At 71.1% G+C, this 47,490-nt stretch carries 41 protein-coding genes, 1 tRNA gene and 1 pseudogene; 14 read left to right on the plus strand and 29 right to left on the minus strand.

The window, feature by feature from the left end:
• Positions 1-484 precede the first annotated feature (484 nt).
• On the plus strand, positions 485-712 hold the full coding sequence (locus tag D3272_RS24145) for a hypothetical protein (RefSeq protein ID WP_129221798.1): 228 nt from the start codon (positions 485-487) through the stop codon (positions 710-712).
• Positions 713-943: 231 nt separating this feature from the next.
• Positions 944-1,132 (plus strand): hypothetical protein, encoded by a 189-nt coding sequence (locus tag D3272_RS24150; protein ID WP_129221799.1) that lies wholly within the window; start codon positions 944-946, stop codon positions 1,130-1,132.
• 153 nt (positions 1,133-1,285) lie between these two features.
• Here D3272_RS24150 and D3272_RS27525 read toward each other — a convergent pair whose 3' ends face one another.
• Positions 1,286-1,573: a DUF1488 family protein gene (locus tag D3272_RS27525; protein ID WP_165361507.1), complete on the minus strand. Its 288-nt coding sequence runs from the start codon at positions 1,571-1,573 to the stop codon at positions 1,286-1,288.
• Between the two features lie 388 nt (positions 1,574-1,961).
• Between D3272_RS27525 and D3272_RS24160 the strand changes: the two genes are divergently transcribed.
• Positions 1,962-2,201 carry a DUF6894 family protein gene (locus tag D3272_RS24160; RefSeq protein WP_129221801.1) on the plus strand — a complete coding sequence of 80 codons (240 nt, stop codon included), beginning with the start codon at positions 1,962-1,964 and terminating at the stop codon, positions 2,199-2,201.
• Between the two features lie 56 nt (positions 2,202-2,257).
• On the opposite strand, the gene D3272_RS24165 is transcribed toward D3272_RS24160, so the two are convergent.
• Positions 2,258-2,515, minus strand: coding sequence for a helix-turn-helix domain-containing protein (locus tag D3272_RS24165; protein ID WP_129221802.1), 258 nt, complete (start codon positions 2,513-2,515; stop codon positions 2,258-2,260).
• A gap of 333 nt (positions 2,516-2,848) precedes the next feature.
• On the opposite strand from D3272_RS24165, the gene D3272_RS24170 reads away from it, so the two are divergent.
• The 5 genes from D3272_RS24170 (at position 2,849) to D3272_RS24190 (ending at position 9,450) form a co-directional block, all read left to right on the plus strand.
• A complete protein-coding gene (locus D3272_RS24170) occupies positions 2,849-3,457 on the plus strand; it encodes a hypothetical protein (protein ID WP_129221803.1) in 609 nt (202 codons plus the stop codon).
• A gap of 91 nt (positions 3,458-3,548) precedes the next feature.
• Positions 3,549-3,866: a hypothetical protein gene (locus D3272_RS24175; protein ID WP_129221804.1), complete on the plus strand. Its 318-nt coding sequence runs from the start codon at positions 3,549-3,551 to the stop codon at positions 3,864-3,866.
• Positions 3,867-4,762: 896 nt separating this feature from the next.
• Positions 4,763-5,851, plus strand: a complete 1,089-nt coding sequence (locus D3272_RS24180) for a GGDEF domain-containing protein (protein WP_165361508.1) — start codon at positions 4,763-4,765, stop codon at positions 5,849-5,851.
• A 316-nt stretch (positions 5,852-6,167) separates the two neighbouring features.
• Positions 6,168-8,996 (plus strand): EAL domain-containing protein, encoded by a 2,829-nt coding sequence (locus D3272_RS24185; RefSeq protein WP_129221806.1) that lies wholly within the window; start codon positions 6,168-6,170, stop codon positions 8,994-8,996.
• 25 nt (positions 8,997-9,021) lie between these two features.
• Positions 9,022-9,450 (plus strand): hypothetical protein, encoded by a 429-nt coding sequence (locus D3272_RS24190; protein ID WP_129221807.1) that lies wholly within the window; start codon positions 9,022-9,024, stop codon positions 9,448-9,450.
• A gap of 294 nt (positions 9,451-9,744) precedes the next feature.
• Here D3272_RS24190 and D3272_RS24195 read toward each other — a convergent pair whose 3' ends face one another.
• From D3272_RS24195 to D3272_RS24210, 4 genes are all read right to left on the minus strand, one after another.
• Positions 9,745-9,993 carry a hypothetical protein gene (locus D3272_RS24195; RefSeq protein ID WP_129221808.1) on the minus strand — a complete coding sequence of 83 codons (249 nt, stop codon included), beginning with the start codon at positions 9,991-9,993 and terminating at the stop codon, positions 9,745-9,747.
• A 302-nt stretch (positions 9,994-10,295) separates the two neighbouring features.
• On the minus strand, positions 10,296-10,508 hold the full coding sequence (locus D3272_RS24200) for a hypothetical protein (RefSeq protein WP_129221809.1): 213 nt from the start codon (positions 10,506-10,508) through the stop codon (positions 10,296-10,298).
• A 222-nt stretch (positions 10,509-10,730) separates the two neighbouring features.
• Positions 10,731-10,804: transfer RNA gene (locus D3272_RS24205), tRNA-Arg, on the minus strand.
• A 23-nt stretch (positions 10,805-10,827) separates the two neighbouring features.
• Complete coding sequence (locus tag D3272_RS24210; protein ID WP_129221810.1) at positions 10,828-11,880, minus strand: fatty acid desaturase; 1,053 nt, start codon at positions 11,878-11,880, stop codon at positions 10,828-10,830.
• A 129-nt stretch (positions 11,881-12,009) separates the two neighbouring features.
• Between D3272_RS24210 and D3272_RS24215 the strand changes: the two genes are divergently transcribed.
• Together D3272_RS24215 and D3272_RS24220 are read left to right on the plus strand one after the other, a co-directional pair.
• Positions 12,010-12,894, plus strand: coding sequence for a helix-turn-helix domain-containing protein (locus tag D3272_RS24215; RefSeq protein WP_165361509.1), 885 nt, complete (start codon positions 12,010-12,012; stop codon positions 12,892-12,894).
• Between the two features lie 131 nt (positions 12,895-13,025).
• The gene (locus D3272_RS24220) at positions 13,026-13,475 is read left to right on the plus strand and encodes a GNAT family N-acetyltransferase (RefSeq protein ID WP_129221812.1); all 450 of its coding nucleotides are present in this window, start codon (positions 13,026-13,028) and stop codon (positions 13,473-13,475) included.
• 22 nt (positions 13,476-13,497) lie between these two features.
• On the opposite strand, the gene D3272_RS24225 is transcribed toward D3272_RS24220, so the two are convergent.
• The 4 genes from D3272_RS24225 to hisD form a co-directional block, all read right to left on the minus strand.
• Positions 13,498-14,208, minus strand: coding sequence for an MgtC/SapB family protein (locus tag D3272_RS24225; protein WP_129221813.1), 711 nt, complete (start codon positions 14,206-14,208; stop codon positions 13,498-13,500).
• A 169-nt stretch (positions 14,209-14,377) separates the two neighbouring features.
• Entirely contained in the window at positions 14,378-14,866 is a 489-nt protein-coding gene (locus D3272_RS24230) for an arsenate-mycothiol transferase ArsC (protein ID WP_129221814.1), read from the minus strand.
• The gene (locus D3272_RS24235) at positions 14,863-15,354 is read right to left on the minus strand and encodes a UPF0262 family protein (protein WP_245496763.1); all 492 of its coding nucleotides are present in this window, start codon (positions 15,352-15,354) and stop codon (positions 14,863-14,865) included. The genes D3272_RS24230 and D3272_RS24235 overlap by 4 nt, the downstream gene beginning before the upstream one ends.
• Positions 15,355-15,358: 4 nt before the next feature.
• On the minus strand, positions 15,359-16,657 hold the full coding sequence (gene hisD / locus D3272_RS24240) for a histidinol dehydrogenase (protein ID WP_129221816.1): 1,299 nt from the start codon (positions 16,655-16,657) through the stop codon (positions 15,359-15,361).
• A gap of 209 nt (positions 16,658-16,866) precedes the next feature.
• On the opposite strand from hisD, the gene leuB reads away from it, so the two are divergent.
• Positions 16,867-17,970 carry a 3-isopropylmalate dehydrogenase gene (gene leuB / locus D3272_RS24245; protein ID WP_129221817.1) on the plus strand — a complete coding sequence of 368 codons (1,104 nt, stop codon included), beginning with the start codon at positions 16,867-16,869 and terminating at the stop codon, positions 17,968-17,970.
• Between the two features lie 117 nt (positions 17,971-18,087).
• Here leuB and D3272_RS24250 read toward each other — a convergent pair whose 3' ends face one another.
• From D3272_RS24250 to D3272_RS24270, 5 genes are all read right to left on the minus strand, one after another.
• Entirely contained in the window at positions 18,088-18,504 is a 417-nt protein-coding gene (locus D3272_RS24250) for a hypothetical protein (RefSeq protein ID WP_129221818.1), read from the minus strand.
• A gap of 81 nt (positions 18,505-18,585) precedes the next feature.
• Positions 18,586-19,455 carry a hypothetical protein gene (locus D3272_RS24255; protein ID WP_129221819.1) on the minus strand — a complete coding sequence of 290 codons (870 nt, stop codon included), beginning with the start codon at positions 19,453-19,455 and terminating at the stop codon, positions 18,586-18,588.
• A 147-nt stretch (positions 19,456-19,602) separates the two neighbouring features.
• Complete coding sequence (locus D3272_RS24260; protein ID WP_165361510.1) at positions 19,603-21,498, minus strand: acyltransferase family protein; 1,896 nt, start codon at positions 21,496-21,498, stop codon at positions 19,603-19,605.
• A 258-nt stretch (positions 21,499-21,756) separates the two neighbouring features.
• Entirely contained in the window at positions 21,757-22,065 is a 309-nt protein-coding gene (gene rpmB / locus D3272_RS24265) for a 50S ribosomal protein L28 (protein ID WP_129221821.1), read from the minus strand.
• Positions 22,066-22,201: 136 nt separating this feature from the next.
• Complete coding sequence (locus tag D3272_RS24270; RefSeq protein ID WP_129221822.1) at positions 22,202-22,846, minus strand: GcrA family cell cycle regulator; 645 nt, start codon at positions 22,844-22,846, stop codon at positions 22,202-22,204.
• Between the two features lie 438 nt (positions 22,847-23,284).
• Here D3272_RS24270 and D3272_RS24275 point away from each other — a divergent pair, with 438 nt between their 5' ends.
• The 3 genes from D3272_RS24275 (at position 23,285) to D3272_RS24285 (ending at position 26,567) form a co-directional block, all read left to right on the plus strand.
• Positions 23,285-24,544 (plus strand): aspartate aminotransferase family protein, encoded by a 1,260-nt coding sequence (locus D3272_RS24275; protein ID WP_129221823.1) that lies wholly within the window; start codon positions 23,285-23,287, stop codon positions 24,542-24,544.
• Complete coding sequence (gene argF, locus D3272_RS24280; protein ID WP_129221824.1) at positions 24,541-25,488, plus strand: ornithine carbamoyltransferase; 948 nt, start codon at positions 24,541-24,543, stop codon at positions 25,486-25,488. The genes D3272_RS24275 and argF overlap by 4 nt, the downstream gene beginning before the upstream one ends.
• 104 nt (positions 25,489-25,592) lie before the next feature.
• Complete coding sequence (locus D3272_RS24285) at positions 25,593-26,567, plus strand: Hsp33 family molecular chaperone (RefSeq protein WP_129221825.1); 975 nt, start codon at positions 25,593-25,595, stop codon at positions 26,565-26,567.
• Positions 26,568-26,641: 74 nt separating this feature from the next.
• Here D3272_RS24285 and D3272_RS24290 read toward each other — a convergent pair whose 3' ends face one another.
• From D3272_RS24290 to D3272_RS28135, 14 genes and pseudogenes are all read right to left on the minus strand, one after another.
• Positions 26,642-28,339 carry a methyl-accepting chemotaxis domain-containing protein gene (locus D3272_RS24290; protein ID WP_129221826.1) on the minus strand — a complete coding sequence of 566 codons (1,698 nt, stop codon included), beginning with the start codon at positions 28,337-28,339 and terminating at the stop codon, positions 26,642-26,644.
• A gap of 107 nt (positions 28,340-28,446) precedes the next feature.
• A complete protein-coding gene (locus D3272_RS24295) occupies positions 28,447-29,547 on the minus strand; it encodes a protein-glutamate methylesterase/protein-glutamine glutaminase (RefSeq protein ID WP_129221837.1) in 1,101 nt (366 codons plus the stop codon).
• A 5-nt stretch (positions 29,548-29,552) separates the two neighbouring features.
• On the minus strand, positions 29,553-30,395 hold the full coding sequence (locus D3272_RS24300) for a CheR family methyltransferase (protein WP_129221827.1): 843 nt from the start codon (positions 30,393-30,395) through the stop codon (positions 29,553-29,555).
• A gap of 65 nt (positions 30,396-30,460) precedes the next feature.
• Positions 30,461-30,937 (minus strand): chemotaxis protein CheW, encoded by a 477-nt coding sequence (locus tag D3272_RS24305; protein ID WP_129221828.1) that lies wholly within the window; start codon positions 30,935-30,937, stop codon positions 30,461-30,463.
• Between the two features lie 74 nt (positions 30,938-31,011).
• Positions 31,012-33,087 carry a HAMP domain-containing methyl-accepting chemotaxis protein gene (locus D3272_RS24310; RefSeq protein ID WP_129221838.1) on the minus strand — a complete coding sequence of 692 codons (2,076 nt, stop codon included), beginning with the start codon at positions 33,085-33,087 and terminating at the stop codon, positions 31,012-31,014.
• Between the two features lie 24 nt (positions 33,088-33,111).
• Positions 33,112-33,564, minus strand: coding sequence for a chemotaxis protein CheW (locus tag D3272_RS24315; protein ID WP_129221829.1), 453 nt, complete (start codon positions 33,562-33,564; stop codon positions 33,112-33,114).
• Positions 33,561-35,618, minus strand: a complete 2,058-nt coding sequence (locus tag D3272_RS24320) for a chemotaxis protein CheA (RefSeq protein ID WP_129221830.1) — start codon at positions 35,616-35,618, stop codon at positions 33,561-33,563. Before D3272_RS24320 ends, D3272_RS24315 begins: the two co-directional genes overlap by 4 nt.
• A complete protein-coding gene (locus D3272_RS24325) occupies positions 35,615-35,980 on the minus strand; it encodes a response regulator (protein ID WP_129221831.1) in 366 nt (121 codons plus the stop codon). Before D3272_RS24325 ends, D3272_RS24320 begins: the two co-directional genes overlap by 4 nt.
• A 10-nt stretch (positions 35,981-35,990) precedes the next feature.
• Positions 35,991-36,287: an STAS domain-containing protein gene (locus D3272_RS24330; RefSeq protein WP_129221832.1), complete on the minus strand. Its 297-nt coding sequence runs from the start codon at positions 36,285-36,287 to the stop codon at positions 35,991-35,993.
• Between the two features lie 43 nt (positions 36,288-36,330).
• Complete coding sequence (locus D3272_RS24335; protein WP_129221833.1) at positions 36,331-37,464, minus strand: HD-GYP domain-containing protein; 1,134 nt, start codon at positions 37,462-37,464, stop codon at positions 36,331-36,333.
• A 647-nt stretch (positions 37,465-38,111) separates the two neighbouring features.
• Positions 38,112-40,301, minus strand: coding sequence for a 1,4-alpha-glucan branching protein GlgB (gene glgB / locus D3272_RS24340; RefSeq protein WP_428978019.1), 2,190 nt, complete (start codon positions 40,299-40,301; stop codon positions 38,112-38,114).
• Positions 40,302-40,318: 17 nt separating this feature from the next.
• Entirely contained in the window at positions 40,319-43,603 is a 3,285-nt protein-coding gene (treS, locus tag D3272_RS24345; RefSeq protein ID WP_129221835.1) for a maltose alpha-D-glucosyltransferase, read from the minus strand.
• A 1-nt stretch (position 43,604) separates the two neighbouring features.
• Positions 43,605-46,811, minus strand: a complete 3,207-nt coding sequence (locus D3272_RS24350; protein ID WP_245496765.1) for a maltotransferase domain-containing protein — start codon at positions 46,809-46,811, stop codon at positions 43,605-43,607.
• A gap of 337 nt (positions 46,812-47,148) precedes the next feature.
• Positions 47,149-47,490, minus strand: a pseudogene (locus D3272_RS28135) (methyl-accepting chemotaxis protein); the annotation flags it as partial.

Below are 47,490 nucleotides of genomic sequence, written 5' to 3' on the forward strand. Positions count from 1 at the left end.
CGCACCGGGAGGTCGGCGGCCTGAGCGGCACCGGCGGCGGCGAGGGCGGCGGCAGAGCCCAGCAGAAGGCTTTTCACGAGCGTCATCTTGTCGGTTCCATCTGGGCCGAGGCCGGCCTCATCGTCGGGAGGGCCGTCTCGCTGCAGTAAATCTGTCCCGCAAAGGGCTACCGACCCAGAATGAGCCGAAAATGAGAAACCCTCCTCCGGCGTGGTCTTCGACGCTGCCGCGGTCCTGTTCCACCAGTCCTGTTGTGGCGGTGCAACAGTTCGCATCCCCGCTGCCGCCGTCGATGTCTGAACAAAAGTCCGAACGTCGGCTTGGGACTTTTCAGAGTTACGGATTTGTGACACGTTGCAGAGCGTCGAAGCTGCTCAATCGCGCGTTTGTGGTCTCCGGCTGGATCGACGGGGCAGGTGGGCGGCTTCAATAGTGATGGATCAGGATCCTGCCCCGAGGATCTCTGCAAGCGGCGAGACCGTGGATGCGGCACCGGCACGGTCATTCCCAGACGCAGGCGGAGGCCAAGGACCGGCAACCGCCCCCGACTCTGGCCGACCCGGTCGCCAGCGCCAGGCTGCTGGTCGACACGCTCGCGCCAGCCATCGACCGGGCGGAAGCCGCCGGCCTCACCATCATCGCCCGGCATCTGTCGCGAGGCCTGGACCTCGCGCGCCGCATCGTCGCCTCCAGCGACAGCCGCCAGGGTTGAGGCGCGGCACAGCCGGCTTAGAGCCGTCGCCGCTCGCCTTGGCTCGCGACTTCAGCTCTCGTGCCATGTTTTTGCGAGCATCTTCACGCCATCAGGTGACGCGACCTGATCGCGATCTGCTCTGGACGCCCGACCGCCGCCGGCAGGCCCCCGCGCGAGACGCCGCGGCCGGCTTGCAACGGTGGCCGGCGGCGCCATGTGCTGGCAGGGCGACACGGAACGGTGGCGGACATGTTCGTTGATTTCCAGGACCAGTGGCGCCCGGGGCCGTGGGAGCCGAAGCGGCCGCCGGGCCGCCTCACCAAGCGCCAGGAGCGGGTGATCGGCTGGCTGGTCGGCATCAATCTCCTGCTTCTCCTGGTGGCGCCCCTCGGGGGGTCGACGCTGGTGGCGGCGTTCATCGCGCTCCTGGGCGGCTGAGCCGGACCGCGGCCGGCGACGCCCGATCCCGCCCGGTGCGAGGGCTCTTCCGGGCGGCTTTCGTCGCGCCGGGCCTGCTCGAGACCCGGTCCGCCTGCGGACCACCCTGTCGGACCCGTCCGGGACAGCAGGACCGCCCGCCCCGGACGGGGTTCAGTCGTCCCATGCGTCCGGCGACACGCCCAGCAGCAGGTCTTCGACATTGATCCAGGGCGTCCGATGGCCGGCGCCGTACATGCGGTCGGCCACCTGTTCGAGCCGCGTCCGGTGGGCGGCGAAGCGGCGGAGCATCTCGGCGCCGTTCCGGGCGTGGCTCTCCTCCAGCTCGTCGACAGCGTCGCGGAACACGTGGCACCGCACCGGCCCTTCGCGGCCCTGCATGGTGAAATGCAGGCCGAAGGCGTCGAGAACGGCGGGAAGGTCGGTGCGGGTCAGGCGCAAGGCGGAGGTGGTCCCAAAGCAGAGTGCGAGATCGGTCGATCGGCCGCGTGGCCGGGCGGAGTCCGTGGCGCCCCTGTCCTCGGCATCCCTGTCCTCGGCGGCGCTTCCGTGGCCGCTGCGACGGGGCCGGTGGCGACGGACGTCGCAGGCTCGGGCGACGGCGCCGCCCCGATGGACCGGGACAGGACGCGGCCGATGACGCGTCGCCGTGACGGGCTCGCCGCCGGACCTGAGCCATGGTGCACGGGGCCGACGATTGTCAACCGCGCTCACCATCGCGCCGGCTCGCTTTCCGACAAGATTCCGTTACGTTGACCCATCGCTGCATCGGTCCAGGCGCGCAGCGACGGAGGGCGAAATCGCCCCTCGCCTGAACGGCGAGGCGCTCATGCCCCAATACTTCTTCGATGTGCGCGATGCCGACGGCTTCCACCGTGATCCGATCGGCGACGAGTTCGACAGCTTCGAGGAGGCGCGGCAGCAGGCGCAGGCCCTCCTGCCGGACATCCTGCGCCGGGAACTGCCGGACGGTGAATATCACATCGTGGTCTGCGACGTGCGGAACGCGGACGACCGCGTCATCTACCGAGGCGAGATCAGCTATCGCGGGACGCTGTTCCGGAACTAGATGAGATGGTCGGCAGGTGGATCGCCGAGGCGGAAGCGTTCGAGCCTCCGTCGGCGTCAATCGGCGGCCTTCGCGAGTCCCCGCAGGCGCAGACCGAGCCCGGTTCCGTCGTCGACTAGGAACGTGATGCCCTGGTGTTCCAGCGCGTCGCGGATCTTGCCGGCGGTTTCATGCGAGACGGCGTCCAGCTCGGTGGTTTCGAACCGCTTCACAGACGAGACCGACACCTGAGCGGCTTTGGCGAGATCCGCCAGGGACCAGTCGAGCATGCCGCGCGCGCCGCGGACCTGGCCTTTCGACAGGGCGATAGACATCGATTGTCCTACGTCAGCGCGGCGGCTCGGCCCGTCCAAACAGCAGATGACCGATGTCAACCGGCACCGCAATAGTACGATCCTACTAATAGTCTGGTTAAATTTACCCATTCGGGCGTGGCAGGTCCAGGCTCGGCGCGTCGGCTGCAGGGCAGCGCCGAACGAGGCTGACGTGGGGCGGACAGCCCCGTCGCCGGCGGAAGGGTCGCGGGCGGTGGGACGTCGGCGGCGAGGCCCGGGTCCCCGTCATGCCGTCCTTGACGTTACGTTACTTGTGGCCGATTAACCATGGCATCGGTGTGACGGGCCAGTGACCGGTCGGGGAGACGTAGCATGGCGAGCGTGAGTCCATTGGCGAAGCGGCCTCAGGAAGCCGCACCTCCCGAAGCCGTGGACCAGGTGGAGATCGACACCCTGATGCGCCGCTTCTTCGAACAGAGCCGGGGCGAGATCGCGGAAGCGCCGAGGCCCGTCGAGGCCGTGCCGCCAGCCCGCGTGTCGCGCCCGCGCCGTGATTTCGAGATGGCGACGGAACTGCTCCAGCGCGCCGCCCAGGCCTTCGATGTGCTGGTCAAGCGCTGCCAGCGGCTCGAGCGCGACCTCGACGAGGCGGGCGAGCGTGCCAGTGTTCAACTGGCCGCGCAGGACGACACGATCGAGCAGTGGAAGCGCCTCGGCGCGGGCTTGAAGGCGCAGCTCGAAACGTCGGAGCGCGCGGCGGCTGACTTCAAGGCCCGGTGCGAGGCCGCCGAGGTGCGGGCCGCCAGGGCGGAGCAACGGACCGCCGCGTTGGAACAGGCCTCGTCGCAGGCGGCCAGCCAGGCGGCCCTGGCCGAGGAACTGTCGACCAAGCTGCACGACAGCGTCGTCATGGCTTTCGGCGTCGGGTCCCGGGCGCATCCGGTGCTCGAAGCCGTGGCGACCCAGGCGGCGGCGGAATAGAGCCGGATGCGGTAAGATGACGTCGAGCCTATGACGCGATATCGGTGTCTTGCCCATGGACGGTCGGCCGTTTAACCGGCACACTGCCGCCATGGCCCGCACCCGATCCTTCGTCTCGCCCGTCACGGTGCTGATCTCGGCCTGGCCCTGCCTCGCGGCGGCGCAGCCCACGATCTCCCCCGACCTCCAGCAGGAAGCCATGACCTGCGCGGGCGAGGCCATGCAGATCTGTCCCGACGTGTGGACGGCGGAAGACCACGGCCTCGCCTGCATGACGGGCAAGCGCGCGGCCTTCAGCCAAAGGTGCCGGGCGGTCTACGACAAGGTCGACCACGCCCTGCATCCCCCGGCGACCTCCCGGTTCGAGTCGGGCCACGACCGAGCCCGGCCCCACGAGGAATCCCGCTAGAGCAGATCGCGATCAGGTCGAGTCATCTGATCGCGTGAAGATGCTCGCAAAAACATGGCACTGGAGCTGAAGTCGCGAGCCAAGGCGAGCGGCGACAGCTCTAGGGCCAGGGCCGCCGCCGGCCAGAACGGCGGCGCCAGCGTCCGCCCGTACGCAGCCTCTGCAGGCAGGGTGCCGGACACCGCGTGCCGTGCCTCGGACCGGTTCGTCGGCACCAGCCGGCCCATCGCGCGTCCGAAGGCCAGAACAGGTCCGGCCCCTGCGCCCCCAGGGGCCACCCTCGAAGCCGCTCCAGCTCTTGAAGACGACGGCCCGACGGGGTTCCCACCCTCGCGTCGCCCCCTTGCCGGCGATCGCCTGCACCACCTCCGCGACGTCGAGCGCCCTCGGCCCGGCGGCGATGCCGCGTGGTCCTCGTCTAGAGCAGATCGCGATCAGGTCGAGTCACCTGATCGCGTGAAGATGCTCGCAAAAACATGGCACGAGAGCTGAAGTCGCGAGCCAAGGCGAGCGGCGACGGCTCGAGCCGCCGCCACATCGCTCGCGAACGAGGCCCGAGCGCCTCGGCGGCCTCCTCGAGCCGGTCGAGCGTCGTGCCGTGACCGTCGTCGCCGTCGGGGAACCCGCTTCAGCTGCGAATCGAGAGCAGTCTCATCGACCCGGAGTCGCCGAAGCGACTTCGGGGAAGCCGATACTGCTTTGAAACGTCCCGCGACGGTCTTGTCAGCGATCGCGTGGTCGGGAGACTGCCGCTGCCGATCCCTCGCGTTTTATTCAATTCACGAGCGACGATGTTTCAACAAATTTTCATCCCGACGCGCATTCTAGGGTCGAAGAATCACCGTGAGGTTTCAGTGCTCGATTGCATCACCTACCAACCGCCGCGGACCCGTATCATGCGATGGCTCGGCGAGATCGGCCCGAACTTGCCGGCCGACGTCCAGGCGCGGCTCCGTGCCGATTTCTACGTGTCCAAGGGCCCGCTTGTCACCGGAGCCGTCAACACCACGGTCGTGGCTCTGGTCGCGTATTACCGGTCCGGTAACGTCATCTTCGCCGCCCTCGCCATGGCCGACGTCATGCTGCTGGCGCTCCGTTTGATGCTGCTGAAGCGCGTCACCGCCCCCTCCGACCCCGTCTTCGCCACGGGCCTGCTCTGGGCGTGCCTGCAGGGGGGCACGATCATCCTCGTGGTGGCCTCGTCGGACATGGCGATGTCGTTCTTCATCCTGGCTTCCGGCTTCGCTGCCATCGGCGGCATCATAGGCCGCAATTTCGCCGCCCCGCGCTATGCCATGACCCAGGTCCTGGTCATCGACCTGAGCTACAAGATCACCTTCTCGATCCTGCACCCGGAGTTCCTGCCGCTCATCCTGGTGCAATCGGGGGTTTTCTTCCTCATGAACCAGGCTGTCATGAGGCAGCATCGGCTCGCTTCCATCCAGGCAATCACCGCCGAAAGGGAGAGCCGCCGACAATCCGTCACGGACCCCCTGACCGGCCTGGTCAACCGGCGCGGCCTCGAGGAAACCTTCGACGCGCTGTCGAAGGCAGGTGTCGAGCGCACGCTGTTCTACCTGGACCTCGACGGCTTCAAGCAGGTCAACGATCGTCTGGGCCATGCCGCCGGCGACATGCTTCTGCGCGAGGTCGGCCGGCGGCTCCGCGACGTCGTGGAGCCCGACGGCGTCGCGTGTCGCCTCGGCGGCGACGAGTTCCTCATCCTGACCGGGGCGCTGGATGCCGGGGCGGCGAGTGCGCTCGGCGCAGGGATGATCGCCGCCATCGCGAAGCCCTACGACATCGAGCCGGGCGTCCTGGCCAACGTCGGCGTCAGTCTCGGCGCCGTCATGGGCGGGAGCGGCCAGGGACTCGGAGAGCTGATGATGAGAGCCGACAGGGCCCTCTACGTCGCCAAGGCTTCCGGCAAAGGTCGTTGTATCCTGCATTGCGACGCCGACGCGTCCATGCCCCAGGCGGCCTGACATGGTCGGTCATGGAGGTATCTGAGGACTGGTGCCGGCTTCCCGATCTCGGATCGCCACCATCCCCTGAGAGGGCTCCGGCGCCCTTTCGGTCGGACGCGCTGTCCTGATGCCGAAGCCGATGGCCGGGAGGTGCCGCAGCGACGCCGCCGGTCGCCCGTCGCGTGGGTCTCGCCTCGCGTGACAAGGGTTTGTCGTGACAAGGGTTTGTGCACCTTCGTGTGACATGGTCACGCAAGGTTCGGCGGGAGTTGTGCTTGGAGGACGAGGGACGACAACAAGAGGCTGCATGTTTTCGGACTGAGTAGGTGCATCGGTGCTGTCTATCCTCGCAGTGTTCCTCAAGTGGAGGATCAAGACCAAGATCGCCGTGGCCTTCGGCGTCATCAGCGCCATCACGGTGGCGGTGAGCGCGGCCGCCGTCGTCGGCTCGCGCCGCTCCGGTGAGCTGGCGACCCGCACCTACGACGAGACCGTCGTCACCACGGCCTATGCGAGGGCCGCGTCCAGCGACTTCTCCAGCATGCGAGCCGAGTTGGCCCATGAGTTGATGTCCCCCACGGCCGCGCGGTCGAGGGCGCGCGACAACGTCGAAGTCCTGCACCAATCCTTCCTGCAGGACCTGGCGACGGCGGTTTCGGCGTCGTCCTCGAACGAGATCGGCGCCGTCGCAACCGATCTGCGCCGTGTCGAAGGGGAATGGATCGCGATGGCCCGCGCTCTCGAGGAGCGCTTCCGCACGGACCTTTGGGACGCGGCGGAACTGAAGGCCCACGTCACCGAGCGTGGCATCGACGACATGGTCGCCAAGGTGTCGCGCGCCGGTTTCGACTACCGGACGGTCGCGCGCTCCACCGTCGCCCGCGACACGCAGGCCGCCGTGATCGGGGCGGGGCTCGCCATCCTGATCAGCGGCATCGTCGTGTGGATCCTGTCGAGCCGCATCAGCGGGCCGTTGGGCGCGGCGTCACGGTTCGCCGGTGAGATCGCCAGCGGCCGGTTCGACAGCGACCCCCCGTCCATCACCAGCGATGAGATCGGAGACCTGACCACCTCCATGGTGACGATGCGCGACGACCTGCGCAGGCTGATCGAGCATCAGGCCATCCTGCAGGAACAGTCCCAGGCCCGGGTCGCGGAAGCCCTCGACGGCTCCAGCGAGGGCGTCGTCATCGTGCAGGCCGACGATCTGGTTCAACTGGCCAATGCCAGGGCGCTGGACTTCCTGGGCGTCTCGCCCGGCAAGTCGCTTTCGGGCATCAGCCGGACGGGCCTCATCAAGCAGCTCGTCCGCCCCGGGGACGACCGCAGCCCGCTTCTGATGATGTCGGGAGATGGCCCGGAGAGCGAAGAGTTTCTCCTCGCCGATGGCCGTTGGGTGCAGAACAGCCGCAACCGAACGGCCGAGGGCGGCATGGTGGCCCTTTACACCGACGTCACGGAAGCGCGCGCGCGGCGGGACCAGCTCGCCGCGGCGCTCGCCAACCTCGACGGCGCCATGGCCAACATGTCCCAAGGGCTCGCTGTCTTCGCCGCGGACGGGACGTTGAGCCTCGCCAACCCGCAGTTCTACCTCCTGGTGAGGGTCGATGCAGAGGCCCACGGGGCCGGCACGCCGTTCGACAGGTTGATCGGCGCCATATTGGGCCCCCTCGACCTCGCGCCCTCCGCCGTGGCGCGCCGGGGCCGCCACGAAGGCAGGCTGCTGAAGCGGTCTCGCACCTTCGTCAGGACGGTCAGCCTCGGCGATGCGGTGCTGGCCATCCACTATGCGCCGATGCCGGAAGGTGGCTGCCTGGCGACCGTGGAGAACGTGACGGAGAAGCGCAAGGTCGAGGAGCGCATCCACTTCCTGGCGACGCACGACGCCCTGACCCGGCTTCCGAACCGGACCCGCTTCCAACAGAGGGTCGAGGAGGCCATCAACCGCGCCCGCCGCGGGAAAGGCTTCGCCATCCATTGCCTCGACCTCGACCGGTTCAAGCAGGTCAACGACACGCTCGGCCACGCTGTCGGCGACGCGGTCCTCCAGCAGGCCACGGGCCGCCTTCTTGCCATCGTGCGGGAGGTGGACGTGGTGGCGCGGCTCGGCGGCGACGAGTTCGCCATCCTGCAGGCCGACATCGACGACGAAGCCTCCTGCGCGACCCTGGCGAAACGCGTCATCGAGGCGTTGAGCCAGCCGTATCTCGTCGACGGTCACGACGTGTCCATCGGGACCAGCATCGGCATCGCGCTGAGTCCCATCAACGGCGACGATTACGGAACTCTGCTCAAGAGCGCCGATACCGCCCTCTACAAGTCGAAGGACGACGGCCGGGGCACGTGGAGTTTCTTCTCCGACGAGCTCAATCGCAAGCTCGTCCAGCGCCGCGAACTGGAGCAGGACCTGCGATCGGCGCTCGCCGAGGCCGAGTTCGAACTGCACTACCAGCCGCTGATGGAGACCACGTCGCAGAAGGTGTGCGGCTTCGAGGCCCTGCTGCGCTGGCGCCATCCCGCCCGAGGTCTGGTATCGCCGGCAGAGTTCATCCCGGTCGCCGAGGACACGGGGCTGATCCGGGAGATCGGCGCCTGGGTCATGAGGACCGCCTGCCAGGAAGCCGCGGGCTGGTCGGTGCCGGTCCGCATCGCCGTGAACGTGTCGGCCGTGCAGCTGCGCGAACCGGACTTCTGCCAATCGGTGCAGGACTGCCTGCGAGCCTCCGGGCTGCCGGCAGGGCGGCTCGAGGTCGAGATCACCGAATCGGTGCTGATGTCCAACCCGGAAAGGACGGCCGACGTGCTCCGCACGCTGCGCGACATGGGGGTGAGCATCGCCATGGACGATTTCGGCACCGGCCATTCTTCGCTCGCCAGCCTTCACGCCTTCCCGTTCGGCAAGATCAAGATCGATCGGTCCTTCGTCAACGACCTCGGGGAGCGTCGCGGGGCGGACCAGATCGTCCGCGCCGTCGTCATGCTCGGCAAGACGTTGAACATGCGGGTCACGGCCGAAGGCGTCGAGACGCGGCGGCAGTTGAGCTTCCTGAAGGACGCGGCCTGCGATGAGATCCAGGGCTTCCTGATCGGTCGGCCCATGCCGCGGTCGCAGATCGCGGAGTTCCTGGCCAAGGCGCAATCGGCTTTGCCCTGGGCCGCGTGAGACGAGCCATGGTGGGATCGCCCGCATGAACCTGCGCGTCCCCGGCACGGTCGGCTTCGCCGTCCTGCTCATCGCGGCGGCGGCCTATATGGCGGTGCCGAAGGAGAGCGTCCCCACGCTGATGGGCGAGAACGTCGGGCAGATCCGCAAGGATGCCCTCGCGCAATTCCCGATCGGGACGCCGGTCGAGATCGTCGCGACAGGACTGATCGCCAACGGGTTCGCCTGCGACCTCGCTCCGCGGTTCGTGGAAAACGTGACGACGAGCGTCGTTCTGTGCAACTCGAACGGCCGCAGCGGGGGGTTGTCCTCGGCCGTGTTCATCACGGTGATCGCCCGAAGCGGAGCCCTCACGGATTTCGCCGTGTCCAACGGGCCTTATTCCCAGGAGGCCAGCGCGCTCGCGAGCCTCTCCGACAGGGGCGGGAAGCACGTGTCGGACCTTGCGCGGTGACCGGCCCTGATCCGAACGTCCAATGCGCTTCACGGGGCGTCGACAAGCGCGACCGTGGCTCGGCCACGTGCTTCGCACGTGTCCCGCCCATCGTCCCCGCATGGCTCCGGTAGAGCCACGCTCCATGGTGCCTCAAGCCTCTCGTGCATGCCGGCAAAGGCATGGCAAACGCGAGAGCGATCGGCGTTCTCGGACGTCGTGTCGGCGCTTCCAGGCCGATGACGCTGCTCTCGACTCTCGACCCTCGACGTGGCGCTGGACCGGACCCGACGCAGGCGAAAGCACTCTGGCGGTTCAGGCCGCCAGCCGGGACACCGGGTCGGCTTCGTAGAGATCGGAAACGTGAGCTTGGTGTCCCTTGTCGAGCAGGAACCTGACGGCGATCGCCAGGATCTCGACCGCCGTCGAGCCCGTGACGGTCGCGATCACGGTTTCGGACGCGAACCGACCGTCGGCAAAGAGGTGCAGCAGGATCGCGAACGATCCCGGGGACGCTTCGTGCAGCTTGAAATCGAAGCGGATGCGATCGACACGGCTACGCATGGGCCACCCCCGGAGCACTTGAACCTCGTTCAATATGAGGGAGGGTGGATGGCTATGGTTAACGCGCGATGAAGACGCTGCGCACCGGCTTCCGCAACGTCGCGCTGCACCCCCGAAATAGAGAGCGCGATCCGATGAGCATCCCGCGCCGCGACAGCGCGCCAGTCATGGCGCGTTCCGACGGTGGTCGCGTGTCACCACCTTCAGCAGGGCGAGCCGAAGCACATTCAGGTCGGGACGTTGCCGGTCGATCGGGTGGCTGTCCCGCGCCGGGACGGCGTGATGGCGCTCACCGACGATGTTCAGCGATCCTGGCGCCGGCGTTCGTTGTCGTCGTGCCACAGGATGGCGGCGACGAAAGCGCCGTCGATGGCGAGGAGGAAGATGCCGAAGTCATACGTGTCGAGGTGGATGTGGTCATGACCGGTCAGCGTGCGCACGGCGATAAAACACCAGGCGATCGCAGCCCACAGGGCGACCGAAGCGACAAAAACCGGGCCCAGGGCGCGCAACATCTCGTTCCTCCGTCGGCGCCGCCCCCCAGCGCTCTATGAATATCTTATGAACAAGCTGCTCCAGGACAGAGGGGAGGTCAAGCGCGCTCACGGGCGGGTGGTGCCCGATGCGCCGAGTTGGGCAAGATGGCCGCGACGGTCCCGCCCCGCGATCGGCGGCGCGCGCCTGCGGCCCGTCCACCGATGGCGCAGGCGATAGGACGATCTGTTGGGAGAGGACGGCGCGCCCCGCAGGATTCGAACCTGCGACCCTCGGGTTCGAAGCCCGATACTCTATCCAGCTGAGCTAGGGGCGCCCGATGCGGCCCGCTGGCGCGGGTCAAGGCGTGATGATGGCATGGATCGCGGGGTCGCGCTCGGCTTTTTTGCGGGGCGCAGGGGCCGGCACGGGGGCGGGCGTCGAGGCCGGGACCGGGGCCTTGCCGGAATGGGCGGGGTGGACCGGGTCGTCGTGGGGCGTCACGAGGAAGCGGCGCGCCACCGCGGCATAGCCGTCGTAGACCAGCGCGCCGTTCCCGGCGATGAGCCGGGCCCGGTTGGCTCGGTACCAGCCCGGCAACGCGTACCAGGGCACGAGGGGCCGCTCGTGATGGGCGGCGTGGAGGTTGTTGTAGAGGAACAGGAAGCCCAGCACGGGCGCGTTCTCGACGATGGCGGTGCGCTCCGCCACGCCCTCGGCGGCGCGGTGCTCGGCGAAGGAGCGGAGCAGCAGGATCGACGTGCCGGGATAGACGAGGCCGAACACGTAGAAGGCCGGGTCCATGCGGCAGACGCCCACCACCCAGGCCAGCACCGCCGCGGCCGCCACCGCGTGCCAGGCCCAGATACGCCGCGCCGCGCCGCGGCCGGCCCACACGGCCCGGGCTTCCGCCGCGAAGTAGCGCGCCACGATGAAGGCCGGCCCGAACAGCAGGCGGCCGAGCAGCGTTGTGTTGAAGCGCACGCAGCCGCGCCGGAGCGGCCCCAGCCGGGCCCAGGCCGCGGCCGACCAGTATTGCGACTCGGGGTCGTCGAAGGGGTCGGTCAGCGACTCGTCGCGGTGGTGGACGAGATGCGTCATCCGGTAGGACTCGAAGGGCAGCCACAGCGACAGCGGCACCCCGGCGAGGCCGCGATTGATGCGGCGCCAGGGTGTCGGATGGCCGTGAATGAACTCGTGCTGCATGGACGAATGCAGCGCCAGCAGCGGTGCCCCGAGCGCCACCACCACGGCGACGGGCAACTGGGCGTGCCAGAAGGTCAGGGCCAGGAAGCCGCCGTAGACGCCGCAGCACAGCGCCACCGAGGGCCATTCGACGCCGCGGCGGCGCCGTGCGGCGGCGGGTCCCGTGTGGGACGGGCCCGTGGCGGAGGTGGGGGTGTGGTGGGCCAAGGCGGGCTCCGGGCGGCGGTGTCGGCAGGCCCCGAACCTCGCCGCCCGGCGGCCATGCTGCAATGCGATGCTCGTCGACGGTGATTCACGATGTTGATCCCACGCCCGATGCGTTTACTGTCCCATCATATGCAGACCAAACCCCCACAAGGCGTGTCGTCCCATCGCGACGACACCGTCGGCCTGTTCCGCCAAAGGCTCGCCGCCGTCATGGCGCGGGCGGGGCTCAGCCCGGCGGCCTTCGCGCGCCGCGCCGGGATCGACCGCTCGACCCTGTCGCAGCTCATGACCGACGACGCGCCGCGTCTGCCGCGGGCCGAAACCCTGATGGCGCTGGCCCAGGCCGCCCACGTGTCGGTCGACTGGCTGCTCGGGCTCAGCCAGCGCGAGGAGGTCGGCGCCGAGATCATCGAGGCCATGCTGCAGATCGAGACGCCCGACCACCTGCCCGCCGACGACCATTTCATGCGCTGGCTCAACGAGGCCGCCGGCTACCGCGTCCGCACCGTGCCGCTGGCGCTGCCGGACTTCCTCAAGACCGAGGCGGTGCTGCGGCTCGAATATGCCGGGGCCTTCGCCACCGCGGCCCCGGCCCGGCTCGACGCCGTGCGGGCGCGGCTCGACTTCATGCGCAAGCCCGACCACGACGTGGAGGTCTGCGTGGCGCTGCAGTCGCTCTGGGCGCTCGCGGCCGGGCAGGACCTGTGGCACGGCCTTGCCGTGGCCGAGCGCCGGGCGCAGCTCCACGCCATGGCGGACGTCTACCGCGACGCCTATCCGAGCCTGCGGCTCTACCTCTACGACCTGCGCGACGTCTACGCCTCGCCCTTCACGGTCTTCGGGCCGAAGCGCGCCGTGCTGTTCCTGGGGCAGGCCTATCTGGTGCTGAACGGCGCCGACCATATCCGCATGTTCGCGCGCCGCTTCGACGACATGATCCGGCGCTCCGCCGTGCAGCCGCACGAGGTCGAGCGCACGGTCCGGGCGCTGGCCGAGACGCTGGAGGGCGGCTGACGGCGGGACGGGGCCAGCCTGGTGGCGTCGCAGGCGGTCGGCTGCGGCCTCGGTTCCCGCGGTCGACACGGGGCGCCGCCACCCCCTATGGTCGGCGCCGCGTCACGCGACGCCCGACCCTAGGACATGCCATGAGCGAGATCCGCATCGTCCCCGTCGCCCAGCGCCACCGCGCCGACTGGGACCGCCTCTACGCCGGCTATGCCGCGTTCTACGGAGTCGCGCAGACGCCGGAGATGCGCGACCGGGTCTGGTCCTGGCTGCACGACCCGGCGCACGCGACCGAGGGGCTGATCGCGCAGGATGCCGAGGGAGGCGCCGTGGGCCTCGCCCATTACCGCGCCTTCGCCCGGCCGCTCTCGGCGAGCACGGGCGGCTATCTCGACGACCTCTTCGTCGATGCCCGGGCGCGGGGACGGCGGACCGCCGACGCCCTGATCGGAGCCCTCGCCGAGGAAGGCCGCCGCCGCGGCTGGAGCGTCATCCGCTGGATCACGGCCGAGGACAACGCCCGCGCCCGCGCCGTCTACGACCGGGTGGCGAAGCCGACCCCCTGGCGCACCTACGACATCCCGCTCTGAGGGACCTCGGGCGCTTGCCCGCTCAGTCCGACGTCGCCGATGTCCACGACGCCTCGTCGACGAGGTCGGAGGCTTCGAGCCGGGCGATGACGGCCTCGACCTCGCCGGTGTCGATCGTGTTGGCGACGAGTTCGGCCACGAGTTCCGCGTCCTCGGTCCCGTGCTTCTCGACGCTCACGTCCCGCACGGGGTAATGGGCGGCTTCCAGCGTCGCGACGAGGAGGTCGCGCGCCGCCATCACGTCGGCGAGCTTCACCACGGCCCGGACCTCGTAGCTCGCCTCCGTGGCGGCCTCGTCGAGGGGGGCGCGGTTGATGGCGTTGACGAGGGGGCGCAGCAGCGTGTTGCCGGCCAGCACCAGCGCCGTCACCACCACGGCCTGGCCGATGGCATGCGCCCCGCAGGCCGCCCCGACCGCCGCCGAGCCCCACAGCGTGGCGGCGGTGTTGAGGCCCCGCACCTCGCCGCCCTCGCGCATGATGACGCCCGCGCCGAGGAAGCCCACGCCCGACACCACATAGGCCACCACCTGCACGGCGCCGGCATGGCCGTTGAGCTCGATGCCGAGGTGGACGAAGGAGGCCGCCCCCAGCGCCACCAGCACGTTGGTCCGCAGGCCGGCGTTGCGCTGCCGGTACTGGCGCTCGGCGCCGATCAGCGTGCCGAGCACGAAGGCCACGATCAGCACGAAGGCCGTCTGCAGCGTGTCGGCGAGGCCGAAGGATTCGATCATGCGGGGCTCACCTCGAGCAGTATCGGCTTTCTCCGAGTCTCCTTGGCGACTCGAAGCCGATGAGACTGCTGGCCATTCGAGAACTGGAGCGCATTCGCCGAAGGCGAAGGCGCTCCAGTTCTCCGCCGTCTTGCCGGGCCGATGTTGCGGGACGGTGACGCCGCCGACGTCACACCGAGCCGATTGGCCGCCAGTCGAGCAGCGCCTTGATGCGCCGGGCGAGGCCCTCGCGGGTCGCCCGGTAGGCGGCCAGCACGCTGTCGCGCGAACCCTCCGTGGCGGTCGGGTCCGCGGTCGGCCAATAGGTGACGTCCACCGCCATGGCCCGTGTGTATTCGAGGGCGCGGTGGTGGGCCTCGGGCGACAGCGTGACGATCAGATCGAAATTGTCGTCCTCGAGGTCCTCGAAGCGGCGGGGCCGGTGGCGGGCCGTGTCGAAGCCGAGCTCGTCCATCACGGCATCGACGAAGGGGTCGTGCACGCCGGGCCGCACGCCGGCCGATTGGATGTAGACCGAGCGGCCGACGATGCGCTTCGCCAGGGTTTCGGCCATGACGGAGCGCACGGCATTCTCCGAACAGGCGAAGAGGATCGATTGCGGCCGGGCGCGGGGCGCGCCGGGCGGCGTCTCGAACCCGGGGGCGGCCGTGGGCGTCATCCCTTGTAGTGCAGGGCTGTCATCAGGGTGAACAGGCGCCGCAGCGTGTCGGTGTCGGCCTCGATCTTGCCGCCGAGGCGCTCGCCGAGCAGCGCCGCGCCCTCGTTGTGCAAGCCGCGCCGCCCCATGTCGATCGCCTCGATGCGGCTCGGCGAGGCGGTGCGGATGGCGTGGTAGTAGGTGTCGCAGAGCATCAGGTAGTCCTTCAGCACGGAGCGGAAGGGCTGAAGCGACAGGAGGTGGGTCGTCAGCGGGGCGCCGTCGCCGCCGCTGACCGCGAGCACGAGCTTGCCCTCCTGCAGGCCGATGGCGAGCCGGTAGGGGCCGCCCTCCGGCCCCTCGCCGTCCCGCCCGCACAGGCCGAAGCTGTTGTCCTCGACGAGGTCGTAGATGGCGATGCGCCGCTCGTGCTCCTGGTCGGGGTTGCCGCGGCCGATCGAGCCCTCGTCGAGGGTGACGGCGATCAGGCGCCTGCGCTCCCCGGCCATGGGCCTATCCGCCGAGGCGCATGGCGACGGAGCGGGCATGGGCGTCGAGCCCCTCGGCCTGGCCCAGCGCCACCGCGGCGGGGCCGAGCGCCGCCAGCGCGGCCGCGTCGCACCGCAGCACGGAGGTGCGCTTCATGAAGTCGAGCACGCCGAGCCCCGACGCGAAGCGGGCCGAGCGCGCCGTCGGCAGCACGTGGTTCGAGCCGCCCACGTAGTCGCCGATGGCTTCGGGCGTGTGGGGCCCGAGGAAGATGGCGCCGGCGTCGCGGATGCGGCGCGACAGCTCTTCGGCATCGGCCGCGATGATCTCGAGGTGCTCGGGGGCCAGCCGGTCGACCAGCGGCACCGCCGCCGCGAGGCTCTCGACCCGGATGATGGCGCCGAAGTCGCGCCACGAGGCCTCGGCGATGGCGCGGCGCGGCAGCGTCTCGAGCTGGCGAGCCACCGCGGCCGCCACGGCCGCGGCGAGCCCGTCGTCGTCGGTGACGAGGATCGATTGCGCCACGGCATCGTGCTCGGCCTGGGCCAGCAGGTCCGCCGCCACGTGGTCGGGGTTCGCGGTCCGGTCCGCCAGCACGACCACTTCGGAGGGGCCGGCGATCATGTCGATGCCGACCTTGCCGAAGACGCGCCGCTTGGCCGCCGCCACATAGGCGTTGCCGGGGCCGACGATCTTGGACACCGGCGCGATGGTTTCGGTGCCGTAGGCGAGCGCCGCCACCGCCTGGGCCCCCCCGACGCGGTAGATCTCGTCGACGCCGGCGAGGTCGGCGGCCAGCAGCACGAGCGGGTTGAGCAGGCCGTCGGGCGACGGCACCACGATGACGACGCGCTCGCAGCCCGCCACCTTGGCCGGGATGGCGTTCATCAGCACCGAGGACGGATAGGCGGCGGTGCCGCCCGGCACGTAGAGGCCGACGGCGCGGATGGCGCTCCAGCGCCAGCCGAGTTCAACGCCCTCGGCGTCGGTCCAGAACTGGTCCTGCGGCTTCTGGCGCGCGTGGAAGGCCAGGATGCGGTCGCGCGCCAGCGTCAGCGCCGCGCGGGTCGCGTCCGGCACCTGGCCGGCGGCGGCGGCGATCTCGTCCCGCGTCACCCGCAGGCCGAGGGCCGCGAGATCGACCCGGTCGAACTTCGCCGACAGGTCGCGCAGCGCGGCATCGCCCCGGGCGACCACGTCGGCGATGATGGCGGCGGCCGCCTCGTCGACGTCCCGCGACACCTCCCGCTTGGCGGACAGGAGGGCGGCGAAGCCCTGTTCGAAGTCGCTCGATCGGGCGTCGAGCCGGGTGAAGGTCTGCATGACCCTGCTTAGAACGTCGCTGCGCGCCGCTCAAGGCGGCACGGCGCGGCGCCCCGGGTCCACCGGGCGGGGACGAAGCCCGCGCCGCGCTCCCGGTCCGGCCCTCGCGGCCGGCCCGGCGCGCGCGCGGCGGCGGCGCGATGGCGCTTGCCTCGGCCTCGGCCCCCCGGCTAGGTCTCGCGCGACGTAGCAACCCCCGCGAGGACCCGATGCCGACCCACACGCTGCTTCTCCTGCCGGGCGACGGCATCGGCCCCGAGGTGATGGCCGAGGTCGAGAAGGTCCTGGCCTGGCTCGGCGCCAACGGCCCGGCCGCCTTCGAGGTCACGCGCGGCCTCGTCGGCGGCTGCGCCATCGACGCCCACGGCGTGCCGGTGAGCGATGCCGACATGGCCAAGGCCGAGGCCGCCGATGCCGTGCTGCTCGGCGCGGTCGGCGGCCCGAAGTGGGACGGCGTCCCCTACGAGATCCGCCCCGAAGCGGGCCTGCTGCGGCTGCGCAAGGATCTCGGCCTCTTCGCCAACCTGCGGCCCGCCATCTGCCACGCGGCCCTGGCCGACGCCTCCTCGCTCAAGCGCGAGCTCGTCGAGGGGCTCGACATCCTGATCGTGCGCGAGCTGACGGGCGGCGTCTATTTCGGCGAGCCCAAACAGATCGTCGACCTCGGCAACGGCCAGAAGCGCGGCATCGACACCCAGGTCTACGACACCTACGAGATCGAACGCATCGCCCGCGTGGCCTTCGAGCTGGCGCGGCTGCGCTCGGGCCGGGTCGTGTCCTCGGAGAAGCGCAACGTCATGATGTCGGGCGTGCTGTGGCACCAGACCGTCTCGGCGCTGCACGCGCGCCACTACCCCGAGGTCCAGCTCCGCCACGAGCTGGCCGACGCGCTCGGCATGAAGCTCGTCCAGGCCCCGAAGCAGTTCGACGTCATCGTCACCGACAACCTGTTCGGCGACATGCTGTCGGACGTCGCCGCCATGTTGACGGGCTCGCTCGGCATGCTGCCGTCGGCGTCGCTCGGCGAGGCCGACCCGGTCACCAAGCGGCGCAAGGCCCTCTACGAGCCGGTGCACGGCTCGGCGCCCGACATCGCCGGCCGGGGCATCGCCAACCCGCTCGCCATGCTCGGCTCGCTCGCCATGGCGCTGCGCTATTCCTTCGACATGGGCGCCGAGGCCGACCGGCTGGAGCGCGCCATCGCCCAGGCCCTGGCCGAGGGGCACCGCACCGCCGACATCGCGCGGCCGGGTGAGCCCACCGTCTCGACCTCCGCCATGGGCGATGCCGTCCTGGCGGCGCTGGCGGCTTGAGCCGCGCTGCCGCGACCGGGCCTCCACGACAGAGCTCGGCCCGGGTCGGGCACCCACGAAAAAGCCGGCCGCGGGTCGCCCCGGGCCGGCTGTCTCGAACGTGTTCCCGCGTCGGCGTCAGTCGATGCCGCTCCACAGGGGCGAGAAGTCGATGTTGTGCTGGGGGAACTGGTTGGGATTGTAGGGCAGGCTGTAGCGGCGCGGCAGCTCGGACTCGCCGAAGAAGGCAGTGTTGTAGCTCGTGTAGACCGGCAGGTGGTCGGTCGTCTGCGAGGCGAGGTACTCGGGCTGCCCCAGCGCGGGCGAGGAGCCCGTGCCGGGATCCAGGAAGGAGCGCTTCTGGATGACCAGGGGGCGCCGCGCGGTGGCGTCCGAAATCTCCGCGATCACGACCGGGTGATGCTCCCGGGTCGGCTGGGCCTTCACGCCCTGCAGCTTGACGGGCTTCCGCGCCGGCTCGGCCTGGGCCAGGCCGGCGGAGAGCAGGGTGGAGGCGGCCGCGACCGCGAGGAGTGTGGAAAAGCGATTCGCCATGGTAGCCTCGGCTCAGCTGCGTCTTGACAAGACAACTGGGCGATCACGATTAAGTTTCCGTTCTGGAAACGGCTCCGCTCCTTAACGTTGACGCACCGTGACGTCGAAGAGGCCCCGGAGCGGCGGCAGCTCCCCGCCGGCCTCGAGCCAGCCGCCATGGCGGCCGATGGCCAGGGGCGAGCCGGACCCGGCCGCCGTGCCCCCGTCCCGGCAGCTCGTCCCGCCCCGGCGTTCGGCCGCGACGAAGACGGCCCGCAGCGCCGCGTCCTCACCGGCCGAGACGAGGTCCAGGCGGTCGACCGCGCAGGCGACGGCGGCGCGCGACACCGGCCGCCCCGGCATGCCGCAGGCGAAGCCGGACAGGTGCAGCACCCCGCCGGCGTCGCCGCCGAACCCCAGGCAGGGGACGGCGGCGTCGCCGTCGCGCAGGTCGAGCTCCGCGATGTCGATCGACCCGAGCCGCGTGTCCACGGCGCCCAGCGGGTGGATGCGGCTCGCCGCGAGGCCTGTCGCGCCGGCGAGCCGGGCCAGCCCATCGGCGAGCGTCCCGGCGTCCCCGGCCGCGGCGGGATCCGGGGCGCGCAGCAGCGACAGCTGCAGGAAGGGCCGGCCGTCCCCGGGGCGCCCGAAGGTCAGGAGGTCCTCCCGCACACCCTCGGTGCCGCGCCGCCGCGCCCGGTAGGTGGCAGGCAGGCGGGCGAAATCCGTGCCCGACAGGTCGTAGAGCGCCATCGGGTGGCGGATCTCGACCCAGGCGGCGTCGCCGACCGGCGCGGCGCCGGGCTGCGGCCTGCCCATCAGGGCGGAAGCGGCGGCGAGGCCGCTGGCCACGACCCCGACCGCGGCGAGCGCCAGCAGGCCGCCGCGCACCAGCCGCCGCCGCACGGGCCCGCGGAGCGTCGGCACCCGGGAGCGGGGCTGGACAGACGAGAACCGCACGAGAGCCGACATGGCGCCACCCCGCATCCCGGATGCGGAATGCCTCCCCGGAAGGTGGCACCCTCACGTTGAGGCAGCCATTACCGGCGCGACGCGATCGCGTGCCAGGGTCAACGGCGGGTTAGCGCGCGCGGAAGAATCCGCCGCTTCCGGCCGGCCTCAGGGCCCGAACAACGGATCGAACAGGCCGTGGATGGCGCGCGCGGCGAAGACCGTCAGGTGGCCGGCATCGTAGAACAGCGGGTGGCCGTCGCGTTCCACCGGGCAGGTCAGGCCGTCGCACAGGCGGGTCATGGGGTCGATCAGCGTGGCGCCGTGGCGCGCCGCCACGGCGGCGATCAGCTCCGTCGAGACGCGCTGGGCCGCGCGCGCATGGGCCTCGCTGGGCGGCGGCGGCGAGGGCTCGCCGCGCAGCGCCGCCATGGCGAGCCGCCGCGGCACGGGGTAGTCGGACTGCGGGGGCGCCAGCAGGACGAAGCTCCGCACCCCGGCGGCCCCCAGCGCCGCCAGCGTCGCGTCGAGCCGGCCGAGGTCGGCATCGTAAAGGAACCAATCGGCGCCCAGCACCACGGTGCGGATCGTCGGATGGGCCGCCACGAAGGCGGCGGCGGCCGCGTTGAAGGGCGCGCAGCCCGGCAGCGCCGGGATCTCCAGGCCCAGCAGGGGCGGGCACTTCGACATGATGGCGGCGAGGCCGGCGGCGCCGTGCGCCTCGGCGTCCTGCGCCAGCGCCGGCACCCACATCCGGGCGTAGCTGTTGCCCCAGAGCAGGACGGTGGGGCGGGCGGCGGCGCTGCCGAACCGGCAGGGATAGGGCAGGGCGTCGCCCCCGGCGGGCACCGGGCACTCGCCCTCGAGGCGGTCGAAATGCCCGTCCGCCAGGGTGGCGACGGCGGCGGGCAGCTGCGTCAGGGGCAGGAGACCGCGCCCGGTGAGGTCGAGCACCTGGCCGAGGCCGAGGCTCGCGGCCGTGGCCAGGGCGAAGCCCGCCAGCAGCCCGCGGCGGCTCGGGAGGGTGCGGCGCGCGATGAAGGGGCGCTCCACGGCCGCGTAGGACAGGCCGGCCAGGGCGACGGTGGCGGCCAGCAGGGCGACGCGCGTCGCCAGGGGCAGGTCGGGTCCGCGCACGTAGCGCGCCAGGACGATGACGGGCCAGTGCCACAGGTAGAGCGAATAGGAGATGCGGCCGAGCCAGGCCGGGGCGGCGGCGCCGAGCAGGGCCGAGACCCGCCCGCCGCCGCCGCCGATGACCAGCAGGGCGCCGAGGCAGGGCACCAGCGCCGGCGGGCCCGGGAAGGGGGTGGCGGCGTCGTAGACGAGGGCGGAGAGCGCGATGGCGCCGAGGCCCGCCGCCACGGCGGCGTCGGAGGCGAGGCCCCGCAGGGGCGGTGGCGGCCGGCAGGCCAGCAGCCCGCCGAGCAGGAGTTCCCAGGCGCGGCCGGGCAGCAGGTAGAAGGCCGGCACCGGCCGATGGATCGCCCCCCACGTGCCCCAGGCGAAGGACAGGGCCGCGAGGCCGGCCAGCACGGCAGCCGCGGCGCGCGGGCGCCGCTTCAGCGCCAGCAGCACGAGCGGGAACAGCAGGTAGAACTGCCCCTCGACGGCCAGCGACCACGTGTGCAGCAGCGGCTGGAGCGTGAGGTTGTCGGCGTCGAAATAATCCGCGGCGAGGCGCGAGAACAGCAGGTTCGAACCGAAGACCGCGGCCGCCATCGTGCTCTTGGCGAGGAGCCGCAGGTCCTCGGGCAGGAAGACGAAGAGGCTGGCGAGGCCGCAGGCCAGCAGCACGGCCACCAGGGCCGGCACGATCCGCCGGATGCGGCGCTCGTAGAAGGCCGCCAGCGAGAAGCGCCCGCGCGCGATCTCGTCGCGCGTGATGGCGGTGATGAGGAAGCCCGAGATGACGAAGAACACGTCCACCCCGACGAAGCCGCCGGGCAGGGCGGCGAAGCCGTAATGGAACAGCACCACGACCGTGACGGCCACGGCCCGGAGCCCGTCGATGTCGGGGCGGTAGGCGCCACCCCGCCCCTCCGTCGGGCGATGCGGCGCCACGGGGGCCGGGCGTGATCCTCGGTCGGGCAGGATGCGCTCCGGGCTCTAGAGCAGATCGCGATCAGGTCGCGTCACCTGAGCGCGTGAAGATGCTCGCAAAGACAACAAGCTGGAGCGGAAGCCGCGAGCCAAGGCGAGCGGCGACGGCACTAGACCTGTGACCAGGCTCGCGTCTCTGCGCCAAACGAAAATCCCGCCGGACGGTCCTTTCGGGACCGCGGCGGGACGTGATGTGCCGGTCTGCGGGACCCGTTCGGGTCAGGCGGCGGCGGGGGTCTCGACGGCGACGGCCGTCTTCTTGGCGATCTCGCGCTTCAGGGCGCGGGTCTTGGCGGACAGGTCCTCGTCCTTGGCCTTGAGCAGGAAGGCGTCGAGGCCGCCGCGGTGCTCGACCGAGCGCAGCGAGGCGGCGGCGATCCGCAGGCGGATGCTGCGACCGAGCGCGTCAGAGATCAGCGTCACCGAGCACAGGTTCGGCAGGAAGCGGGTCTTGGTCTTGATGTTCGAGTGGCTGACGAGGTGGCCAACCTGAACGGCCTTGCCGGTCAGTTCGCAGCGGCGTGCCATGATGTTGTTCCTTGTTTGGAGCTGTCGCCAGGTCCCCTCGAAGCGCGGCCGAACGCCATCCCCCGATCGCCTGCGGCGCGATAGATTGAGCCGCGGTCTATAGGGAGATGGGCCGGGGGCGTCAAGCGCCTCGCCGTCAGGCGATGCGGATCATCCGTTCGGTGCGCCGGCGGTCCGCCACGGGCTGGAAGGCCACCCGGGCATGGTCCTGGCAATAGGGCAGGGTGCCGGCCGCGCGGCAGCCGCAGAACCGGAACTCCGCGTTGGTGGGGTCGCCGATGGGCCAGCGGCACATGGAGCCGCTGAGCTCCAGGATGGTGACGCGGTCGCTGACGGGGAGCGCCGACTCCTTGGCTGCGCGCAGCGCCGGAAGGTCGAAGGTGATGGGCTCGGGCGCGGCGTCGATCACGGCGGCCACGCCGTCGATGCCGTGAGGCGCGACGACGGCGGCCGACGGCGGCGAGGCGGCGAGGGTGGCGGCCAGTGTTGCGGCAGGCGTGGCGGGGGAGGGCGGTGCGGCCGGCTCGGCAGCCGCAGCGGCGGGCTCCGGCGCAGCCGCGGCTTCGCGGCTCGGCTCGGCCGGGGCGGCGTCGCGGATGCGGGGCGAGGCGCCGTCGGCGGCGACCGGGAGGGTGCGGCCCGACAGGCCGAGCCGATGGACCTTGCCGATCACGGCATTGCGCGACACGCCTTCGCCGAGTTCGGCCGCGATCTGGCTGGCGCTCTGCCCGGCGAGCCACATGACGCTCAGGCGTTCGACGCGCGCTTCAGTCCAGGACATGACCCCTCCCTCTCGAAGTCGCTCGATCGACTGATCAAATATGATGAGCGCGACCACCACTCGGACGCTATGCTGTGCGGTGCTGCGCGAAATATTGTCATTCCCGACGCAGTTCGACGTCGGCGACGCGACGGACGCTACACGACCGCGCGAATCGCACGCAAGCGTCCGGCGGCGGGAATGGAGTTTTTCCCCAGGCAACTGTTGCGGGAAAAGCGCAATCGTCGGCCCTGTCACGGACAGTTGCGGCACCACCGTGGATTTGACCTCGCGGCGACATGGCCTTAGGAGACCAGAGGGGCCCGGCGGCGCGTGCGCCGGGCCCGCAACACTGTCCGACCGAGGTCGCGCGACCGATCCCGGGGGAAACGGATCCGGGCCCCGTCCGGCGTGTTCCCCGGCCGTTCGCCGGCCGCGGCGATCAGGGATTCCCGCCAGATGACGCAGCCCGCCCCGTCCCACATCCTTCCCACCTACGCGCGTGCGCCGCTCGAGTTCGAGCGCGGCGACGGTGTCTGGCTGACCACGGTCGACGGCGATCGCTATCTCGACCTCGGCGGCGGCATCGCGGTGGCGTCGCTCGGCTATTCCCACCCGCACCTCGTGGCGGCGCTCCAGGAGCAGGGCGCCAAGCTTTGGCACACGTCCAACCTGTACCGCATCCCGGGCGGCGAGCGCCTCGCCGACCGGCTGGTGGCGGCGACCTTCGCCGACGTGGTCTTCTTCACCAATTCGGGTGCCGAGGCCAACGAGGCCGCCATCAAGATGGCGCGCAAATACCACGCCGCCAACGGCCAGCCCGAGCGCTTCCGCATCGTCACCTTCGAGGGCGCGTTCCACGGGCGCACGCTCGCCACCATCGCGGCCGGCGGCCAGCAGAAATACATCGAGGGCTTCGGCCCCAAGGTCGAGGGCTTCGACCAGGTGCCGTTCGACGATCACGACGCCCTCGAGGCGGCCGTCGGCCCCGAAACCGGCGCCCTGATGGTGGAGCCCATCCAGGGCGAGGGCGGCATCCGGGTCTTCCCCCCCGAGCGCCTGCGCGCCCTCCGGGCCTTCTGCGACGACCGCGGCCTGCTGCTCGTCTTCGACGAGATCCAGACGGGCGTCGGCCGCACCGGCACGTTCTTCGCCGGCGAGCGGTCCGGCGTCGTGCCCGACATCATGTCGATCGCCAAGGGCATCGGCGGCGGTTTCCCCATGGGGGCCTGTCTCGCCACGCGCGAGGCCGCCAAGGGCATGACGGTCGGCTCCCACGGCACGACCTTCGGCGGCAACCCGCTCGCCATGGCGGTGGGCAATGCCGTGCTCGACGTGGTGCTGGAGCCGGGCTTCCTCGACCGCGTCAAGGCGGCGGGCCTCGGCTTCAAGCAGCGGCTGGCCGAACTGCAGGACCGTTATCCCGAGGTCATCGCCGAGATCCGCGGCGACGGGCTGATGCTGGGCCTGCGCGGCGCCGTGCCGAACGGCGACATCGTGGCGGCGGCGCGCGACCGGCACGTGCTGGTCATCGCGGCCGGCGACAACGTCGTGCGCCTGCTGCCGCCCCTCGTGATCTCGGACAGCGAGATCGCCGAGGCCGTGCGGCGGCTCGATGCCGCCTGCGCCGACATCGTGGCGCGCCGCGCCGCGCCGGCCGCGCCTTCGGGGGAGGCCGACTCCCACCGCACCTCGGCCGTGCTCAAGGGGGCGGCATGACACCGGAGGCGGGCACACCCCGGCATTTCCTCGACCTCGACGCCATCCCGGCCACCGACCTGCGGGCCATCGTCGACGGGTCCATCGCCATCAAGCGGCGCCGGACCGACGCCGGCAAGGCCGCCATGCCGCGCCCGCTCGCCGGGCGCACCCTGGCGATGATCTTCGACCAGCCCTCGACCCGCACGCGCGTCTCCTTCGACGTCGGCATGCGCGAACTCGGCGGGGAAACCCTGATGCTGACCGGCGCCGAGATGCAGCTCGGCCGCGGCGAAACCATCGCCGACACGGCCCGCGTCCTGTCGCGCTACGTCGACGCCATCGTGATCCGCACGCTGGAGCAGGCCCTGGTCGAGGAACTGGCCCACCACGCCACCGTGCCGGTGATCAACGGCCTCACCAAGGCGTCCCACCCCTGCCAGGTCATGGCCGACGTCATGACCTTCGAGGAGCATCGCGGGCCCATCGGCGGCCGCGTCGTGGCCTGGAGCGGGGATGCCAACAACGTCATGGTGAGCTGGGCCCATGCCGCGCAGCGCTTCGGCTTCGAGATGCGCGTGGCCTGCCCGACCGAGCTCGCCCCCAAGCCGGCGCTGCTCGATTGGGCGCGGGCCAACGGCGCCACCATCAGCGTCACGGCCGACCCGCTCGCCGCCGTGCGGGGCGCCGACGTGGTGGTGTCGGACTGCTGGGTGTCGATGGGCGACGACGAGAACTCCAACCGCCACAACCTGCTGGCCCCCTACCAGGTCAACGCCCGGCTCATGGCGGAGGCCGACCCCAGGGCGCTCTTCATGCATTGCCTGCCGGCCCATCGCGGCGAGGAAGTGACCGACGAGGTGATCGACGGGCCGCAATCGGTGGTGTTCGACGAGGCCGAGAACCGGCTGCACGCGCAGAAGGGCATCCTGGCCTGGTGCCTCGGGGGGCTGGCCTCGGCCTGAGGCGGCGCCCCCCGCGGGCGGGCGCTGGAAAAACGTCGCCCGCGCGCCCACTTCTGGGAAAACGCGCGCCCGACGCGCCTTTCCCGACGAGCCCCGGACCCACCATGCTGACCAGCGCCGAACGCCCCGTCTCGGACCTCGGCGAGGACGACCTCGTCCTGCCCTTCGCCGTGACACCTCTCGACATCCGCGGCCGCGTGGTGCGGCTCGGCCCGTCGGTCGACCGCATCCTGAAGCAGCATGGCTATCCCGATGCCGTGTCGCGCCTCGTCGGCGAGGCCGCCGCGCTGACGGCGCTGCTCGGCAGCGCGCTGAAGATCGAGGGCCGCTTCCAGCTGCAGACCAAGACCGACGGCGTCGTCGACATGCTGGTGGTGGATTTCGACGCGCCCGACCGCCTGCGGGCCTTCGCGCGGTTCGACGCCGAGCGCCTCGCGACGGTCGGCGCCCGGCAGGCCCCCGCGGAACTCCTCGGCCACGGCCACCTCGCCCTGACCATCGACCAGGGGGCCGACATGTCCCGCTACCAGGGCGTGGTGCCGCTGGAAGGGCAGGGGCTCGAGGCCGCCGCCCACCAGTATTTCGCCCAGTCCGAGCAGATCCCCACGCTGGTGCGCCTCGCCGTCGCCCAGAACGTGACGGGCGCCGGGACCGACTGGCGCGCCGGCGGCCTGCTGGCGCAGTTCCTGCCCGAATCCGAGGACCGTCGGCGGCAGGTCGACCTCGATCCCGGCGACGCCCCGGAAGGCTTCGTGCGGGCCGCGCCCGACGACGACAGCTGGTCCGAGGCCAAGGCCCTGGCCGCCACGGCCGAGGATCACGAGCTCGTCGACCCGACGCTGTCGAGCGAGCGGCTGCTGTTCCGCCTGTTCCACGAGCGCGGCGTCCGGGTGTTCGAGCCGCAGCCCCTGCGCGACGCCTGCCGCTGTTCGCAGGAGCGCATCGCCGGCATGCTCCGCTCCTTCAGCCGCACCGAGCGCCAGGACATGATCGGCCCGGACGGCCGCATCGGCGTCACCTGCGAGTTCTGCGGCACCCACCGTGCCTTCGACCCGGCGGATTTCGACCCGCTGCAGTGAGGCGGCTGCTGCAAGGACGGCGCTTTCTCCCTGGTGACGGAGGCGTTCCGGCGCGGCTCCCGGCCGGGCGCCGCTCAGGCAGCCCAGTCCTCGAACACCGGCTCGCCCCCGGCCTCCGCCACCGTCCCCGTGCCGACGATGCCGGCATGGATGTCACGCTCCCGCGCCATGGAATAGGTCGGCAGCAGCAGCGCATCCACGACAGCGGCCGCCGCCGCCATGGCCGCATCGCCGTGGCTTGCCGGGGAGCACTCGGCCTCGATGCTGTCCGCGGCATCCGCCAAACGGCCGGTATCGGCGGCGACGGCCTCGAACGCGTCGATGGCTGCCGCGACCGTGGCGTCGAAATCCCCCCCGGTCCGGTCCATCATCCCGAGCACGTCGGCAATCCGCCCGTCGGCGAGCGCCAGCGTGTCGAGGATCGCTTCGGCCTCGCGGTCCAGCGATGCCGATGCGGCGCCCTCCAACGACGGAGCGCCGAAGGCGTCGGAGATGCCGCGCAGGGCCTTGAAGGCGTCGAGCAGCGCTTCGGCATGCGATGAGATCTCCGCCGCGAGCCTTTTCAGCTCCCACGCGACCGTCACGAGCCCGCGCCCGTCCGAACCGAGACGCGCGGCCTTGAGGCCGACGTTCATCGCCACGATCACGAGGTCCTCGCTGGTGGATACGAGGGTCGTCAGCGTGTCGTCGAGGGGGGCGAGCATGGACCGCAACGCGCCCGTGGCCTGCTCGATCGCCAGCCGATTGGCGGCGCAGGCCGCCACGATCCCCATGGCGGCAGCGAAGCGGGTGCGGAATTCCCCGACGAACGACGCCGTGCCGCCGTCGGCGCTCCCGTAGGCGTTCCGCCCCGCCGTCGCCAGGGTGGCGCCCTCGCGGCGCAACAGGGCGAAGGTATCGAGGATGCGCGACGCTTCCCCGTCGAACGCCGCGATCGTGTCGCGGAGCTGGGCTCCGGCGACGTCGCACAGCAGATCCGCGGTGGCGGCGGCCAGGCCGTCGTCGTCCCCGCCGGAGGAGGCCCCGGCCTGGGCGACGGACCGTTCCAGGGCATGGGCGACGTGCTCGAGCCGCTGGCGCGTGTTGTCGCCGACCTGCAGCGACACCAGCGCCCCGCCGGCCGCCTGGGTGATCGCGCGCGCCTTGGCGGCGGCTTCCGCCGTGAAGGCGAGGCCGGCCTCGCGCCGCCGCGCCATCGCATCCAGGGCCGCGTCGAACTCCTCGGCGAGGCCCGTGAGCCTGTCCCGATAGGCGTCGTCGAAGGCGAGGTGCTCCTGCGCGCTCCGCTCGAGCAACGCCGTCACGCCGCCGTGTTCGGCGGCACAGGCGCCGATGCGGCGCTGGGCGTCGCCGATCTGGTCGTCGATGGTGCGGGAGAACCCTTCCAGGCTCGCCCGCTGCTCGTCCGACACCACCGCTTCCAGCCTGGCCGAGCGCGACACCACCACCATCATCCGCATGTCGCCGACGAGGTCGTCGAACTTGCGGCGCATGCCCCGGTTGCCGTCGAGCAGGTCGCGCAGGAGCGCGCCGTCGGTCGGCAGCTGCTCCGCGACGGCACGCAGCATCCGCGACAGCCGGTCGAGCTGGTGCGATGCCGCGGCCGTGCCGCCGCGGTCGAGGTCGTCGCCGAGCGCGGCGAGGCTGTCCATCAGCGACTTGAAAGCCGAGAGGCCCTGGCTGAGCCCCTGGCCGGCGGACAGGAACGCCCCCTCGATGGAGGTCGTCCCGCCGGCGATGATCGGCAAGATGGCGCGGATGGTGTCGGACATGGCGGGCTCGGAGTCTGTGAACGCATCGAACCTGTGCCTGAACGCCCTTCGACGACGCGGGGAACATCGCGCTTCGTCTTCGGAGAAGAGCATTCGTTCACAAATCCTCAAGCGACGGGGGTGGCGGCCCAGGGGCGGGTGATCTCGGCGTGGATGTCGGCGAGGGCGACGACCTTGACGGCGGCCCCGCGCTCCACCGCGGCCTTCGGCATGCCGAAGACCACGCAGCTGTCCTCGTCCTGCGCCGCCGTGGGGGCGCCGGCCCGGCGCATCTCGAGCAGGCCCGCCGCGCCGTCGTCGCCCATCCCCGTCATGATGATGCCCCGGGCGTTGGGGCCGGCCGCCTGGGCGGCGGACCGGAACAGGACGTCCACGGACGGGCGGTGGCGGGACACCAGGGGGCCGTCCTTCACCGCCACGTGATAGTGCGTGCCGGTGCGCTGGAGGAGCAGGTGGCGGTTGCCGGGCGCGATGAGGGCCCGGCCCCGCATCACGACGTCGCCGTCGACCGCTTCCTTGACCTCGATGGCGCAGATCCCGTCGAGCCGCCGGGCGAAGGCGGCCGTGAACCCTTCCGGCATGTGCTGCACCACGACGATGCCGGGGCAGTCGACCGGCAGGGCTTCGAGCACCTCGCGCAGCGCTTCCGTGCCGCCCGTCGACGCGCCGATGCAGATCACGCGGTCGGTTTCCACCATCCGGCGATGGGCGACGGGGGGCGGCATCATGGCGTCGGCGGTGAGCTTGGCTTCCACGGCGCGCGGGCGCGGCCGGCCCGGCCTGAGCTTCGCGCCCGCGGCGGCCCGGACGGCGTCGCACACCCGCGTCGAGGATTCGAGCAGGAACTGGCGGGTGTCGACCCTGGGTTTCGGCAGCACGTCGACCGCCCCGGCCTCGAGCACGTCGAACAGCGTCTGCGATCCCCGCTCGGTGAGGGTCGAGCAGACGATCACCGGCACGGGCCTCTGCGCCATGATCTTGCGCAGAAAGGTCAGCCCGTCCATCCGCGGCATCTCGAGGTCGAGGATGATCACGTCGGGCACGTCGGCCTGGATGCGCCGCGCCGCCGCGAAGGGGTCGGAGGCCGTGCCCACCACCGCGATGTCGGGCGCGTCGTCGAGGATCGTCGTCAGCGTTTGCCGGACGGAGGCGGAATCGTCGACGACGAGGACGCGGATGGGATCGGGCTTGGCCTGGGGGTTGGACATCATGCTCAGGCCTCGCGCCGGTAGATGGTGGGAAGGACGGAGGTCAGGCCCGGCACCCCGCCGCCCGCCATGGATTCAGAATGGCCGAGGATCAGGTAGCCGCCCGGCCGCAGGTGCCCGGCGAGGCGCTCCACGACGGCGGCCTGCGTCGCGACGTCGAAGTAGATCAGCACGTTGCGGCAGAAGATGACGTCGACGTCGCGGTCGAAGGGGTAGCTGGGCTCCATGAGGTTCAGCGGGTGGAACTGCACGAGGCGGCGCAGTTCGGGCACGACGCGCACCCGCGCGTCGGCGGCCGTGCGCGACGGCATGAGGTAGCGCTGGCGCATCGCGGCCGGCACCGGCTCCATCATGGCGTCGGGATACACGGCCGCGCGCGCCTGTTCGAGGACCTGGCGCGACACGTCGGTGCCCAGCACGGAGAAGCGGAAGCGTGCGCCGGCCGCGACCATGTCCTGCAGCACCATGGCGATCGTGTAGGCCTCGGCCCCGATGGAACTGGCGGAGCTCCACACCTTGAGCATGCGGTCGCCGCGCGGCCCGACGAGCTGCGGCACGGCGGTGCCGCGCAGGAAATCGAAATGGGCCGGCTCGCGGAAGAAGTCGGTCTTGTTGGTGGTGACGCAGTCGACGAGATGCGCCGCCTCGCCCGCCAGCGCACCCCGGTCGAACAGGTGGGCCGCGTAATCGTCGAGCCCGCGGAGGCCGAGGGCGCGGACCCGCCTGCGCAGGCGCCCCTCCACCATGATCCGCTTGGACGGCGGCAGCTTGATCCCCACCTCGCCCTCGACGAAATGCGCGATGGCGGCGAACCGGCGGTCCGAAAGGCTGTCTATGGCTGGCTGCATGGTGCTCAACGGCGGGATCGCGGGAGGGGAGCCGGGCAGGTGTGGGGAAGGGTGCCCCGCGGGGCTCACGCGGCGACGGCGAGGTCGGGCAGCAGCGTCGTTCCGTCGTGTGCCATCAGCCGGTCGATGGCGAGCACGATGACGAAGGCGCCGTCCCGGCGCCCGATGCCGGCGAGGCACTGCGCATGCCAGCGGCCGCCGACGGACGGTGCGGGGTCGAGCTGCCCTTCGTCGAGCGTCGAAACGGCGATCACCCGGTCGGCCACGAAGCCGACCGGCGTCGGCCGCCCGTCGATCGGCACGTCGAGGATGATGATGCGGGTCGTGGGCGTCGCCGGCACGGCCAGCAGGCCAAGCTTGAGGCGCAGGTCGATGACCGGCACGCCTTCGCCGCGGACGTCGGTCATGCCGAGCAGGAACGCCGGGGCCCGGGGGAGAGCCGCGACATCGCGCAGGTCCAGGATCTCGCGGACGTGGCGGATGTCGATGCCGAAGATTTCCGGCCCCAGGCCGAGCGTCAGATATTGTGCAGCGTAGGACAAGGGGGGCGCTCCGGTTTCGGTCGAGGCCGCGAAAGGGGGAGTGGCGGGGCGTCATCGCCCCGCCGACCCGTGGTTCAGGACGCGCGGCGGAAGCTGTCGTCGCGGGCGTCGCCGCCTTCGGCCATGTCGAGCGCGAAGCCGCCGGTCTGGCGCGCGGCGCGGGACGGACGCGGGGCACCGGAGGCGCGACCGGGCTTCATCTCCTCGGCCACCCGCCGCTGCAGCCGGGCCACCGGATGAGTGGCGGCGGCCGGGGTGGCCGACACCGCGGCGCCGGCCTCGGTGCGGAAGAAGGCGATGGAGGCCTGGAGCTGCTCGGCCTGGCTCGACAGCTCCTCGGAGGTCGACGACACCTGCTCGGACGCCGCGGCGTTCTGCTGCGTCACCTTGTCGAGCTGGCCGATGGCCTGGTTGATCTGGCTCGCCCCCACGTCCTGCTCGCGGCACGCCGACGTGATCTCCTCGACCAGCTCCGCCGTGCGCCGGATGTCGGGCACCAGCCTCGACAGCATGCCGCCGGCGTCCTGCGCGGCCTTCACGGTCTCGCCCGACAGGGCGCCGATCTCGGTGGCGGCCGCCTGCGAGCGTTCGGCCAGCTTGCGCACCTCGGACGCCACCACGGCGAAGCCGCGGCCGTGTTCCCCGGCCCGGGCCGCTTCCACGGCGGCGTTGAGCGCCAGCAGGTCGGTCTGGCGGGCGATCTCCTGCACGATGGTGATCTTCTGCGCGATGGTCTGCATGGCTTCGACCGCCTTGCCGACCGCGACGCCGCTGGCTTCCGCGTCGGCCGCCGAACGGCGGGCGATCACCTCGGTCTGGCCGGCGTTGTCGGCGTTCTGCTTCACGTTGGCGGCCATCTGCTCCATGGAGGCCGAGGCTTCCTCGGTGGATGCCGCCTGCTCGGTCGAGCCCTGGGACAGCTGCTCGGCCGAGGCCGACAGTTCCTGGCTGCCGGACGAGACGTGCTGCGCCGCGGCCGTCACCTGTCCCACCACGTCGCGCAGCTTGTCGGCCATGCCCTTCATGGCGCGCTGGAGGTCGCCGAGTTCGTCATTGCCCCGGGCGTCGATCTTCTGCGTGAGGTCGCCGTCCGCGACCGCTTCGGCGAGCTTGACCGAGGTCGACAACCCGCGCGAGATCGACAGGGCGATCCAGAACGCCATGGCGAGACCGGCCAGCACGGCGGCGGCCACGAGGACCATCATCATGATCCGGGCCGACTCGAAGGCGCTCTGCGTGTCCGAAACGAAGCCGTTCGCCACCTTGCCCTCGAAGTCCTTGAGCTTGGTCAGCTCGCCCAGCATGGCCTCGCGTGCCGCCTTCACGGTGCCCACCGTCACCATGTCGATGGCCTTCGCGTCGCCGTTCACCATGCCGAGCCGGATCACCTCCTTGTCGAGTTCGACATAGGCCTGGAAGGCGGCCCGCAGCGCCTGGACCTGAGGCGCCGCTTGGGGGCTCGCACCCTGCGCCAGGGTGCCGAGCGTGGCGGTGGCGCGGGCCAGGACCCCCGCATAGTCCTTGGCGAAGGCAGTCGTCGACTCGTCGTCCGAGGACAGCACGACCTTGTAGCGGATCAGGCGCAGGGTTTCGAGGTCGAGGCGGAAGCTGGTGAGGGAGTCCAGGGCCGCTCCGTCCTTCTCGGCCTTGAGCGTCTGCAGGAGCGGACCGTAGGACGACATGAGATGCTCGACGACGCCCTTGCTGGTCTGGAAGGCCAGGAACATCGCCTTGTTCTGGGTGTTCATCAGGATGAAATCCCAGGCCTTGGCGGTTTCGGCACCGTAGGCCGCCCAGGCGCTGCGCGCCGGTCCGATGTTCGCGTCACGGGCCTCGGCGGGCACGAGATCGACGTATTGCTTGAAGACCGTGTCGAAGTCGGCCTGGAATTCGGTGAAGCTTTTCCGCACCGAGGCCCGGGCCGCGTCCGTGTTCTCGGACAGGCTCCGGTTCAGGACGCGGGCGGAATTGATCATGTCGGCCTGCAACTGGCCGACCCGCTGCACCTGGGCGAAGGGGCGATGGGCGAAGTCCTGCATGCGGTCGTTGGAGGAGGACAGGCTGACGACGCCGACGGTGCCGCTGACGGCGAGGCAGGTCAGGAGCCCGCCGAAGGCGAGGCCGAGCTTGGTCTTGATGGTGAAGCGCATGGTCATCTCTTTCTTCGGGGCGTGTCAGTTGAGGATGCGTTCCATCTCGGGAACGACGATGAAGTCGTCGTTCCATCGGGCGATGAAACGGACGTATTCGGGCCGGCAATGCAGGCCGACGCGGGGCGCCTCCTGACAGTCGGAGGGCATGATCTCGGTGACGTCGTGGACCTTGTCGGCGATGACGCCGACCACCACGGGTTCGCCATCGATCTCGACCTCCATCACGACGATCCGGGTGTCGGCCGTGGCGGGGCGGCGTTCCATGCCGAAGCGGACGCGGATGTCGGCCAGCGGGATCACGTTGCCCCGCACGTTGACGACGCCGGGGAGGTGGGGCTTCGCCCCCGCCACCCGGGTGGCCGGGACCGGGTCGATGATCTCGCGCACGATGCCGGCCTCGATGGCGAAGATCTCGTCGCCGAGCCCCATCATCAGCACCCGCAGGGGAGCGGCGTTCGGAACGGTGTCGGTCATGCGGCCCTCATCGCGGTCGAAGCCTCGGCATGCGTGGTTCTGGCGGTCGCGGTCTCGGGGCGCGGCTCGCCCAGGGCGACGAGCTGCGCCACGTCGAGGATCAGGGCGGCGCTGCCGTCGCCCAGGATGGTGGCGCCCGAGAACATCGTGGCGTCGGCGTGGAGCTTCGACAGCGACTTGATCACCGTCTGGTGGCTGGCCACGATGGCGTCGGCGACGAGGCCCACCCGGCTGTCGCCCACCGACACGATGATGACCTTCTGGTGGGCGTCGGGCGCGCCTTCGGCGTCGAACATCTCGCGCAGGCGCAGCAGGGGCACGAGGCGGCCGCGGACGTCGAGGCGGTCGCGTGCCCGGCTGCGCGCGTCCTGGCCGGCCGGCAGTTCGATGCATTCCTCGATGGCCGACAGGGGCACGATGTAGCGGCCCTCGCCGACCCGGATCAGCAAGCCCTCGATGATGGCGAGGGTCAGCGGCAGGCGAAGCGTCACGTTGGTGCCGCGCCCGGCCTCGCTCGACAGGTCGATCGTGCCCCGCATGGCCTCGATGTTGCGCTTGACGACGTCCATGCCGACGCCGCGCCCCGACAGGGCCGAGACCGTCTGGGCCGTCGAGAAGCCCGGCTGGAACAGGATCTGGTGGATGTCGGCGTCGCTCATCGCCGCGCCGGGCGACACCAGGCCCCGCTCCTCGGCCTTGGCGCGGATGCGCTTCGTGTCGAGGCCGCCGCCGTCGTCCTCCACGGTGATCAGCACCTGGGTGCCGACATGGCGGGCCGTGAGGGCGATGCGGCCCGCGGCGGGCTTGCCGGCCGCGGCGCGGCGCTCGGGGCTTTCGAGGCCGTGGTCGACGGCGTTGCGGATGACGTGCACCAGCGGGTCGGCGAGGCGCTCGATCATGGTCTTGTCGAGTTCGGTGTCCTCGCCCTCCGTGTTGAGTTCGACGGGCTTGCCGAGGTCGCGCGACAGGTCGTGCACCAGGCGGCGGAACCGGGCGAAGAGGGACCCGATCGGCACCATGCGGATCCCCATGGTGATGTCGCGCAGGCCCGCGGCGAGCCGCTCGATCTCCTCGGAGACCGCCTTCACGTTGGGGTCGATGCGGCCATGGGCGAGCTGCGACAGCCGCGCCTGGGCGATGACGAGTTCGCCCACCCGGTCCATCAGCTCGTCGAGCCGCTCGGCCGGCACGCGCACGCTGCTCGACGGGCGGTCCTCGCCGCGCCGCGAGCGTTCGCGGCGCTCGGCGGCCGGCTCCGAAGCGGCGACCGGCTCCGACGCGCCGACCCGCTCCTGCAGGGCGACCGGCTCCGACACCCCGGCCGGCGGCACGGGGCTCGGGGCGGCGACCACGCCGAGCGGCGTCACGCCGAGGTCCATGCTGTCGAGCGCGAAGACGAACACGTCGTCGATCGCCTGCCGCGAACACTCGCCCTCGATGTCCACCGTCCAGGCGACGTGCAGGTCCTTGGGGTCGAGGGCGTCGAGCGCCGGCACGTCGTCCAGCACGGCCCGCACCGTGCAGGGGCCGAGGTCGCGCAGCTCGTCGAGCAACGCGAGCGGGTCGGTGCCGTTGCGCAGGACGTCGGGCCGGAACCGGATGGCGAGCCGCCAGCCGCGCGCCGCGGCGGCGGGAGCCGCGGCGGCGGGACGCGTGGCTGTGCCGGCCGGAACGGCAGCGGCGGGGTCCACGAGCACCTGCAGGTTGTCGAGGATCGAGCGACCGATCACGGCGTCGGCGCCGTCGGGGTCCTCGATCAGCGCCCGCATGTGGTCGCGGGCCGCCAGCGCCACCTGGACGAGGCTCTGGCTCGCCGCGACCTTGCCCTGCCGGACGAGGTCGAAGGCCGTCTCGAAATCGTGGGTGAAGGCGGCGAGCCGGTCGAAGCCGAACATCGCGCCCGAGCCCTTGATGGTGTGCATGGCGCGGAAGGCCGCGTCCACGAGGTCCCGGTTCCCCGCATCGTGGCCGAGGTCGAGAAGCGTCACCTCGAGGTTGTCGAGCAGCTCGGCTGCTTCCTGCCGGAAGACGTCGGCGGGATCCACGGCGCTCATTTGCGCACCAGCTTGGTGGCGGCGGCCAGCACCTGCTCGGGCTTGAACGGCTTGGTGATCCAGCCCGTCGCCCCCGCCGCCTTGGCCTCCTGCTTCAGGGCATCGTTCGATTCCGTGGTCAGGAACACGATCGGCACGCCCACGACGGAGGGTGTCGACCGCAGGGCCCGGATGAAGTCGAGGCCGTTCATCACCGGCATGTTGAGGTCGGTGATGATGAGGTCGGGTGCCGTGGCCTTGGCCCTGGCGAGCCCGTCCTGGCCGTTCTCGGCTTCCACGACGGTGTAGCCGGCGCCTTCGAGGACGATGCGGATGAGTTGGCGGACGCTCGGCGAGTCGTCGACCGTGAGTACGGTAGCCATTGTGGGGTCCTCAGTTGAGCGTGATGCGGCCGGCGGCGGGGTCCACCGACACCCCGGCTCCGTCGAAGAGGCGGCGGAGCTTCTCGGAGACGCCGGTCAGGGTCAGCGACTGGCCGGCCCGCTCCGCCGAGAGCGAGGCCGACACCATCAGCTGGACGAAGCTGGCGTCGGCGGCGGCCACGCCCGACAGGTCCAGCGTGATCGGCCGCCCCGCGGCCACGAGGGCGCTGAGCCGGGCGTGCAGGGCGTCGGCACCGGGCAGCAGGCCGTCGCCGGTCAGGCGTTCCGTGTGGGCGTCATCGATCATGGAGCGGCTCGACAAGGGGGAAGGGGAGGGGAGGGGCGCGGGCCTATCCGGCGCAGGCCCGCGGAAGGGCGACGTCGCCGCAGGGTCCCGGCCAGGCCGCGCTGACCGTCGGCGGCAGCGCCGCGGCCGGGTCCGGCACGCCGGCACCCCGTTCGCTCCGGGCGAGGCCCGGGTGGAGGCGCGCGTAGGCGGACAGGAAGGCGTCGACGCAGCGCGGTTCGAAGTGCCGGCTCCGTTCCGCCGAAAGGTAGGCGAGCGCGGCCCCCACCGGCAGCGCCGACTTGTAGGGGCGCTCCGTCGTCATGGCGTCGAAGACGTCGGCGACGGCGACGATGCGGGCGCTGAGCGGGATCGCTTCGCCCGCCAGCCCCCGGGGATAGCCCGCCCCGTCCCAGCGCTCGTGGTGGTAGCCGGCGATCTCGGCGGCGAGGCGGATCAGGTCGGAGGCGCTGTCGCCCAGGATGCGCTCGCCCACGGCCGCATGCATGCGGACCACCATGGTCTCCTCGGCGGTGAGGCGGCCGGGCTTGAGCAGCACCTGATCGGGCACCGCCACCTTGCCGATGTCGTGCAGCGGTGCCGCCAGGTACAGGTTGCGGCAGTCCTCGGCCGGAAGGCCGAGTTCCTCGGCGATCATCCGGCTGTAGCGCGCGACCCGCACCGTGTGCTCGCCCGTGTCGCCGTCCCGATATTCCACCGCGAGCGACAGGCGGAAGATCATCTCCTCTTCGCGCTCGTGCAGCTTGCGGGTGGCGACCTCGACCTCGCCGGCCAGGCGGGCGGCCAGGTCGTCGCAGGCCCGCAGGACACTCGGCGACGTCATGAAGTTGCGCAGCCTGACGCCGAGTCCGATCCGCTTCGACCGCGTCGGCAGGGCCCCGGTCGCGACCGCCCCCGGGGCCGCCGGCCGCACCGATCCGTGCGATGCCGCCGCAAGCCTCGGCGTCGGGAGCCGGGCGCAGGCGGCCAGGTCGCGGAGCCGCTGTCCGACGGCGATGCCGCCCACCGTCGGCACGTCTTGGCCGGCGGTAACGAGGTCGAAACTCCCGCGCCCCGCCATCTCGCGGGCGACAGTCGCGGCCTCGCAGGGGCTGCCCCGCATGGTGCCGACGATGTCCTGCAGGTGACCGAGGTGGAACAGTCTGTTCCTGCTATAACGAACCAGCATCGCCAGCATGATACCGTGCACCCGCTTCATGGCGCTATAGATGACGCAGAGGACCGACGATGTGTCGGCATCTATTGCGATCGATGCCCATGATGGACTGGATGAGGCGTCATGCCGACGGATCGAAACCCGCTTCCGGATGTGACTTAAGAGTGGAACTCGTTACCGTTTCCTGTAGCGATCCAATGCAGGACCGGATCTGCTCACGCGTCATTCAAGCCAGAAGACCTCGGGTCTGGGCTCAACAGCCCAATATTGATCGGTTTGTGTTCTTTGGCGCGACGAAATGCGCCGCGAGCCTTTCCCATTGGAAAGCCGAATGCGCTAAAAATGCCCAGAAAATTATCGCGGGCTGGACGGTAGGGATCGGTTAGTCATGATCGGCGGCTGGCCCGGCCCGCGGCGAGCCTTCGCGGTGTGGATCCGGAACCACCGGGGGGCGATCCTCATCGTCTGCCTCCGACGAGGCAGGTTCAATCGCCCTTACGACCGGGTCCGCTCCAGGCCACGGGCCTGCGACGATGGCGAAAGGTCGTGCCGCGTCAGAGAGGAGGCGACGGCGGAGTGGTCGTGCCTCCGCCGCGCTTCCCGGGCCCGGGCGCATATCGCCCGAGCCCGTCGTCGTCATCGCCCGTCGTCGTCGACGCCCGTCGCCGTCACCGCCCGGCGGCCGACGGCCCCTTCAGCACGATGGTGGCGAGGGGCGGCAGGGTGAGCCGCAGCCAGGCCGTCCCGTCCGCGCTCTCGGCCTCGGCGCCGCCCCCGTTGCCGAGGTTGCCGCCGCCGTAGCCGCCCGCATCCGTGTTGAGCACCTCGCGCCAGTACCCGGCCTCCGGCACGTCGACCCGGTAGCCCGTGCGCGGCACCGGCGTCATGTTGCTGACGACCAGCAGCCTTTCGCCGCCATGCGGGATCTGCCGGAAGAAGGCGAAGACCGAGTTCTCCGCGTCTTCCGGGCCGGCCCAGCGGAAGCCCTCCGGGTCGCTGTCGGTCGCGTGGACCGCGGGTTCGGCGGCGTAGAGGCGGTTGAGGTCGCCGACCAGCCGCTGCAGGCCGCTGTGGTGGGGATTGTCCAGGAGGTCCCAGTCGAGCGAGGCATCGTGGTTCCACTCGCGCCACTGGCCGATCTCGCCCCCCATGAACAGCAGCTTCTTGCCCGGGAACATCCACATGAAACCGTAATAGGCCCGCAGGTTGGCGAACTTCTGCCAGTCGTCGCCGGGCATCTTGCGGATCATCGATCCCTTGCCGTGCACCACCTCGTCGTGGCTGAGCGGCAGCATGAAGTGTTCGGAATAGGCGTAGACCATCCCGAAGGTCATGAGGTGATGGTCGAAGCGGCGGTAGACGGGCTCCTTCTCCATGTACTGGAGCGTGTCGTGCATCCAGCCCATGTTCCACTTCATGTCGAAGCCGAGCCCGCCCTGCTCGACCGGCGCCGTCACGCCCGGCCAGGCCGTCGATTCTTCGGCGATGACGAGGGCGCCGGGCTCGCGCTGGTGCACCATGCTGTTCAGGTGACGGAAGAACTCGACCGACTCGAGGTTCTCGCGCCCGCCGAACTTGTTGGGAACCCACTCGCCGGCCTTGCGGCTGTAGTCGCGGTAGAGCATCGACGCCACGGCGTCGACCCGCAGGGCATCGACGTGGTAGCGCTCGAGCCATTCCATCGCGCTGGCGATGACGAAGCCCTTCACCTCGTTGCGGCCGAGGTTGAAGATCAGCGTGTTCCAGTCCTGGTGGAAGCCTTCGCGCGGGTCGGCATGCTCGTAGAGCGGCGTGCCGTCGAACTGGGCCAGCCCCCAGGCATCGGTCGGGAAATGCGCCGGCACCCAGTCGAGGATGACGCCGATCCCGCTCGCGTGGCAGCGGTCGACGAAATAGGCGAAGTCTTCCGGCGCGCCGTAGCGGCCCGTGGGGGCGAAGAGGCCGAGCGTCTGGTAGCCCCAGGAGCCCCCGAAGGGGTGTTCCATGATGGGCATGAACTCGATGTGGGTGAAGCCGAGCGCCGCCACATAGGGCACGAGCCTGTCCACCAGTTCGCGCCAGTCGAGGTTGCGGCCGCCTTCCTCCATCAGCTTCAGCCAGGACCCGGCATGGACCTCGTAGACCGAGATCGGCGCATCCAGGGCCTGTCGGTGGGCCCGCGCCGCCTTCCAGTCGCCGTCCGTCCAGGGGAAGGGCTCGGAGCGCGCCACGATCGAGGCCGTGGCGGGGGCGGCCTCGGCGGCGCGCGCCACCGGGTCGGCCTTCTGCGGCAGGACGTTGCCGGCGGGGCCGACGATCTCGTATTTGTAGCGCGTGCCGGGCCCGATGCCCGGCACGAACAGCTCCCACACGCCGGCGCTGCCGCGCAGGCGCATCGGCAGGCGCCGCCCGTCCCAGCTGTTGAAGTCGCCCACGACCGAGACGCGGCGGGCGTTGGGCGCCCACACGGCGAAGCGCACCCCCACCACGCCCTCGCAGCTCATGGCCTGGGCGCCGAGGCAGCGGCCCAGCTGGTAGTGGGTGCCCTGGCCGATCAGGTGCAGGTCGAGGTCGCCGAGGAGCAGGCCGAAGCTGTAGGGATCCTCGGTGTCCTGCACGGCATCGGGCCAGCGCACCCGGAGCCGGTAGGGGCCGGCCGCCGCGACGGGCCCGGCGAAGAGCCCCGCCGGATGCGCCATCTCCAGGGTGCCGATGCGGCTGCCGTCCTCGCGCGCCAGGACGTCGACGCCCCGCGCGCCCGGCATGAAGGCGCGGATGACGCGCTCGCCCCCGACCCGGTGGTCGCCGAGGATGGCGAACGGATCCCCGTGCCGCCCCTCGACCAGCGCAGTCACGGCGTCGTGGCCGATCCCGGCCATCGCGTCCCGAACAGCCGTCACGCGCGCTCCTCCCCATCCGTCAGGCGATCCACGATCGCCTTGAACCCGCCGAGCGGGATCGCCAGCCATTTCGGCCGATTGGCCACCTCGTAGCCGATCTCGTAGGCGGCCTTCTCCAGAAGCATCAGGTCGAGCAGCGGATCCGCCTCCGCCCCGACATCGTCGCCGGCCTCCTCGCCCGAAGCCGCCGCGCGGTAGTGGCGCAGGAAGGCCGCGGCGGATTCGCGCCGGAACGCGTCGAGCAGCGCCTGCCGCCGCTCGCGCACGGGCTGGGGCCCGGCATCCTCCTCGATGCCCGACACGGCCGCCGCCGCATAGTCGAGCGAGCGGAGCAGCCCCGCGACGTCGCGCAGCGGGCTCGCCTTGGCGCGGCGCTCCTCCAGCGTCTTCACGGGCTCGCCCTCGAAGTCGATGATGAAGGCGTCGGGCCCGCTGACCAGCACCTGGCCGAGGTGGAAGTCCCCGTGGACGCGCGTCATCACGGTGCCGAGGCCGGCCTCGGCGAGCCGGTCGACGGCGGCGAGCGTCGCCTGGCGCTTTTCCAGCACGGCGGCGGCGAGGCTCGCCGCCTCGTCGTCGAGCGTGCCGCGCTGGGCCTCCAGCGCGTCGAGCGCGTGGGCGACCTCGGCGCCGATGGTGCGGCGCCAGGCTTCGACGGCGGCGGCATCGGCCTCGACGGGGCCGAAGGCCGCGTCCTCGCTCGGGGCCGCCAGGGCCCGGTGCAGCTCGCCGAGGCGGCGGCCGATCGTGCCCACGAAGGTGTCGAGCACCTGGTAGTCGGCGCTGGCGGCGCTGTCGGTCAGGGCCGCGTCCTCCACGGCCCGGCGCAGGTTGTCGAGCACCCAGGTCCAGGCGTCGCCCTGGTTCTGGATGACGCCCTGCACGATGGCGAGCGTGTTGGGCGTGCCGTCGGCGTCGACCCGCACCATCTCGCCGAGCAGCGGCGCCGTGTTGTCGTAGCCGATGGCGGTGAGGTGGCGCGTCATCTCGGCCTCGGGGTGGATGCCCGGCACGACGCGGCGGATCAGCTTGACGATGGCGAGGTTGCCGACGATCACCGACGAGTTGGATTGTTCCGCGGTCAGCCAGCGGAGCTTGGCCTCCTCGATGCCCTCGACGAGGTCGATGGCGTCGGTGGCGCGGGCCTGGATCTCGCCGCCGCCCGGCAGGCCGAGCGAACCGCGCGCCTTGACGGCGCGCAGGATGCCGCGCGGCAGGGCGTCGAGCGCGAAGGCGTCGGTGAGGTAGCCGACGCGCCGGCCGCGGCGCACCCGCGCCATGGCGGTCTGCTGGGCATAGGCGGAGTCGCCCTCGCCTTCCCAGGCGATGCCGGCCGGCATCTGGTAGCGGTCGACCCGGCCGGCGGTCTCGACCTCGACCTCGATGAGGAACACGTCCTGCAGCGTGGTCAGCGCCACCGCATAGGCGAGGCGCGCCCCGACGATGCGCTGGTTCTTGGCGGCGAACCAGCGGCGGCGCGGCAGGTAGACGGGCAGGAGCTCGTTGAGGATGCGCGCCGTGTAGCGCTCGTCGAGCAGCTCCTTCAGGCTGTCGCGCACCACCAGCGTCTGGAACTCCGGCAGCTGCTCGCCCCCGGCCTGGTGCCAGGCGGGCGGCTTCTCCTCCTTGGACAGCGCGATCCAGTAGAAGCCGTAGGGCGGCAGCGTCAGCAGGTAGTTGAGCTTGCCGACGGGCGGGAAGGGCGAGGGGCCGGACAGTTCGACCGGCACGCAGCCCTCGTATTCGGCGAGGTCGAGCTCCACGGCCTGCGGGGTGCGGGCCAGGTTGGCGACGCACAGGATCGTGTCGCCGTCGAACTCGCGCAGGTAGGCCATCACGCGGCGGTTGCCGGGGTAGAGGAAGCGCAGCGTGCCGCGGCCGAAGGCCTGGTGGTTGCGCCGCAGCGACAGCATGCGCCGCATCCAGTTCAGCAGCGAATGCGGGTCGCGCGCCTGGGCCTCCACGTTGACGGCGTTGAAGCCGTAGAGCGGGTCCATGATGGGCGGCAGCACCACGCTGGCGGGGTCGGCGCGCGAGAAGCCGCCGTTGCGGTCCTCCGTCCACTGCATCGGGGTGCGGACGCCGTCGCGGTCCCCGAGGTGGATGTTGTCGCCCATGCCGATCTCGTCGCCGTAATAGACGACGGGCGTGCCCGGCATGGACAGGAGCAGCCCGTTCATCAGCTCGATGCGGCGCCGGTCCCGCTGCAGCAGCGGCGCGAGCCGCCGGCGGATGCCGAGGTTGATGCGCGCCCGCTTGTCGGACGCGTAGGTGTTCCACAGGTAGTCGCGTTCCTCGTCCGTCACCATCTCGAGCGTCAGCTCGTCATGGTTGCGCAGGAAGATCGCCCATTGCGCGTTCTCGGGGATCTCGGGCGTCTGGCGCATGATGTCGGTGATGGGGAAGCGGTCTTCCTTGGCGATCGCCATGTACATCCGCGGCATCAGGGGGAAGTGGAACGCCATGTGGCATTCGTCCCCGTCGCCGAAGTACATCTGCGTGTCCTCCGGCCACATATTGGCTTCGGCCAGCAGCATGCGGTCCGGGTAGGAGGCGTCGAGCGAAGCCCGGATCTTCTTCAGGATGACGTGGGTCTCGGGCAGGTTCTCGTTGCTCGTCCCTTCCCGCTCGATCAGGTAGGGGATGGCGTCGAGCCGCAGCCCGTCGACCCCCATGTCCAGCCAGAACTTCATCACGCGCAGCACTTCGTCCAGCACGCGCGGGTTGTCGAAGTTCAGGTCCGGCTGGTGCGAGTAGAACCGATGCCAGAAATACTGGCCGGCCACCGGGTCCCAGGTCCAGTTCGACTTCTCCGTGTCGATGAAGATGATGCGCGTCTCGGGGAACTTGTCGTCCGTGTCGGACCACACGTAGAAATCGCGGGCGGGCGAGCCTTTCGGCGCGTTGCGGGCTTCCTGGAACCAGGGATGCTGGTCCGACGTGTGGTTGATGACGAGTTCCGTGATGACCTTGATGCCGCGCTCGTGGGCGGCCGAGACGAAGTGCTTGAACTCGTCGAGCGTGCCGTAATCGGGGCTGACGTCCTCGTAGCCGGCGATGTCGTAGCCGTCGTCCCGCCGCGGGCTCGGGTAGAAGGGCAGCAGCCACACCGCCGTGACGCCCAGGCTCGCGACATAGTCCAGCTTGGCATTGAGCCCCGCGAAATCGCCGATGCCGTCGTTGTTGGCATCGAAGAACGATTTCACGTGCAGTTGATAGATGACGGCATCCTTGTACCAGAGCGGGTCGTCGGGAATCGTGGCCTGGGTGTGAGCCGCCATATCAGATGGTCCTCGCAGCGTTGAGCCGCCAGATGGAGAAGGGCAATTCGGCGGGATCGAGGCGGATGCGCTGGATCTTGCCGGTCCAGTCGAAACTAGAGCCGCGCATCAGATCCTCAACGGCGACCGTGCCGCCGTCGGGCAGGCCCCATTCCCACAGGGGGATCTCGATGTCGGCCTCCTGGGCCGAATAGGGGTCGAGGCTGATGGCGATCAGCAGGACGTTGTCGCGGGACGGCGTCTCCTTCTGGAAGAACAGGATATTGTCGTTATACGCCGACCTGAAGGTGAGGCCGAGGTGCGAATGCAGCGCGGGATTGTCCCGTCGGATGCGGTTGAGCTGCGTGATCTCGCCGATGATGTTGCCGGGGCGATCGTGGTCCCACGCCGTCAGCTGGTACTTCTCGCTGTTGGCATATTCCTTCCGCTTCTGGTCGGGCCGGCCCTCGCAGAGTTCGAAGCCGTTGTAGGCGCCCCACAGCCCGGACAGCATGGTGGCCAGCGCGGCGCGGATCAGGAAGGCGGGGCGCGGCGCGTCCTGCAGGAAGTCCGGATTGATGTCGTGCGTGTTGACGAAGAAGTGCGGGCGGAAGAAGTCCTTGGGCGGCTGCGTGGTCAGTTCCGTCAGGTAGTCGGTCATCTCGTATTTCGTGTTGCGCCAGGTGAAATACGTATAGGACTGCGAGAACCCGACCTTGGCGAGCCGGTACATCACCTTGGGCTTGGTGAAGGCTTCCGACAGGAAGACCACGTCGGGGTGGTGCTGGCGGATGTCCTCGATGGCCCATTCCCAGAAGGGGAAGGGCTTGGTGTGGGGGTTGTCGACGCGGAACAGTTTCACGCCCTGCTCCACCCATAGCATGATCATGTCGCGCAGTTCGATCCACAGCGACGGCAGGGCGCCCGGCGCGTAGAAATCGACGTTGACGATGTCCTCGTACTTCTTCGGCGGGTTCTCGGCGTAGCGGATGGTGCCGTCCGGCCGCCAGTTGAACCATTCGGGATGGTCCTTCAGCCACGGGTGGTCGGGCGAGGCCTGGATGGCGATGTCGAGCGCGATCTCCAGCCCCTGGTCGGCGGCGGCGGCGACGAGGCGACGGAAGTCCTCGAAGGTGCCGAGTTCGGGGTGGATGGCATCGTGGCCGCCCTCGGCGGCACCGATGGCGTAGGGGCTGCCGGGATCGTCAGGGCCGGCCGTCAGGCTGTTGTTGCGCCCCTTGCGGTTGATGCGGCCGATGGGGTGGATCGGCGTGAAGTAGAGCACGTCGAAGCCCATGGCGTGGATCGACGGCAGGCGCCGGATCACGTCGTCGAAGGTGCCGTGGCGGTTCGGGTCGCCGCTCTGCGAACGCGGGAAGATCGAATACCAGCTCGCGAAACCCGCGCCCTTGCGCTCGGCATCGACGGGGATCTCGGCACTGGCGGTGCGGAACAGCCGCGGGTCGGCGGCCTGCATGGCCTCGTCGGTCTCGGGGGCCAGCAGCAGGGCGAGCCGCGCCGCATCGTCGGCCCCGGCGAGGCGGTCGGCGATGGGCCGGAGCCGGGCCGCGGCCTCGCCCGCGGCGCCCTTCAGCGCCCGGTCGACGAGGCGGCGGCCCTCCTCCAGCTCGAGCGGCACCGCGAGGCCCGCCCCGTGCTTGGCCTCGACCTCGTGGCGGAACATGGCGAAGTCGTCGCGCCACGTCTCGACCCGGTACAGGTAGCGGCCGAGCCGCTCCAGCGGCAGGTCGGCGGCCCACCGGTCGTTGCCGAGCGGCTGCATGCGGCGCTCCCGCCAGGCCGTCTCGTCGGCGGCACGCCATTGCAGCGCCACGGCGATGCGGTCGTGCCCCTCGCCGAAGGCGTCGACCTCGACGCGCACGACGTCGCCGACGATGCGCTTGACGGCGTAGCGGCCGCCGTCGACCGCCGGCGCCACGGCCTCGATGACGAGGCGGGGCGCCGCGATGGCGGTCTCGGTCGAGAACTTCAGGGCCTCGTCGGGGAGGTCGACGGGCCGCGTGGCGCCGCCTTCCAGCACCCGCACGGCGGCGGGCGGCAGGCTCGCCGCGCTGTCGGCGGCGAGGTTCGGCCCCGAGCCCAGGATGTCGCGGAACGGGAAGCTGCCGCCGGCGGCGGGGGCGAGCGAGCCCGGCGCCAGCGTCGCGGTGCGGTCGAGCCAGGGGTTGACGAGGACGAGGCGGACGTTCGTCGCCTGGCGGAAATCCTTGGCGTCGGCGCGCAGCACCGCCGTGGGCGCGTCGGACGCGCCCCGGAACACCCGCATCTCGCCGCCGATGAACCGGCCGGCATCGCGCAACAGGCTTCCGTTGGCGGCCCGGACGGCCTCGGCCAGCGCCGAGCGGGGGGCGGCCCGCAGCGCCGCATAGGTTTCGCGCGGTGCGCCCGTCCGCGGCACGGGCTCGCGCGCCCCGAACTCGAACCCCATGGGCACGAGCAGGCCTTCGCCGAGCGACGCCGCGACCCAGAGGGCACGCTCGGCTTCGCGCAGCGCCCGCTCGTCCGGGACGAGCGCGCCGCCGAGCCTGCGGCCGAAGGGCGCCTCGGGGAAGGCCAGCACGGGGCCGAGGGCCGCGAGGCGCGCGTGTTCGTCCACCGGCCAGGCGGCGCGGCAGTCCCACCAGCGCAGCGACGAGAAACTGCCGTCGAAGCCCGCGCCGGCCAGGCCCGCCGCCCGCTCCGCCACGGTCCCGGGCGTCCAGGCGAGGGCCACGAGGTCCGGCGCGGCGGCCCGGGCGTGGGACAGGGCCCCCGCCCAGACGTCCGCCGGGACGCTGTCGGGCGACAGGCAGCGGAAGCCCCGGACGCCGGCCGTCGCCAGCATGGCCACGTAGTCGCCGAGCCGGTCGGCGAAGCGCCGCCGCACGGCCTCGTCGCCGAACGGCACCGCGACGCTGCCGCGGTCCTCGGGCACGACGCGCGGGTCGGGCAGGCTGGGGAAGGGGGATGCGAGGCCGAGCTCCGCCGCGAGGGGGCCGTCGCAGGCGACGCGGTCGGCGACGAGGTCGGCCATCAGCCGCAGGCCGCGGGCCCGGCAGGCCTCGGCCAGAGCCGCGACGGCTTCGGCGAGCGGGCCGGAGGCCGCCAGGGCCGGATGGGCCGCGTGCCAGTCGTAGGGCAGCACGGCGTTGTTCCGCGGCCCGGGCGCGCCCGGCGGGGAGATCAGCACCGTGTCGAAGCCCATGCCGGCACAGGCATCGAGCACCATCGACCACTCGGACGGTCCCGATACCATCGAGAGGGAGACGTAGTAGATGCGGAGGGCCGGGGTGCGCTCGGACCGGCTGTCGCGAGGCAGGACGGACCCCGGAGAGAGGGGCTCGAAGTCTCGCGGCGGTGTCGCTAGCGTCATCGATGACGTCCCTTGGCGTGTCGCGACCCCGTCGGGTCGCCCGCCTTCGAACCGAGCCTGGAAAAACTTTGTTCCCCGATCGGCGGCGCCGCATCGCGCTTCGGGCGATGTTTCTCGCCCGGCTGGCATCGAAGGGACGGGCCTGGCCCGCCGCCCGGCGCGACGGCGGCGGGCCTTCAGGCGCGGCGGCGGCTCAGAACTCCTCCCAGGCGGCGGCTTCAGGGGTGGTCACGAGGGCGGCGGGCATGAGGGCGGCGCCGCCCCGGCCCACGACCTTGAGGGCCGCGGCGGGGCGGGCGGCCGCCGGGCGACCGAGCGAGGGGCCGGTCGGGCGCGGGGCGCGGGCCGGCCGGCCGGCCGCCTCGCCCACCTGGAAATGCCCGATCAGCCGCATCAGCTCCTCGGTCTCGGAGGCGAGGGCCCGGCTCGCGGCCGTCGATTCCTCCACCATGGCGGCGTTCTGCTGGGTGACCTGGTCCATCTGGTTGATGGCGCCGTTCACCTGGTCGAGGCCCGACGCCTGCTCCTGCGCCGA

The sequence above is a fragment of the Lichenibacterium ramalinae genome (assembly GCF_004137085.1).
In the GTDB taxonomy this organism is placed as follows: Bacteria; Pseudomonadota; Alphaproteobacteria; order Rhizobiales; family Beijerinckiaceae; genus Lichenihabitans; species Lichenihabitans ramalinae.

Coding starts and splice junctions, on each gene's coding strand:
- D3272_RS24145 (WP_129221798.1), top strand. CDS start 485: ATGCGGCACCGGCACGGTCATTCCCAGACGCAGGCGGAGGCCAAGGAC.
- D3272_RS24150 (WP_129221799.1), top strand. CDS start 944: ATGTTCGTTGATTTCCAGGACCAGTGGCGCCCGGGGCCGTGGGAGCCG.
- D3272_RS24160 (WP_129221801.1), top strand. CDS start 1,962: ATGCCCCAATACTTCTTCGATGTGCGCGATGCCGACGGCTTCCACCGT.
- D3272_RS24165 (WP_129221802.1), bottom strand. CDS start 2,515: ATGTCTATCGCCCTGTCGAAAGGCCAGGTCCGCGGCGCGCGCGGCATG.
- D3272_RS24170 (WP_129221803.1), top strand. CDS start 2,849: ATGGCGAGCGTGAGTCCATTGGCGAAGCGGCCTCAGGAAGCCGCACCT.
- D3272_RS24175 (WP_129221804.1), top strand. CDS start 3,549: ATGGCCCGCACCCGATCCTTCGTCTCGCCCGTCACGGTGCTGATCTCG.
- D3272_RS24180 (WP_165361508.1), top strand. CDS start 4,763: ATGCGATGGCTCGGCGAGATCGGCCCGAACTTGCCGGCCGACGTCCAG.
- D3272_RS24190 (WP_129221807.1), top strand. CDS start 9,022: ATGAACCTGCGCGTCCCCGGCACGGTCGGCTTCGCCGTCCTGCTCATC.
- D3272_RS24195 (WP_129221808.1), bottom strand. CDS start 9,993: ATGCGTAGCCGTGTCGATCGCATCCGCTTCGATTTCAAGCTGCACGAA.
- D3272_RS24200 (WP_129221809.1), bottom strand. CDS start 10,508: ATGTTGCGCGCCCTGGGCCCGGTTTTTGTCGCTTCGGTCGCCCTGTGG.
- D3272_RS24215 (WP_165361509.1), top strand. CDS start 12,010: ATGCAGACCAAACCCCCACAAGGCGTGTCGTCCCATCGCGACGACACC.
- D3272_RS24220 (WP_129221812.1), top strand. CDS start 13,026: ATGAGCGAGATCCGCATCGTCCCCGTCGCCCAGCGCCACCGCGCCGAC.
- D3272_RS24225 (WP_129221813.1), bottom strand. CDS start 14,208: ATGATCGAATCCTTCGGCCTCGCCGACACGCTGCAGACGGCCTTCGTG.
- D3272_RS24230 (WP_129221814.1), bottom strand. CDS start 14,866: ATGACGCCCACGGCCGCCCCCGGGTTCGAGACGCCGCCCGGCGCGCCC.
- D3272_RS24235 (WP_245496763.1), bottom strand. CDS start 15,354: ATGGCCGGGGAGCGCAGGCGCCTGATCGCCGTCACCCTCGACGAGGGC.
- hisD (WP_129221816.1), bottom strand. CDS start 16,657: ATGCAGACCTTCACCCGGCTCGACGCCCGATCGAGCGACTTCGAACAG.
- leuB (WP_129221817.1), top strand. CDS start 16,867: ATGCCGACCCACACGCTGCTTCTCCTGCCGGGCGACGGCATCGGCCCC.
- D3272_RS24250 (WP_129221818.1), bottom strand. CDS start 18,504: ATGGCGAATCGCTTTTCCACACTCCTCGCGGTCGCGGCCGCCTCCACC.
- D3272_RS24255 (WP_129221819.1), bottom strand. CDS start 19,455: ATGTCGGCTCTCGTGCGGTTCTCGTCTGTCCAGCCCCGCTCCCGGGTG.
- rpmB (WP_129221821.1), bottom strand. CDS start 22,065: ATGGCACGCCGCTGCGAACTGACCGGCAAGGCCGTTCAGGTTGGCCAC.
- D3272_RS24270 (WP_129221822.1), bottom strand. CDS start 22,846: ATGTCCTGGACTGAAGCGCGCGTCGAACGCCTGAGCGTCATGTGGCTC.
- D3272_RS24275 (WP_129221823.1), top strand. CDS start 23,285: ATGACGCAGCCCGCCCCGTCCCACATCCTTCCCACCTACGCGCGTGCG.
- argF (WP_129221824.1), top strand. CDS start 24,541: ATGACACCGGAGGCGGGCACACCCCGGCATTTCCTCGACCTCGACGCC.
- D3272_RS24285 (WP_129221825.1), top strand. CDS start 25,593: ATGCTGACCAGCGCCGAACGCCCCGTCTCGGACCTCGGCGAGGACGAC.
- D3272_RS24290 (WP_129221826.1), bottom strand. CDS start 28,339: ATGTCCGACACCATCCGCGCCATCTTGCCGATCATCGCCGGCGGGACG.
- D3272_RS24295 (WP_129221837.1), bottom strand. CDS start 29,547: ATGTCCAACCCCCAGGCCAAGCCCGATCCCATCCGCGTCCTCGTCGTC.
- D3272_RS24300 (WP_129221827.1), bottom strand. CDS start 30,395: ATGCAGCCAGCCATAGACAGCCTTTCGGACCGCCGGTTCGCCGCCATC.
- D3272_RS24310 (WP_129221838.1), bottom strand. CDS start 33,087: ATGCGCTTCACCATCAAGACCAAGCTCGGCCTCGCCTTCGGCGGGCTC.
- D3272_RS24315 (WP_129221829.1), bottom strand. CDS start 33,564: ATGACCGACACCGTTCCGAACGCCGCTCCCCTGCGGGTGCTGATGATG.
- D3272_RS24320 (WP_129221830.1), bottom strand. CDS start 35,618: ATGAGCGCCGTGGATCCCGCCGACGTCTTCCGGCAGGAAGCAGCCGAG.
- D3272_RS24325 (WP_129221831.1), bottom strand. CDS start 35,980: ATGGCTACCGTACTCACGGTCGACGACTCGCCGAGCGTCCGCCAACTC.
- D3272_RS24330 (WP_129221832.1), bottom strand. CDS start 36,287: ATGATCGATGACGCCCACACGGAACGCCTGACCGGCGACGGCCTGCTG.
- D3272_RS24335 (WP_129221833.1), bottom strand. CDS start 37,464: ATGCTGGCGATGCTGGTTCGTTATAGCAGGAACAGACTGTTCCACCTC.
- glgB (WP_428978019.1), bottom strand. CDS start 40,301: ATGGCCGGGATCGGCCACGACGCCGTGACTGCGCTGGTCGAGGGGCGG.
- treS (WP_129221835.1), bottom strand. CDS start 43,603: ATGGCGGCTCACACCCAGGCCACGATTCCCGACGACCCGCTCTGGTAC.
- D3272_RS24350 (WP_245496765.1), bottom strand. CDS start 46,811: ATGGTGCTCGATGCCTGTGCCGGCATGGGCTTCGACACGGTGCTGATC.